The sequence below is a fragment of the Sphingomonas sp. Leaf38 genome (assembly GCF_001421825.1).
Classification (GTDB): domain Bacteria; phylum Pseudomonadota; class Alphaproteobacteria; order Sphingomonadales; family Sphingomonadaceae; genus Sphingomonas.
The window spans coordinates 120,549-175,475 of record NZ_LMLD01000008.1; the positions used below are offsets into that span (position 1 = coordinate 120,549).

At 64.3% G+C, this 54,927-nt stretch carries 61 protein-coding genes and 2 tRNA genes (1 of these 63 cut by a window edge); 39 read left to right on the plus strand and 24 right to left on the minus strand.

Annotated elements, in window-relative coordinates:
- Positions 1–93: 93 nt before the first annotated feature.
- Positions 94–612 (plus strand): hypothetical protein, encoded by a 519-nt coding sequence (locus ASE88_RS01635; RefSeq protein WP_056474576.1) that lies wholly within the window; start codon positions 94–96, stop codon positions 610–612.
- Positions 613–657: 45 nt separating this feature from the next.
- Here the strand turns inward: ASE88_RS01635 and ASE88_RS01640 are convergent, their stop codons facing one another.
- Genes ASE88_RS01640 through hemB form a run of 3 tightly spaced genes read right to left on the minus strand, consistent with a single transcriptional unit; the run spans position 658 to position 4,431 of the window.
- Positions 658–2,898, minus strand: a complete 2,241-nt coding sequence (locus tag ASE88_RS01640; protein ID WP_056474578.1) for a fused MFS/spermidine synthase — start codon at positions 2,896–2,898, stop codon at positions 658–660.
- Positions 2,888–3,430, minus strand: a complete 543-nt coding sequence (locus ASE88_RS01645; RefSeq protein ID WP_056474581.1) for a GNAT family N-acetyltransferase — start codon at positions 3,428–3,430, stop codon at positions 2,888–2,890. The genes ASE88_RS01640 and ASE88_RS01645 overlap by 11 nt, the downstream gene beginning before the upstream one ends.
- The gene (hemB, locus tag ASE88_RS01650) at positions 3,427–4,431 is read right to left on the minus strand and encodes a porphobilinogen synthase (RefSeq protein WP_056474584.1); all 1,005 of its coding nucleotides are present in this window, start codon (positions 4,429–4,431) and stop codon (positions 3,427–3,429) included. Before hemB ends, ASE88_RS01645 begins: the two co-directional genes overlap by 4 nt.
- Positions 4,432–4,524: 93 nt before the next feature.
- Here hemB and ASE88_RS01655 point away from each other — a divergent pair, with 93 nt between their 5' ends.
- Entirely contained in the window at positions 4,525–5,409 is an 885-nt protein-coding gene (locus tag ASE88_RS01655; RefSeq protein WP_056474586.1) for a diacylglycerol/lipid kinase family protein, read from the plus strand.
- A gap of 116 nt (positions 5,410–5,525) precedes the next feature.
- On the opposite strand, the gene ASE88_RS01660 is transcribed toward ASE88_RS01655, so the two are convergent.
- Complete coding sequence (locus ASE88_RS01660; RefSeq protein WP_082466046.1) at positions 5,526–6,719, minus strand: sensor histidine kinase; 1,194 nt, start codon at positions 6,717–6,719, stop codon at positions 5,526–5,528.
- Positions 6,720–6,724: 5 nt separating this feature from the next.
- The gene (ettA, locus tag ASE88_RS01665) at positions 6,725–8,404 is read right to left on the minus strand and encodes an energy-dependent translational throttle protein EttA (RefSeq protein ID WP_056474969.1); all 1,680 of its coding nucleotides are present in this window, start codon (positions 8,402–8,404) and stop codon (positions 6,725–6,727) included.
- Between the two features lie 103 nt (positions 8,405–8,507).
- Here ettA and ASE88_RS01670 point away from each other — a divergent pair, with 103 nt between their 5' ends.
- The 4 genes from ASE88_RS01670 (at position 8,508) to ASE88_RS01685 (ending at position 10,945) form a co-directional block, all read left to right on the plus strand.
- Positions 8,508–9,911, plus strand: coding sequence for a M20/M25/M40 family metallo-hydrolase (locus ASE88_RS01670; protein WP_056474589.1), 1,404 nt, complete (start codon positions 8,508–8,510; stop codon positions 9,909–9,911).
- Positions 9,912–10,065: 154 nt separating this feature from the next.
- Entirely contained in the window at positions 10,066–10,332 is a 267-nt protein-coding gene (locus ASE88_RS01675; RefSeq protein ID WP_031393308.1) for a hypothetical protein, read from the plus strand.
- 138 nt (positions 10,333–10,470) lie between these two features.
- Positions 10,471–10,546, plus strand: a tRNA-Ile gene (locus tag ASE88_RS01680).
- A gap of 147 nt (positions 10,547–10,693) precedes the next feature.
- The gene (locus ASE88_RS01685; protein WP_200910122.1) at positions 10,694–10,945 is read left to right on the plus strand and encodes a hypothetical protein; all 252 of its coding nucleotides are present in this window, start codon (positions 10,694–10,696) and stop codon (positions 10,943–10,945) included.
- Positions 10,946–11,014: 69 nt separating this feature from the next.
- Here ASE88_RS01685 and ASE88_RS01690 read toward each other — a convergent pair whose 3' ends face one another.
- From ASE88_RS01690 to ASE88_RS01700, 3 genes are all read right to left on the minus strand, one after another.
- A complete protein-coding gene (locus tag ASE88_RS01690) occupies positions 11,015–12,160 on the minus strand; it encodes a CaiB/BaiF CoA transferase family protein (RefSeq protein WP_056474595.1) in 1,146 nt (381 codons plus the stop codon).
- A gap of 110 nt (positions 12,161–12,270) precedes the next feature.
- Positions 12,271–14,049, minus strand: a complete 1,779-nt coding sequence (locus ASE88_RS01695) for a DUF885 domain-containing protein (RefSeq protein ID WP_056474974.1) — start codon at positions 14,047–14,049, stop codon at positions 12,271–12,273.
- A gap of 16 nt (positions 14,050–14,065) precedes the next feature.
- Complete coding sequence (locus ASE88_RS01700; RefSeq protein ID WP_056474598.1) at positions 14,066–16,174, minus strand: prolyl oligopeptidase family serine peptidase; 2,109 nt, start codon at positions 16,172–16,174, stop codon at positions 14,066–14,068.
- Positions 16,175–16,269: 95 nt separating this feature from the next.
- On the opposite strand from ASE88_RS01700, the gene ASE88_RS01705 reads away from it, so the two are divergent.
- Entirely contained in the window at positions 16,270–17,454 is a 1,185-nt protein-coding gene (locus ASE88_RS01705) for an alpha-hydroxy-acid oxidizing protein (protein WP_056474977.1), read from the plus strand.
- A 56-nt stretch (positions 17,455–17,510) separates the two neighbouring features.
- Here the strand turns inward: ASE88_RS01705 and ASE88_RS01710 are convergent, their stop codons facing one another.
- Entirely contained in the window at positions 17,511–17,921 is a 411-nt protein-coding gene (locus ASE88_RS01710) for a YybH family protein (protein ID WP_235527707.1), read from the minus strand.
- A gap of 8 nt (positions 17,922–17,929) precedes the next feature.
- Positions 17,930–19,603: an EAL domain-containing protein gene (locus ASE88_RS01715; RefSeq protein ID WP_321163390.1), complete on the minus strand. Its 1,674-nt coding sequence runs from the start codon at positions 19,601–19,603 to the stop codon at positions 17,930–17,932.
- Between the two features lie 124 nt (positions 19,604–19,727).
- Here ASE88_RS01715 and moaA point away from each other — a divergent pair, with 124 nt between their 5' ends.
- The 3 genes from moaA to ASE88_RS01730 all read left to right on the plus strand — a co-directional run bounded on the left by moaA (position 19,728) and on the right by ASE88_RS01730 (position 21,680).
- Positions 19,728–20,741 (plus strand): GTP 3',8-cyclase MoaA, encoded by a 1,014-nt coding sequence (gene moaA / locus ASE88_RS01720; RefSeq protein ID WP_055880135.1) that lies wholly within the window; start codon positions 19,728–19,730, stop codon positions 20,739–20,741.
- Positions 20,738–21,517, plus strand: a complete 780-nt coding sequence (locus tag ASE88_RS01725; protein WP_055880131.1) for an NAD kinase — start codon at positions 20,738–20,740, stop codon at positions 21,515–21,517. The genes moaA and ASE88_RS01725 overlap by 4 nt, the downstream gene beginning before the upstream one ends.
- 88 nt (positions 21,518–21,605) lie before the next feature.
- A tRNA-Asn gene (locus ASE88_RS01730) sits at positions 21,606–21,680 on the plus strand.
- Between the two features lie 162 nt (positions 21,681–21,842).
- Here the strand turns inward: ASE88_RS01730 and ASE88_RS01735 are convergent.
- Together ASE88_RS01735 and ASE88_RS01740 are read right to left on the minus strand one after the other, a co-directional pair.
- On the minus strand, positions 21,843–23,072 hold the full coding sequence (locus tag ASE88_RS01735) for a hypothetical protein (protein WP_056474603.1): 1,230 nt from the start codon (positions 23,070–23,072) through the stop codon (positions 21,843–21,845).
- On the minus strand, positions 23,065–23,298 hold the full coding sequence (locus tag ASE88_RS01740; RefSeq protein WP_056474984.1) for a hypothetical protein: 234 nt from the start codon (positions 23,296–23,298) through the stop codon (positions 23,065–23,067). The genes ASE88_RS01735 and ASE88_RS01740 overlap by 8 nt, the downstream gene beginning before the upstream one ends.
- A gap of 98 nt (positions 23,299–23,396) precedes the next feature.
- Here ASE88_RS01740 and ASE88_RS01745 point away from each other — a divergent pair, with 98 nt between their 5' ends.
- Entirely contained in the window at positions 23,397–23,594 is a 198-nt protein-coding gene (locus ASE88_RS01745; protein ID WP_056474609.1) for a hypothetical protein, read from the plus strand.
- A gap of 796 nt (positions 23,595–24,390) precedes the next feature.
- Here ASE88_RS01745 and ASE88_RS01750 read toward each other — a convergent pair.
- The 6 genes from ASE88_RS01750 to ASE88_RS01775 form a co-directional block, all read right to left on the minus strand.
- Positions 24,391–24,639, minus strand: a complete 249-nt coding sequence (locus ASE88_RS01750; RefSeq protein ID WP_056474612.1) for a hypothetical protein — start codon at positions 24,637–24,639, stop codon at positions 24,391–24,393.
- Entirely contained in the window at positions 24,636–25,175 is a 540-nt protein-coding gene (locus tag ASE88_RS01755) for a hypothetical protein (protein WP_056474614.1), read from the minus strand. Before ASE88_RS01755 ends, ASE88_RS01750 begins: the two co-directional genes overlap by 4 nt.
- Entirely contained in the window at positions 25,172–26,608 is a 1,437-nt protein-coding gene (locus tag ASE88_RS01760; RefSeq protein WP_056474617.1) for a hypothetical protein, read from the minus strand. The genes ASE88_RS01755 and ASE88_RS01760 overlap by 4 nt, the downstream gene beginning before the upstream one ends.
- A gap of 155 nt (positions 26,609–26,763) precedes the next feature.
- On the minus strand, positions 26,764–27,114 hold the full coding sequence (locus ASE88_RS01765) for a hypothetical protein (RefSeq protein ID WP_056474620.1): 351 nt from the start codon (positions 27,112–27,114) through the stop codon (positions 26,764–26,766).
- 1 nt (position 27,115) lies between these two features.
- Complete coding sequence (locus ASE88_RS01770; RefSeq protein ID WP_056474624.1) at positions 27,116–27,328, minus strand: hypothetical protein; 213 nt, start codon at positions 27,326–27,328, stop codon at positions 27,116–27,118.
- Positions 27,328–27,771: an Arc family DNA-binding protein gene (locus ASE88_RS01775; RefSeq protein WP_056474626.1), complete on the minus strand. Its 444-nt coding sequence runs from the start codon at positions 27,769–27,771 to the stop codon at positions 27,328–27,330. The genes ASE88_RS01770 and ASE88_RS01775 overlap by 1 nt, the downstream gene beginning before the upstream one ends.
- Before the next feature lie 127 nt (positions 27,772–27,898).
- Between ASE88_RS01775 and ASE88_RS18090 the strand changes: the two genes are divergently transcribed.
- The 3 genes from ASE88_RS18090 (at position 27,899) to ASE88_RS01785 (ending at position 29,217) form a co-directional block, all read left to right on the plus strand.
- Positions 27,899–28,069, plus strand: coding sequence for an Arc family DNA-binding protein (locus tag ASE88_RS18090; RefSeq protein WP_156356853.1), 171 nt, complete (start codon positions 27,899–27,901; stop codon positions 28,067–28,069).
- Between the two features lie 46 nt (positions 28,070–28,115).
- Positions 28,116–28,820, plus strand: a complete 705-nt coding sequence (locus ASE88_RS19085) for a Rha family transcriptional regulator (protein ID WP_082466054.1) — start codon at positions 28,116–28,118, stop codon at positions 28,818–28,820.
- A 67-nt stretch (positions 28,821–28,887) separates the two neighbouring features.
- Complete coding sequence (locus ASE88_RS01785) at positions 28,888–29,217, plus strand: hypothetical protein (protein ID WP_156356854.1); 330 nt, start codon at positions 28,888–28,890, stop codon at positions 29,215–29,217.
- A gap of 221 nt (positions 29,218–29,438) precedes the next feature.
- Here the strand turns inward: ASE88_RS01785 and ASE88_RS01790 are convergent, their stop codons facing one another.
- The gene (locus ASE88_RS01790; protein ID WP_156356855.1) at positions 29,439–30,245 is read right to left on the minus strand and encodes a hypothetical protein; all 807 of its coding nucleotides are present in this window, start codon (positions 30,243–30,245) and stop codon (positions 29,439–29,441) included.
- Between the two features lie 71 nt (positions 30,246–30,316).
- Positions 30,317–31,030, minus strand: coding sequence for a helix-turn-helix transcriptional regulator (locus ASE88_RS01795; RefSeq protein WP_162233381.1), 714 nt, complete (start codon positions 31,028–31,030; stop codon positions 30,317–30,319).
- A gap of 87 nt (positions 31,031–31,117) precedes the next feature.
- Between ASE88_RS01795 and ASE88_RS18095 the strand changes: the two genes are divergently transcribed.
- Entirely contained in the window at positions 31,118–31,378 is a 261-nt protein-coding gene (locus ASE88_RS18095; RefSeq protein WP_082466058.1) for a transcriptional regulator, read from the plus strand.
- A 194-nt stretch (positions 31,379–31,572) separates the two neighbouring features.
- On the opposite strand, the gene ASE88_RS01800 is transcribed toward ASE88_RS18095, so the two are convergent.
- Complete coding sequence (locus ASE88_RS01800) at positions 31,573–31,806, minus strand: hypothetical protein (protein WP_056474644.1); 234 nt, start codon at positions 31,804–31,806, stop codon at positions 31,573–31,575.
- Between the two features lie 17 nt (positions 31,807–31,823).
- Between ASE88_RS01800 and ASE88_RS01805 the strand changes: the two genes are divergently transcribed.
- Genes ASE88_RS01805 through ASE88_RS01820 form a run of 4 tightly spaced genes read left to right on the plus strand, consistent with a single transcriptional unit; the run spans position 31,824 to position 35,546 of the window.
- Positions 31,824–32,294 carry a hypothetical protein gene (locus tag ASE88_RS01805; RefSeq protein ID WP_056474647.1) on the plus strand — a complete coding sequence of 157 codons (471 nt, stop codon included), beginning with the start codon at positions 31,824–31,826 and terminating at the stop codon, positions 32,292–32,294.
- Positions 32,291–33,286, plus strand: a complete 996-nt coding sequence (locus ASE88_RS01810) for a CHC2 zinc finger domain-containing protein (protein WP_056474650.1) — start codon at positions 32,291–32,293, stop codon at positions 33,284–33,286. The genes ASE88_RS01805 and ASE88_RS01810 overlap by 4 nt, the downstream gene beginning before the upstream one ends.
- Positions 33,283–34,704 carry a replicative DNA helicase gene (locus tag ASE88_RS01815; RefSeq protein ID WP_056474654.1) on the plus strand — a complete coding sequence of 474 codons (1,422 nt, stop codon included), beginning with the start codon at positions 33,283–33,285 and terminating at the stop codon, positions 34,702–34,704. Before ASE88_RS01810 ends, ASE88_RS01815 begins: the two co-directional genes overlap by 4 nt.
- Positions 34,705–34,706: 2 nt before the next feature.
- Complete coding sequence (locus ASE88_RS01820; protein ID WP_056474657.1) at positions 34,707–35,546, plus strand: DUF1376 domain-containing protein; 840 nt, start codon at positions 34,707–34,709, stop codon at positions 35,544–35,546.
- A 23-nt stretch (positions 35,547–35,569) separates the two neighbouring features.
- Here the strand turns inward: ASE88_RS01820 and ASE88_RS01825 are convergent, their stop codons facing one another.
- Positions 35,570–35,911, minus strand: a complete 342-nt coding sequence (locus tag ASE88_RS01825) for a hypothetical protein (protein ID WP_056474660.1) — start codon at positions 35,909–35,911, stop codon at positions 35,570–35,572.
- A 60-nt stretch (positions 35,912–35,971) separates the two neighbouring features.
- Entirely contained in the window at positions 35,972–36,343 is a 372-nt protein-coding gene (locus ASE88_RS01830) for an STAS/SEC14 domain-containing protein (protein WP_056474665.1), read from the minus strand.
- A 100-nt stretch (positions 36,344–36,443) separates the two neighbouring features.
- On the opposite strand from ASE88_RS01830, the gene ASE88_RS01835 reads away from it, so the two are divergent.
- Complete coding sequence (locus ASE88_RS01835) at positions 36,444–37,016, plus strand: hypothetical protein (protein ID WP_156356856.1); 573 nt, start codon at positions 36,444–36,446, stop codon at positions 37,014–37,016.
- 51 nt (positions 37,017–37,067) lie between these two features.
- Here ASE88_RS01835 and ASE88_RS01840 read toward each other — a convergent pair whose 3' ends face one another.
- Entirely contained in the window at positions 37,068–37,667 is a 600-nt protein-coding gene (locus ASE88_RS01840) for a hypothetical protein (protein ID WP_056474670.1), read from the minus strand.
- Positions 37,668–37,873: 206 nt separating this feature from the next.
- On the opposite strand from ASE88_RS01840, the gene ASE88_RS18610 reads away from it, so the two are divergent.
- The 19 genes from ASE88_RS18610 to ASE88_RS01930 all read left to right on the plus strand — a co-directional run.
- Positions 37,874–38,050, plus strand: coding sequence for a hypothetical protein (locus ASE88_RS18610; protein ID WP_156356857.1), 177 nt, complete (start codon positions 37,874–37,876; stop codon positions 38,048–38,050).
- Between the two features lie 245 nt (positions 38,051–38,295).
- Positions 38,296–38,793 carry a hypothetical protein gene (locus tag ASE88_RS01845; RefSeq protein ID WP_056474672.1) on the plus strand — a complete coding sequence of 166 codons (498 nt, stop codon included), beginning with the start codon at positions 38,296–38,298 and terminating at the stop codon, positions 38,791–38,793.
- Between the two features lie 94 nt (positions 38,794–38,887).
- Positions 38,888–40,771, plus strand: a complete 1,884-nt coding sequence (locus ASE88_RS01850) for a phage terminase large subunit family protein (RefSeq protein ID WP_235527710.1) — start codon at positions 38,888–38,890, stop codon at positions 40,769–40,771.
- On the plus strand, positions 40,771–40,980 hold the full coding sequence (locus ASE88_RS01855) for a phage head-tail joining protein (protein WP_056474676.1): 210 nt from the start codon (positions 40,771–40,773) through the stop codon (positions 40,978–40,980). Before ASE88_RS01850 ends, ASE88_RS01855 begins: the two co-directional genes overlap by 1 nt.
- Positions 40,980–42,416, plus strand: a complete 1,437-nt coding sequence (locus ASE88_RS01860; protein ID WP_056474678.1) for a phage portal protein — start codon at positions 40,980–40,982, stop codon at positions 42,414–42,416. The genes ASE88_RS01855 and ASE88_RS01860 overlap by 1 nt, the downstream gene beginning before the upstream one ends.
- Positions 42,416–44,395 (plus strand): prohead protease/major capsid protein fusion protein, encoded by a 1,980-nt coding sequence (locus tag ASE88_RS01865; RefSeq protein ID WP_056474681.1) that lies wholly within the window; start codon positions 42,416–42,418, stop codon positions 44,393–44,395. Before ASE88_RS01860 ends, ASE88_RS01865 begins: the two co-directional genes overlap by 1 nt.
- Before the next feature lie 21 nt (positions 44,396–44,416).
- Positions 44,417–44,704: a hypothetical protein gene (locus tag ASE88_RS01870; protein WP_056474684.1), complete on the plus strand. Its 288-nt coding sequence runs from the start codon at positions 44,417–44,419 to the stop codon at positions 44,702–44,704.
- Between the two features lie 51 nt (positions 44,705–44,755).
- Entirely contained in the window at positions 44,756–45,088 is a 333-nt protein-coding gene (locus ASE88_RS01875) for a DUF2190 family protein (protein WP_056474687.1), read from the plus strand.
- Between the two features lie 87 nt (positions 45,089–45,175).
- On the plus strand, positions 45,176–45,487 hold the full coding sequence (locus ASE88_RS01880) for a hypothetical protein (RefSeq protein WP_056474689.1): 312 nt from the start codon (positions 45,176–45,178) through the stop codon (positions 45,485–45,487).
- Between the two features lies 1 nt (position 45,488).
- Positions 45,489–45,833, plus strand: a complete 345-nt coding sequence (locus ASE88_RS01885; protein WP_056474691.1) for a hypothetical protein — start codon at positions 45,489–45,491, stop codon at positions 45,831–45,833.
- Between the two features lies 1 nt (position 45,834).
- The gene (locus tag ASE88_RS01890) at positions 45,835–46,485 is read left to right on the plus strand and encodes a DUF6441 family protein (protein WP_056474696.1); all 651 of its coding nucleotides are present in this window, start codon (positions 45,835–45,837) and stop codon (positions 46,483–46,485) included.
- A complete protein-coding gene (locus tag ASE88_RS01895; RefSeq protein ID WP_056474699.1) occupies positions 46,485–46,928 on the plus strand; it encodes a hypothetical protein in 444 nt (147 codons plus the stop codon). The genes ASE88_RS01890 and ASE88_RS01895 overlap by 1 nt, the downstream gene beginning before the upstream one ends.
- Positions 46,929–46,941: 13 nt before the next feature.
- Complete coding sequence (locus ASE88_RS01900) at positions 46,942–47,883, plus strand: phage tail tube protein (protein ID WP_056474703.1); 942 nt, start codon at positions 46,942–46,944, stop codon at positions 47,881–47,883.
- Complete coding sequence (locus ASE88_RS19090) at positions 47,883–48,452, plus strand: hypothetical protein (protein ID WP_056474705.1); 570 nt, start codon at positions 47,883–47,885, stop codon at positions 48,450–48,452. The genes ASE88_RS01900 and ASE88_RS19090 overlap by 1 nt, the downstream gene beginning before the upstream one ends.
- Positions 48,453–48,632: 180 nt before the next feature.
- Complete coding sequence (locus tag ASE88_RS01910; protein WP_056474710.1) at positions 48,633–51,347, plus strand: phage tail length tape measure family protein; 2,715 nt, start codon at positions 48,633–48,635, stop codon at positions 51,345–51,347.
- A 44-nt stretch (positions 51,348–51,391) separates the two neighbouring features.
- Complete coding sequence (locus ASE88_RS01915; RefSeq protein WP_056474714.1) at positions 51,392–51,943, plus strand: hypothetical protein; 552 nt, start codon at positions 51,392–51,394, stop codon at positions 51,941–51,943.
- Positions 51,944–51,945: 2 nt separating this feature from the next.
- Positions 51,946–52,545, plus strand: coding sequence for a hypothetical protein (locus ASE88_RS01920; RefSeq protein ID WP_056474717.1), 600 nt, complete (start codon positions 51,946–51,948; stop codon positions 52,543–52,545).
- Positions 52,542–52,979 carry a DUF6950 family protein gene (locus ASE88_RS01925; protein WP_056474720.1) on the plus strand — a complete coding sequence of 146 codons (438 nt, stop codon included), beginning with the start codon at positions 52,542–52,544 and terminating at the stop codon, positions 52,977–52,979. Before ASE88_RS01920 ends, ASE88_RS01925 begins: the two co-directional genes overlap by 4 nt.
- Positions 52,976–54,927: the 5' portion of a hypothetical protein gene (locus tag ASE88_RS01930; protein ID WP_056474722.1), read on the plus strand. 313 nt of this gene lie beyond the right edge of the window; 1,952 of the gene's 2,265 nt are visible here — the first part of the coding sequence; it begins with the start codon at positions 52,976–52,978; the stop codon falls past the right edge of the window. Before ASE88_RS01925 ends, ASE88_RS01930 begins: the two co-directional genes overlap by 4 nt.

Below are 54,927 nucleotides of genomic sequence, written 5' to 3' on the forward strand. Positions count from 1 at the left end.
CTGGAGGGGCGCTGATAGCAGGCATTTTCGGAGGCGCAAGGGTCTCCCGCGAGAAAGTTGTGCGCAAAGCATTGGCGGCATAGAGCGACAGGCATGAAACACGCCCCCTCGCCTCGCCTCGCGGCGTTCGCCGCCATCCTCGTCGCCCTCGCCACGGCGGCTTGCAGCGCGGATACGAACAGCTATCCCTCGCTCGGCCTGCGACCGGTCGAGACGTTGGGATTCGCCGAACCCGAGGTAAAGACGGCGGTGGCGGCACCCGATCCAGCACTCGATACCGATATCGCCGCGATCGCCGGCAAGCTCGCCGCGATCACGACGGGCTTTACGCGCGATGCGGGCAAGGCGGAGACGCTGGCACGGTCGGCGCGTGGCGCGGCAGTCGGGAGCGACGCGTGGATCGAGGCGCAGAGCGCATTGGCGGGGCTCGACGACTGGCGCGCGCAGAGTTCGTCGTTAGTCACCGACATTGAGGCGCTGGCGACCGACCGGGCTGCCAAGTTGCAACCCGACTATCCGGCACTCGCAACGATTCGCGCGAAGGCGCAGGCAGAGACCGATCGGCAGGGCGCCACGATCGGGCGGATCCAGGCCAGCATGCCCGCGGCGTAGCAGCCACGCTCATATCCTCCCCCGCCAGGGGGAGGATAGTGCCGATCAGAACCCCTTCAGCAGCGGCAGGATTGTCGAGTAATCGTCGGTCCACCCGGTGAACCCCTTGCGCGGCTGTAGCGGCTTCCAGTCGAGATCGGTCGCACGTAGCGCCGCGATCGCGCGCGGATCGCGCGACAGTGCCACCCAGTCGGACGCCGAGGCGCGGTCGACTAGCAGGCTCGACGGGCGGTATTTCATCTCGACCGCAATCCAACCGCCCTGCTGCGCGGCCGCCGCAATCACGGGTTCGAGATCGATGAACCGGTTCGAGATGTGCACGAGCAGCAAGCCATCGCGCGCGAGCACCCGGCCATAGGTCGCGAACGCCTCGCGGGTCATAAGGTGCATCGGCACCGAGTCCGACGAGAACGCATCGAGCGCGAGCAGGTCGAGACTCTTCGACTGGTCATTCCCGAGCGCTACGCGCGCATCGCCGAGCCGGATCTCCGGGTTCGGCAAACACCGCGACAGATAGGTGAACTGGCCGGTATCGCGGGCGATGCGTACCACCGCCGGGTCGATCTCGTAGAACCGCCAGCGCTGGCCGGGCTTGGCGTAACACGACAGCGTTCCCGTCCCCAGCCCGACGACGCCGATCCGCGCGCTGGGGCCGTACAGCGCCGGGGCGGCCTGCATCGCCTGCCCGACGCCTGAGCCGGCTGCGTAATAGGTGGTCGGCGTCCGCTCGCGCGCGGCCGATCCGCGCAACTGGATGCCGTGGACGGTCGTGCCGTGATCGAGCTCGCGCGTGCCGCCATTGGGGCCCGGCTCGTCGCGCACTGTATACACGCCGAAATAGCTGCGGACGCGCGCGCCCGACTCGATCGAGAGTGCCAGGCTGCGATACCCGCCGAACAGCACGAGCGCGCCCGCCAGCACGATCAGGTACGGCAGGCGAGCGCCGATCGCGACCAAGCCCAGCGTCGCGATGACCAGGAACGCCAGCCCCTGCCGGCTTTCGCCGAACACGCCGCCGGGATCGGTGATCCGCAACCCGGCGACGACGGCAATGGCGATCGTGATCGCCGCCAGCGCGATCCACTTGGCCGGCCCCTTCGCCATCCAGACGGTGCGGAACCGGCCCAGCAGATACATTTGCGGCACCAGCGCACCCGCGGCGAGTATCAGCATTGGATATTCGTACGTCCAGTCGAACACCACCGGCGCGACCAGCGCGGCGAACACCCCGCCGAGCGCCCCGCCCGCCGACATCGCCAGATAGAACCCGGTCAGCCGATCGGGCGCAGGCCGCGTGCGGTACAGCGCGGTGTGCAGCGCGACCGAGATCATGAACAGCAGCACCAGCGCGATCCCCGCGCTGAAGAAGGGGCGCTCGTTCACGCCGCCCATGATGATCCCGCCGAACAGCAGGATCGTAATCGGCGCGATCCGCGTCAGAAGGTCGGCGAGCCAGCGGTCGTTCGCGAACGCCACGCTGAAGCTCAGCAGATACAGCCCGAGCGGGATCACCCACAGCAGCGGCATCGCGACGATATCGGTGGTGATATAGGTCGAGGTCGCCAGCATCATCCCCGACGGCACCAGCGCCAGTGCGATCCAGTGCGCGATCCGTCTGGCGCCCGGCGGCGCGCTGGTCGCGGCGACATGGTCGACCGCCGCGGTCTTGGGCAGGCGGGTCGCGCAGGCGAGCACCAGCACGATCAGCAAGACATAGCCGCCGCTCCACAACAGGCTCTGGCCACGAACCGCCATCAGCGGCTCGACCAGCAGCGGGTAGGCGATCAGCCCGGCAAAGCTGCCAAGGTTCGAGGCGGCATACAGCGCATAGGGATCGCCGCCGCCGCTCGCATCGCTGAACCAGCGCTGGATCAGTGGCGCCTGCGCGGAGACCGCGAAGAACAACGGCCCGATCGACAGCCCGAGCAGCCACGGCACCCAGAGCGCCGGCTGCGCCTCCGCCGATGGCGCCATCGCGACCAGCCCGATCGGCAGCCACAACGCCGCGACGATCAGCACGCCGAGGTGGATCGCCGCCTGCGCCCGCGGCCGGACGCGGCCGAGCCAATGCGCATAGGCATAGCCCGCGAGCAGCAGCGCCTGGTACACCAGCATCGCCGAATTCCACACCGCCGGCGCGCCGCCCAGCCGCGGCAACGCCATCCGCGCGACCATCGGCTGGACGAGAAACAGCAGGAACGAGCCGGTCAGGATCGTCGCGACGAACATCGTCCGGCACCAGCGTGCCATCAACGGACGATGCTCGCCCAAGGGGTTATCGGACATAGGCGGGACGGTCGATCCGGTAGAGGATATGGCGGCGGAGAGGATCGTCTTCGGCGAGCTTGGGATGATCGAAATCGCCATCGACCACGCGGGTCATGCCGAGCCGCTCCATGAGCGTCCGGCTCGACCGGTTGGCAGGCACGGTGATCGCCCAGATCGTCGGCAGCCCGAGCTGGCTCCAGCCCCAGCTCAGCGCGGCCTCGGCGGCTTCGCGTGCGTACCCCTGCCCCCACGCGTTGCGGACCAGGCTCCAGCCGATCTCGGGCTTGTCTTCGATCGGCGTGCCGACCGGCCCGGGCTTGATCCCGCACCAGCCGATAAACGCGCCGGTATCGCGCCGTTCAAGTGCCCAGAAGCACGCGCCATAATCGGCGAGGATCGCGGTTTGACGTGCCACCACCGCCGCCGAATCGGCCAGCGAGGGCGGCTGCCCTAGATACGCCATCACCGCCGGCTCGGCGCACATCGCGTGATGCGCGGCGGCATCGGCATTGCGCCAGCCGCGCAAGGTCAGCCGCTCGGTCTCGATCATCCGCCGAGCAGTTTCGCCGCATGCGCCGCATGATAGGTCAGCACGCCCGAGCAGCCCGCGCGCTTGAACGACATTAGCGTTTCGAGGACCATGACGTCGCGCTCGGCCGCCCCAGCGGCGACCGCAGCCTCGATCATCGCGTATTCGCCAGACACCTGGTAGGCGAACACCGGCACCTCGAACGCCTGGCGGACGCGGACGATGATGTCGAGATACGGCAGGCCCGGCTTGACCATCACCGTGTCGGCGCCTTCCGCCAGGTCCATCGCGACCTCGCGAAGCGCTTCCTCGGCGTTGGCGTTGTCCATCTGGTAGGTCTTCTTGTCGCCCTTCAGCAGCCCGCGGCTGCCGACCGCGTCGCGGAACGGGCCGTAGAACGCGCTCGCATATTTGGCGGCGTAGGACATGATCTGGACATTGTGGTGCGAGTCCGCCTCGAGCGCGCCGCGGATCATGCCGATGCGACCGTCCATCATGTCCGACGGCGCGATGATGTCCGCGCCCGCATTCGCCTGGTTGAGCGCCTGCGCGACGAGCATCTCGGCGGTCGTGTCGTTGACGACATAGCCCGCCGCGTCGACCAGCCCGTCATGGCCGTGGCTGGTATAGGGATCGAGCGCGACGTCGGTCAGCACGCCGACCTCCGGCACCGCGTCCTTCAATGCGCGGATCGCCTGGCACATCAGATTGTCGGGGTTGAGCGCCTCGCGCCCGTCATCGGTGCGGCGTTCGGGTTGGGTATAGGGAAACAGCGCGATGCACGGGATGCCGAGGCCGCGCGCCTCGCGACCGCGCGCGACGATCCCGTCAACCGACCAGCGCGAGACGCCCGGCAGGCTGGGGATCGGTTGCTCGACGATGCCGCCAGAACTGGGCCCTTCGCACACGAACAGCGGCCAGATCAGGTCGGCGGGAGTCAGCACGGTCTCGGCATGGAGGCGGCGGCTCCAAGCGGAGGCGCGGGTGCGACGAAGGCGAAGCGCGGGATAGCTTGCGGTCATGCGCAAGGCTTTGCGGGATGACCGCGGACGGATCAAGCGTTACCCCACACGCGTTACGCGTGCGGAACCGCCTGTCGTGCGTTTGGGAGCCCTATGTCGAACGATACGATCACCTCTGCCGCGCTCGTCGTCAATGCCAAGTCGCGCAAGGGACAAAAGCTGTTCAAGCGTGCCTGCGCGGCGATGTCGGGGCTTCCCTATGCGGTCGACGCGCACGCGGTCGAGGATCCGAAGGACCTGGAGGCGACCGTGCTGCGCGCGCTCGCCAAGAAGCCCGATCTGCTGATCCTGGGTGGCGGGGACGGCACGGTCAGCGGGCTGGTCGACCTGATGGTCGGGCATGACGTAATTCTGGGCGTGCTGCCGCTGGGTACGGCGAACAGCTTCGCGCGCACGCTGGGCATCCCGCTGACGATCGAGGGTGCGGTCGAGGTGATCCGCACCGGCAAGGCGCGCCGGATCGATCTGGGGATGATCGACGGCGACTATTTCGCGAACTGCGCCGCGATGGGCATCAGCCCTAAGATCGCCGAGACGGTGCCGCACGGGTTGAAGAAGGTGCTCGGCAAGGTCGGCTATCTCAGCTGGGCGGCGTATCAATATCTTCGCTTCCGCCCGTTCACGCTGATCGTCGGCGAAGGCCCGACTGCGGTGAAGATCCGCGTCGTCGAGGTGCGGATCTCGAACGGGCCGTATCATGGCGGCACCGAACTGGTCGACGCGGCCGCGGTCGATTCGGGCGAGATCGTCGTCCAGGCGGTGATGGGGCATGTAAAGCGCCGGCTGGTGCAGAACTGGGTTTCCAGCGTCTTCCGGCTGCAGTCGCGTCACGAGAAGGTCCGAGACTTCCGCGGCAAGAGCCTCAAGATCAACACCATCCCCCCGTTGCCGATCTCGATCGATGGCGAGGTGCTGGCACGTACACCGGTGACGGCGAAGGTGGCGGCGGGAATTATCCGGGTGATGGCGCCGGCCTGATCCGAAGCGCGGCACCCTCGTCCTTGTTCTCCCGCAAAGGCGGGAGCCCGGTCTGTGTCCCCGCCTTCGCGGGGACACAAGATTGGTCGCTCACGATAGTTCGGTCGCACGATAGGCTAGGCGGCCGAGGTTACCCGCGGATCGGGGATATCGAGCGTGGCGCACGTCCCGACCACGCCATTCTCGATCACGATCGTCCCGCGCAGCTGCCGCGCGAGGCTGCCGATCATCCGCATCCCCAGGCTCTGCCGCGACGCGGCCTTCAGATCGAAATCCGCCGGCAGCCCCGCGCCCGTATCGCAGACCGTCAGCACGATCCGTCCGTCAGCGCTGCGGATCGTCACCGCGATCGCGCCGCCGGCGTCGTCATAGGCATATTTGATCGCGTTGGTGACGAGCTCGGTCACGAGCAGCCCGACCGGGATCGCCGTGTCCGCGCTGATCAGGATCGCGTCGATATCGCACTCGATGCGGTGGTTAGGCGCCTGCTCGGCCAGCCCCGTGGCGATCCCGCAGACCAGATCGTCGAGCGCGACGATGCCGACCTGCTCGCCACGCCAGAGCTGGTCATGCGTCTGCGCGATCGCGGTAATCCGCGCCTGCGCATCGCCGAGCAACCGCGTGATCCGCGGATCGTCATCCTCCTGCATCTGCAGGTTGAGCATCGCCGAGACGAGCGCGAGGCTGTTCTTGACGCGGTGGCTGGCCTCGCGCGTGAGAAGTTCCTGATGCTCCATCGCATCGCTCAGCCGCTGCTCGGCCTGCTGTCGCTCGATCGCAACGCCGATCAGGTTGGCAAAGCCCTGCATGAAGGCGAGATCGGCGGGCTCGAACTTGCCCTCGTCGGGGCTGTCGACCTCGAGCACACCGAACCGCTTGCCCGAGGTCTCGACCAGCACGTTGATCGCGCGGCGGATCTTGTGCTCGGCCATGAATGCGGGCGTGCGGAAACGGTCCTCATTCTCGAGATGGTTCGAGATCACCGGCTCGCCGGTCTCGAGCGCAAACCCCGCGGGCGAGGCGAGATCGGTGCGCATCTCAGTCGACCCGACCACGCCCGGCGCCCAGCCGATCCCCGCGCGCACCAGCAAGCTGTTCTGTTCGGGGCGATATTCCAGGAACTTGCAGTATTTCGAACGCATCCCCTCGCCGCAGAGCTCGGTCGCCCGCTGCAGCATCGGATCGAGATCGCGCGCGCGCAGCGCCTCGATCCCAAAATCGGCGAGGATAGACTGCTGGCGCAAGCGATATTGAAGTTCGCCTGCGCCAGGCGGGGTATCGCCGCCGGGGGAGTGTTCGATGACCGGCATTGCCCTCAGCGCGTCAGCTTCTTGTACGCCAGACGTGTCGGGCGATCAGCGGCATCGCCCATGCGACGACGCTTGTCCTCTTCGTACGACGCGTAATTGCCCTCGAACCACTCGACATGGCTGTCGCCCTCGAAGGCGAGGATGTGCGTCGCGAGGCGATCGAGGAAGAAGCGATCATGGCTGATGACCACGGCGCAGCCTGCGAACGTCTCCAGCGCCTCCTCGAGCGCGCGCAGCGTCTCGACGTCGAGATCGTTGGTCGGCTCGTCGAGCAGGAGGACGTTGCCACCCTCCTTGAGCATCTTGGCCATGTGGACGCGGTTGCGTTCACCGCCCGACAGCTGGCCGACCTTCTTCTGCTGGTCCTGCCCGCGGAAGTTGAACGCGCCGACATAGGCGCGCGTCCCCATCTCCTGCTTGCCGAAGCGGAAGATCTCCAGCTCGTCGGAGATTTCCTGCCAGACGTTCTTGTTCGGATCGAGATCGTCGCGGCTCTGGTCGACATAACCCAGCTTGACGGTCGAGCCGACCTCGATCGTGCCCTCGTCGGGGGTTTCCTGCCCGGTGATGAGCTTGAACAGCGTCGACTTGCCCGCGCCGTTCGGGCCGATCACGCCGACGATGCCGCCCGGGGGCAATGTGAAGTCGAGACCGTCGAACAACAGCTTGTCGCCGTACGACTTGGTCAGGCCCTTCGCCTCGATCACCTTGCCGCCGAGGCGCGCGGGCAGCTGGATCAGGATCGCGGCCTTGCCGGCGACGCGATTCTCCTGCTTCTCCATCAGCTCGTCGAATGCGCGGATACGCGCCTTCGACTTGGTCTGGCGCGCCTTGGGGGTCTGGCGCATCCACGCCAGCTCGTCGGCGATCGCCTTCTGCTTGCCGGCCTCTTCGCGCTCTTCCTGGCTCAGGCGCTGCGCCTTCTTCTCCAGATAACCCGAATAGTTGGACTCGTACGTGTAATAGCGGCCGCGATCGAGCTCGAGCACCCAGTTGACGACATTATCGAGGAAGTAGCGGTCATGCGTCACGAGGATGACGTTGCCGGTATATTCCTTGAGGTAGTTCTCCAGCCACGACACGCTTTCGGCGTCGAGATGGTTGGTCGGCTCATCGAGCAGCAGGATCTGCGGCTTCTCGAGCAGCAGCTTGCAGAGCGCGACGCGGCGCTTCTCGCCGCCCGACAGGTTCACCACCGACGCATCGCCCGGCGGGCAGCGCAGTGCCTCCATCGCCTGTTCGAGCTGGCTGTCGAGCGCCCAGCCGTCGACTGCGTCGATCTTGGCCTGAAGCTCGCCCATCTCCTCCATCAGCGCGTCGAAATCGGTGTCGTCCTGCGGATCGCCCATCTCGGCCGAGATCGCGTTGAACCGGTCGACGAGATCCGCGACGGGGCGCACGCCGTCCTTGACGTTGCCCATCACGTCCTTGGTCGGATCGAGCTGCGGCTCCTGCGCGAGATAGCCGACGTTGACGCCTTCGGCCGCCCAGGCCTCGCCGGTGAAATCGGGATCCATGCCGGCCATGATCTTCATCAAGGTCGACTTGCCCGAGCCGTTCGGGCCGATGATCGCGATCTTCGCCGACGGAATGAACTGCAGGTGGATGTTGTTGAGAACGGGCTTGTTGGCACCGGGGAAGGTCTTCGACAGACCCTTCATGACGTAGGTATACTGGACGGCCATGTGGGTGCCGAGCTCCATGCTTGAATGAGGCGGGATTTGACGTGCGCAGATAGCGATGCGGCGAGCCGTTGGCAAACGGGGAGCAGCACCATAGGCTACCCCCATGATGAAACGCACCCTGCTCGCGGTATTGGCCGCGTCCGCCCTCACCTCTCCTCTAGCGGCGCAACGTGCCGCCGCGCCTGCGACCGCCGTCGACGCGAAGGTCGCCGCGCTGCGCGACAAGGCGCTGACCGACGACACCGCGTACAAGATCGTCGAGGGGATCACGACCGAGGTCGGTCCGCGGATGACCGGCACCGAGGCAGCGCCGCGGGCGCGCGCCTGGTCGGTCGCCAAGCTCAAGGCGCTGGGGTTCAAGAACGTGCGGGTCGAGCCATACCAGTTGCCCGTCTGGTCGCGCGGAACGGAAAGTGGCGACCTCGTCGCGCCCTATGCGCAGGCACTGCATCTGGTCGGCCTCGGCAATTCGGGCGCGACACCTGCGGGCGGGCTGACGCTGCCGATCGCGTATTTCGCAACTTATAACGACTTGGCACTCGCCGCCGACCGCAGTCTGAAGGGCAAAATCGCGTTCGTGTCGAACGCGATGCAGCCGACCCAGGACGGGTCGAGCTATGGATCCCAAGGCACCGCGCGCTTCGTCGGGCCGAACGTCGCTGCCAGGAAGGGTGCGGCGGCGATCGTGATCCGGTCGATCGGCACCGATCACGGCCGCGGGCCGCATGCGGGCAACACCAATTTCGATGCGGGCGTGACGCCGATCCCCGCAGCGGCGCTGTCGGTGGCGGACGCCGAGCATGTCGAGCGACTGGTAAAGCTGGGCAAGCCCGTGACGATGAAGCTGGTGCTGGAGGACAAGCAGGTCGGCATGCGCGACTCCGGCAACGTCGTCGCCGAGGTTCCGGGCACCGACCCCAAGGCCGGCATCGTCCTCGTCGGCGGACATCTCGACAGCTGGGACCTCGGCACCGGCGCGATCGACGACGCATCGGGCGTCGCGATCACCGCCGCCGCCGCCAAGATCGTGATGGACAGCGGCCAGCGTCCGCGCCGGACGATCCGCGTCGTCTGGTTCGGCGACGAGGAGAGCGGCGGGTTCGGCGGGATCGCCTATGCCAAGGCGCATGCCGGCGAGCGTCATGCCACCGCCGCCGAATCGGACTTCGGCGCCGATCGCGTCTGGCGGTTCGAGAGCAGCCTGCCCGACGCCGCCAAGCCGGTCGTCGATCGCCTCGCGGTCGCGCTCGCGCCGCTCGGGATCATCCGCGGTGCCGGCGTCCCGCACGGCGGCACCGATGTCGGACCGACGATCGCCACAGGCGTTGCCGGAATCGACCTCAACCAGTCGGGTCTGCGCTACTTCGACTATCATCATACGCCCGAGGATACGCTTGATCGGATCGACCCCGAACAGCTTCGCCAGAACGTCGCGGCGTGGACCGCGATGATCGCGACGGTGGCCAATGCACCCGAAGAAATCGGCCCGATCGTGCTTGAAAAGTGACCAGTTGCAGCAACCGAAACGTCATCGTTCTGCCGCAAACCTTGCGGAGAGATGAATTTAGCGGATTGACCGCCCGCCGGGGTCCGCTATTTGACGTGACTTCGCGACGGCAATCGGGTCGGCCGCGAGTGAAACTATGCTTGGGAGCATTCGAATGAAGAAGATCGTTCTGATCGCTGCTGCCGCCGGCCTGATGTCCGTCGCAGCCTGCAGCAAGTCGCCAGAAGCCGCCGCCGTTGAGAACAACGCGGACATGCTGGCTGACAACATGGAAATGCAGGCTGACAACATGGACGCGATGGCGGACAACACCTCGAACGCAGTCGCGACCGACGTGCTCGAGAACGCAGCTGACAACATGAACGCTGCCGCCGACAACGTCCGTGACGCTGCCGACGAAAAGACCGACAACATGAACTAAAATTCTTTCGGGCGTTCACGCTCGATAGGATTTTATTGTCGGAAAAGGGCGTTCCTTCGGGAGCGCCCTTTTTTATTTGTGTCGACGATGTTGCGCTCTTTTGCGAAGTGGCCGCGTGCGCTAACGCAGGCGCCGGTGGGGCCTGTAGCTCAACGGTTAGAGCTGGCCGCTCATAACGGCTAGGTTGCGGGTTCGATTCCTGCCGGGCCCACCAACCACCCCGCCGCCCCGCCGCCGGATCAGACACCGCTGCATACCCCGCGCGCATAACTGATCCACTTTCGCGGTTTATGGACGAACCGTCATGTGCCAATGCTTCGAAGGCCGCGACAATCTTTGTCGCGGTATCGGGAGACGCGTAATGTTTATCAAATCTCTGGCCATGGCTTCGGCCGGCCTCGCGCTGGTTGCCGCACCGGTCGCCGCCTCTGCGGCACCGGCCAACCCCGCCACCACCCTGTCGGTTGCCAAGTCGGTCCGCACGACCACGTCGACCGCGAAGAAGAGCAAGCTTGCCGGCGGCGGCTTCATCATCGTCGCGCTCGCAGCGGTCGCAGTGGGCGGCGGTCTGTATCTCGCGATCGACGACGGCGACGATTCGGACAGCAACTGACGATCGGGGCCGGTGCTAGCGCATCGGCCCCATCCCCCCGCGAACCGTAACGCCTGTCCGCCGATAGGCTCAAGCAACGGCTCCGGCAGCTTTCAGCGCGGCGATTTCGTCTGGAGCATAGCCAAGGCCATCTAACAGAGCCTCGGTATCGGACTGCTCATTCGCCATCCGCGGCGCGACCGTCGGTGTTACCGAATAGCGCGGCGCCGGCATTGGCTGGACCACACCGCCGAGCTCCACGAACGTGCCACGCGCGACGTTGTGCGGATGCGCGGGGGCCTCGGCCATCGACAGCACCGGCGCGAAACAGGCATCGGTGTGTTCGAGAATCGCACACCACTCATCGCGCGTCCGCGTCGCGAACACCGCGGACAGCTTCTCCTTGAGTTCCGGCCAGCCGCGCGGATCCATCTGGCGATCGAATGCGGGCTCTGCCGAAAGCCCCGATTTTTCGCGTAACACCGCATAGAATTGCGGCTCGATCGCGCCGATCGACACGTATGTCCCATCCGCGCAGACATATGTGTCGTAGAAGTGGGCACCGCTATCGAGCAGGTTGACGCCCCGCTCGTCGCGCCACAGGCCTTGCCCTTGAAAGCTCCAGATCATGCTCATCAGCAGCGCGGTACCATCGGTCATCGCGCAGTCGATCACCTGCCCCTGCCCCGTCGTCCGCGCATGGAGCAAGGCGCTGACCATGCCGAACGCCAGCATCATCGCGCCGCCGCCGAAATCGCCGACCATGTTGATCGGCGGCGTCGGCTTGTCGCCTGCACGCCCAAAGGCATGGAGCGCGCCCGCCAGCGCGATATAGTTGATGTCGTGCCCCGCCGCCTGCGCGTACGGCCCTTCCTGCCCCCAGCCGGTCATCCGGCCATAAACGAGCCGCGGGGTGACCTTCAGCAAAGTCTCCGGCCCGAGGCCCAGTCGCTCGGTCACGCCAGGCCGAAACCCCTCGACGAAGCCGTCCGCCGACGCGACCAGATTGTGGACGACGCCGATTCCCGCGGCGGACTTGAGATCGACCGCGATCGTCTTGCGGGACCGCTGCAGGATGTCCTTCGTCGGATCGCCGCCCGGCCCGCCCTTTTTCGCGCCCGGTCGTTCGATCCGGATCACCTCGGCGCCATGATCGGCCAGCATCATGCACGCGAACGGGGCAGGCCCGATCCCGGCAAGCTCGACGATCCGGATTCCGGCAAGCGGGCCGGTCAACGCCGCGACCGCATACCGCGCAGATCATATCCTGCCGCCACGACACCTCTCCGATGGTTTCTTATCGGCGCAGCGTCACAGCATTCGCAAACCCGGTCAAGCGACCAACGCTACCCGATCGGCAGGTCGAGCAGCAGTTCGCGGACATAGCGGATCGGCGGCGAACCATGCGCGAGCAGCGCGTCGTTATAGCGCTTCAGGTCGAACGCCGCGCCCTGCCGTTTCTTGGCCTCGTCACGCAGCGCCATATGCTCCGAATAGCCGGTGAAATAGCTCAGTAGCTGCGTCGAGCCGAGCGAGGCGCGGACCCATTTGCCCGCAGCCTCGCGCTCCTGCTGGAACGCGGTGTGCGTCATCAGATGCATCGCCTGCTCGCGGGTCATGCCCTCGGTGTGGATACCGATATCGAGCAGCGAGTTCGCGATCGACCGCAACCGCATCTTGAGCACGGTCAGCTTGAACAGCGGATCGCCGTCCAGATAGCCCTCGTCCGCCATCATCCCCTCGGCATAGACCGCCCAGCCCTCGATGAACGGCCCCGAGCCGAGCACTGCGCGCAGCGTGGACTGCGTCGCGTTGGCGTGCGCGAGCTGGAGATAATGCCCCGGCATCGCCTCGTGCACCGCAAGGTCGTGGATCATATAGTCGTTATATTCGCTGAGAAACGACGTCGCCTGCGCCTCGGTCCAGTCGTCGGGGATCGGCGAGACGGCAAAGAACGTGCCGAGGTTCTTCTCCAGCGGCCCCGGTGAATCGCAATATGCCACCGCGACCCCCTGCTGGAATTTCGGCATCGTGATGATCTTCACGGGGCCGTCGGGCATCCCGACCAGGCCCTTGTCGCGGACGAACGCGGTCGCCTGCGCCAACGCCTTGGTCGAGGCGTCGATCATGCCGTCACGCGCAGGCCGCCTCGCGTAGGTGCGTTCGAGTGCCAATTGGATCGCGGCCTGTTGCTGCGCGTCGGATGGTGTGTCGGGAAGCAGCAGCGCACCGGGCTTGGCGCCGAAGATCTGCCGGGCGATCGCGTACATCTGCGCGCGCGTGTCGACGATCGCCGCCTGCGCACGACGCTTGATCTCTGCCCGCGTCAGGTCCGACTGCAGCGCGAACCCGAGCTTCTTGTCGTACAGCGCCGTGCCGAGCCGAAAATCGCCCTTCGCGCCCGGCGCCAGAGTCTTGTCGAGCCAGACCTGATGCTCGGCCACCGCCGCCTTCAGTGTGGCGAGCGCCGCGTCGAACCGCTTGGCATCCGCGGGCGTCAGTTCGGTCCTGTGCGGCGCGAGCATGCTCTCGGCGATGTCGACGATGCCGCTGTTCTGCTTCGCCACCGTCGTCGCGTAGATCGAAGGCACGCGCGCGACCACGATGTTGGAGCGCGCCTGCGCCAGCAACGCAGGCAGCGCCGCCATCCGTGCGGTCGCCGCCTTCAGCCGCTGCGGCCACGGCGCGAAATCGCGTGCGGCCAGCGCGTAGAGCGAGCTTCCTGCGATGTCGTTGTAGACCTGCGGATCCCACGCCCAGCCGCCGAGCGTCTCGCTATCCCAGATGTCGTAGCGCAGCGCGTTGTCGAGCAACGCCGCATCGACCTGCTCCTCGCGCGGCAGGGCTTTCCGGTCGATGCGCCCGAGATCCGCTAGCATCGCCTTCGAAAACGCCGCGCGCTTGGCACGCCCTGCGGCGGACATGTCGGTCACCTGCGTATCGTACCGGTGATCGCCGAGCGCGGTCGCCGACGACGGATTGAGCCGGGCGAGGCCATCGACATAGCGCTTCGACAGCGACGCGAACGCACTGGTATCGCCCTGCGCGGCCAGCGCGGGCGCAGGGATCGAGGATAGGGGGAGCGCCAGGATCGCGGCGCCCAGCATCAGACGGAAATTACGCATCATGAGGTCCTGACGATCAGCGCTGCGGCGCGGTGCCGAGCTGCGTGTTGAGATAGACGGTGACGAGTGCGGCGCGCTTGGCGTCCTCGATTCGGTCGGCGCCGGCGGCGTGGCCGCCTTCGGGGTTCTCGTAATAGAAGAACGGATCGCCATACGCCTCCAGCCGCGCCGCGAACTTACGCGCATGGCCGGGATGGACGCGGTCGTCTTCGGTCGAGGTATAGATGAACGGCACCGGGTATTTCACGCCGCGCTTCAAATTCTGGTACGGCGAATAGCGCGAGATGAACGCCCAGTCGGCAGGTTCGTCGGGGTCGCCATATTCGCCCATCCACGATGCCCCCGCCGACAGATGCGAGTAGGTCTTCATGTCGAGCAACGGCGACCCCATCACGATCGCGCCGTAGAGATCGGGTCGCTGCTCCATCGCGACGCCGACCAGCAGGCCGCCGTTCGACCGCCCCGACACGGCGATCTTGCGCTTGGCGCTGACGCCCGTCCGCACCAGATCGTCGCCGACCGCGTGGAGATCGTCATACGCCTTTTGCCGGTTCTCGCGCAGCGTCGCCTGATGCCAGCGCGGGCCATATTCACCGCCGCCGCGGATGTTGGCGAGCACGAACGCATTGCCCTCCTCGACCCAGAACAGCCCGGCCGGGCCCGACCGATAGGGCTGGTCGACCAGATAGGTCGGCGTCTGCGCATTGCGGAAGCCGCCATAGGCGTGGACGAGCGCGGGGACCGGACCGGTCGTGCCTTTTTTCCGCACCAGGAAATACGGGATCTTCGTCCCGTCCTTCGACGTCGCGAACCGCTGCTCGACCTGCATCGTCGAGGCGTCGAACCGCGCCGGCAGCGTGTCGACCGCGGTCGGCGGCGCGTTCGGCCGGACCGCGTAGAGCGCGGGCGGGCTCAGGAACCCCTCGACCATCGCAAAGGCCGTATCGTCCTTGCCGGCGGTCGCCTCCAGATGGATCGTCGACGCGGTCGGCAACGCTGCAATTGAGGGCGTCCAGACACCATCCGCGCCCCGCGTCAGCGACACCAGCCGGCCCGACACGTCGTCGAGCATCTTCACCCACAGCACCGACTTGCTCGAATCGACCTGTTCCACCGCCTGCGTCGCGGTCGGCACCAGCACGCGCTCGATCGTCGGAGCACGCCCCGCGAGCACGTCGGCGATCGCATAGGCGACCACCGCGCCGGCGGGGATGCCGCGCCAGTCGGACGACAGCGTCGCGATCAGACGGCCGTCGAGCACGGCGTTGATCACCGCATCGTCGGGCAGCGGCGTCGCCACGAGCCGACCATCGGCGGCGACATGACTCCGCTTCGCATGAAAGAAATCGACGTCGCGCGACACCAGCGCATAGCGCCGGTCACCCTCGGTGAAGACCGCCGTATTGATCCCGACATCGCTCTTCGCCGCGCTGGCGATCTCGGTGGCGGCGGTCAGCGGTGTACCGCGCCGCCACAGCTTGGCGGTTCGCGGCAGGCCCGACGTGGTCAGGCTGTCCGGGCCGAAATCGGTCGCGACATACAGCGCGTCCGGTCCGGCCCAGTTCACCCCGCTCTTGAACATCGGCACGACGAAACCGTCGGTCACGAACTTGCCCGAGGGAATATCGAACTCGCGCTCGACCACCGCGTCGCCGCCGCCGTTCGACAGCGCCACCATGCAGCGATCATACGACGGCGAACGACACGTCGCGCCCTTCCACACCCAGCTTTTGCCCTCGGCCTTGCCGAGCGCATCGACGTCGATCAGCGTCCGCCACACTGGCTTGCCGCCGGTGAACGACGCCAGCGACGCGATCCGCCACAGGCCGCGTACGTTCGTCTTGTCCTGCCAGAGGTTGAGCACCTGATCACCGATGATCTGATCGGGCGTCGCAATCTGGCGATCCGCCTGCAACAGATCGAGTGCACGCTGGCGGTAGCGCGCAAAGCCGGGTTTCGCCTCCAGCGCGGCGAGCGATTGCGTGTTCCACCGCTTGACCGTTTCCAGCGCGCGCGCGCCGTGAATGTCTTCGAGATACGCATTCGGGTCCGCGGCGGGCGTCTGCGCGATGGCGCTCGTCGACAGCGCGAGAAAAGCGAGAAGCGGCAGGCGAAGGGACATCATCGGACTTTCTGTGATCGGTCGCGCATCCTTAGGCACAAGGAATGACTTCGTCACCGGTCACGCCGTATAAGGCCCGCAAAACATAGGAGAGGATGATGGCCGTGCCCCCTAAGAACGCGTCCCATTTCGGTGATTACCAGAACGCGATCTACTTCGCCGGGTTGAACGGCGTGGTGCCGAGCATGCCGGTTGATTTCGCCACGCTGGAGGCACGCGCGTCGGCAGCATTACCGCCCGCGACGCTCGCATATCTCCAGGGTGGGTGCGGCGACGAGCATACCCAGCGCCACAATGCCGATGCATTCGCGCATTGGGGCATGACGCCGCGGATGATGGTAGATTGCAGCCGCCGCGACGTGTCGGTCGACCTGTTCGGCATGACATTGCCGACGCCCTTGTTCATGGCCCCCGTCGGGATCAATGGCATCTGCACCCAGGACGGCCACGGCGATCTCGCAGCGGCGCAGGCGGCGGCGGTGACCGGTGTGCCGCTATGCCAGTCGACGCTGTCGAACGATCCGCTGGAGGACGTTGCCGCTCAGCTTGGCGACACACCGGGTTTCTTCCAGCTCTACACGCCGAAGAACGATGCGCTGACCGAAAGCCTGATTCGCCGTGCCGAGACCGCCGGGTACAAGGCAATCGTCGTCACGCTGGATACCTGGGTGACCGGCTGGCGCCCGCGCGACCTCAACATGGCGAACTTCCCTCAGTTGCGCGGCCATGTCCTCGCCAATTATTTCAGCGATCCGGTGTTCCGCGCGTCGCTCGAGCGCCCGCCCGAGGAGGATTTAGCGGCCGCGGTGCGACATTGGGGGGGTGTGTTCGGCAAAGTGCTGACCTGGGCGGACATGCCGTGGCTGCGCTCGCTCACCAACTTGCCGCTGGTGCTGAAGGGGATCTGCCATCCCGATGATGCACGCCGCGCGATCGATGCCGGCGCCGACGCGATCTACTGCTCGAACCATGGTGGGCGACAGGCGAATGGCGGGATTGCCGCGCTCGACCTGCTGCCCGGCGTCGTCGCCGCGTCGGGCTCCGTGCCGGTGCTGTTCGATTCCGGCGTGCGATCGGGCACAGACGTGGTGAAGGCACTCGCGCTCGGGGCCACGGCGGTCGGGGTGGGACGGCCCTATGCTTATGGGCTAGCGCTCGGCGGCGCGACGGGGGCGGCGCACGTCTTGAAATGCCTACTTGCGGAGGCCGACCTGCTGATGGCGGTCAACGGCTACCCGACGATCTCCGACGTCCGCGCCGCCGGCGCAACCCGCCAGCACTGAAAATTCTCCCCGCCCGGGGCGCACGAAGCGCCACGCCCCGCCCGGGCGGGGGCAAATCAACTGCTGTGATCGGCGATGATCTTCCAGGCTGCACCGCGCCGTTCGAAGACCAATGTCGTCATGCCCGACTCGGTCGTCGACGGTCCCGTCAGCGTCCAGCGTGCGAACAGCATCGCGTGACGCGGATCGATCCCGCGCATCTCCAGGAACGCGAACGACAGCGTACCGCGCGCATTGCCGACACCGCGGAAGCTAGGCCGGTATTTGTCGGCGATCGCCAGCTTGCCACGTAGCAAGCCCTTCGGCGTTACGAACACCGCATCGTCGGCATAGACCTCCATGAACCGCGCGAGATCGCCCGTATTCCACCCCGCCGCGCTCGCCGCCATCGCTTGACGGATCGCAATGTCGGCCGGCGCGGGCGCCGCCACCGCGGCGGCGGCCATCAGCGCAATGGGAACGATCATCGCCTGCATCATTCCCTCGCCATCAAATCGAGCAACCCCGCCTCGCCCACCGGTTCGGACAGCAGGAACCCCTGATACAGGCTGCACCCCCCTGCGGCGAGCAATTCGAGTTGCGACGGCGTCTCGACGCCCTCGGCAACCACGGCCAATCCGAGCGAGCGCGCCATCGTGATCGCGCCCGCCACCACCACGCGGTCGCGCGCGCTGCCGTCGATGTCCCGCACCAGCGACTTGTCGATCTTCACATAGTCGAGCGGCAGCGACTTGAGGTAGGCGAGGCTCGAATAGCCCGTCCCGAAATCGTCGATCGCAACGCGACATCCCGCCCCGCGCAGCTCCGCCAGAAGTGCCGAAGCCGCCGCGAGATCCTCGATCAGCCCGGTTTCAGTGATCTCGACAGTAAGGCGGCCGCGCGGAAACCCGCTCTCGTCGATCCGCGCAAGGAACAGCGCCGCGAATCCCGGCCGCGTGATATCCGCCGCGGTCAAATTGAGCGACACCCTCAGCGTGCCGAGCACCTCGGGCCACGCAACGGCGCGCGCGAGGACCAGTCGCTGAATATGATCCGAAAGCGCGATCCCCAGATCCGCGCGATCGGCCGCATCGAACAGAGTATCCGCGCCGAGTGGCCCCAGCGTCCGGTGGTTCCACCGCGCGAGCGCCTCGACGCCAGTGATTCTGCCGCTCGCAATCTCGACCTGCGGTTGCCAGCGCAGATCGATCTCGTCGCGCTCGATCGCGTGATGCAGGTCAATCGCGAGCGCATCGATCGGCGCGACGCCATCGGGGAGCGCGACGTGCAGCACCGACCCGTCGCTTGCTTTCGCCTCTGCCAGCGCTTCGCTGGCGCGGCGCAGCAACGCCGCCGCATCGTCGCCCGGCTGGCGCTGCGCCACGCCGAACCGGCAGCCGAGCACCGCACGCGTGTCCGCCACCCGGAACGGCCGCGCGAGCGCCGCATCGAGTGCCGTGATCGCCGCCGTCACCGCTGCACCTGATGCCTCGATCGCCAGCGCGAACTCCGACCCACCGAGCCGCGCGACGATCGAATCGACGCCGATCGCGGCATGCGCGACCGTCTCGGTCCGTCGTACCGCCGCCTCGATCAGCGCATCCACCGCGGGCCGGCCATGCGCCGCGTTGACGATATCAAGCCGCGACAACGACACCAGGACCACCGCGACCGGCAGGTCCGTCGCGATCCGCCCGACGATCCAGCGGCGGACGTCGCCGGTCTCGCGATCGTACAGCGACACACCGGGAATCCGTCGCCGATCGATCGCACTGCCCGCGGTGCGAACCGCGTGACGCCCGGCAAACCGAAGCGCCTGGACGAGTTCGCCGTCGCTCGCCGGGCTTGTGAGAAATTGCGTCGCGCCGGCATCGAAGAACTCGCCGACCGCGCCGACATCGCCGCGCGACACCAGCACCAGCAGCGCGGCACCATTGGTCGCAACCAGCCCGCCCAGCGCCAACGTCGCCGCCAGCCCCTCTTCGAGCGCCCCGCGCGCGTCGATCAGCGCCACCGCCGCACCGCTCGCCAGAAACCGGCTTTCGATCGCCTGGGCATCGCTCAGGACCTGCGCATGCCATTCCACACTCGCCCCCGCACACGCCAAAATCTCCGCGATTTCACCGTGTTGACGGAACGATACCGCGAACAGCGTCGTTGCCGTCTGCATGTCTTCCATATCCGTCGCACCCTGCCCCATCGGTGCGAGCCTAGCGAGCCAGTCGCCCCCCGCCAATCCATTACCAGCCGATCCGGCCTTGTTCCCGGGACAGTCAGGTCCTAGCTCTGAGGCGATGACGTTGGTGCCCGCCCTGAAACAGAAACCGTTGCAGGACACGCATGGTCGCACGATCAAGTATCTGCGTATTTCCGTGACGGATCGCTGCGACCTGCGCTGTCGGTACTGCATGGCCGAGCAGATGACGTTCCTGCCGCGGTCGAAGCTGCTGAGCCTCGAAGAGATCGCGATCATCGCCGAACGCTTCATCGCGCGCGGCGTCACTAAGATCCGTCTTTCCGGCGGCGAGCCTCTGGTCCGTCGCGATGTTGCAGAACTGGTGCAGCGCCTTGGACACAATATCGGGTCAGGCCTTGAAGAGCTAACGATGACCACCAACGGCACGCGCCTGGCGCAGCATGCCGAGGCGATGGTCGACGCCGGCATCCGCCGCGTCAACGTCAGCATGGACAGCCGCGACCCCGAGCGCTTCCGCTACATCACCCGCCACGGCGACGTCGCGCAGGTGATCGGCGGGATTTACGCCGCGCGCGACGCTGGCCTTGCGATCAAGATCAATATGGTCGCGCTCAAGGGCTTCAATGAGGACGAGATCGCGCCGATGCTGGCGTGGTGTCGTGACGAGGGCTTCGACCTCTCGCTGATCGAGACGATGCCGCTCGGCGCGATCGACGAGGACCGCACCGACCGCTTCCTGCCGCTGACCAAGGTGTTCGATGAACTCGGCCAGAAATTCATGCTGGCTCGCGATTCCCACAAGACCGGCGGCCCTGCGCGATACTGGAACGTCGATGGCACGCGCACCCGGCTCGGTCTGATCTCGCCGCTGACCGCCAATTTCTGCGACGGCTGCAATCGCGTCCGTCTGACGACTGAAGGCAAGCTGTACATGTGCCTTGGTCATGACGACCAGGTCGATCTCAAGGCGGCGCTGCGCGACGGCGGCACCGCCGGCCTCGACGCCGCGATCGACGCGGGCCTGTTCGCCAAGCCGAAGGCGCACGACTTCCGCATCGGCCAGGGCGAGGGGCCCGCGGTGGCACGTCACATGAGCGTCACCGGCGGATGAGCCGATACGAGCGGCGGGCGCTGGTCGCGTCCAACACCCCGCCCGCTCGTGCCGCCGAGGCGGAACTCGCCGACATGGGCGACTGGGTGCCCGTCGAGGACGCCGACGTTATTATTGCGCTCGGCGGGGACGGCTTCATGCTCCAGACGCTCCACGCCATGCTGGAGCGCCGCAAGCCGCCCGTGCCGGTCTTCGGGATGAACCTGGGTACGGTCGGCTTCCTGATGAACGAATGGCGCCACCACGGGCTCTCCGACCGGCTGGAGCGCGCCAAACCGTTCAAGGTCGTCCCGCTCAGTATGACCGCGCTCGGCGTCGACGGGCGTACGCATACGCTGCCCGCGATCAACGAGGTCTCGTTCCTCCGCGAGACGCGACAGACCGCCAACCTCGAAGTGACGGTGAACGACCGGATCGTGCTGCCCGAACTCGCCTGCGACGGCATCCTCGTCGCGACGCCGGCGGGCTCGACCGCGTACAACCTGTCCGCGCAGGGCCCGATCCTGCCGCTCGGCTCGGGCATGATCGCGCTGACCCCGATCAGCCCGTTCCGCCCCCGCCGCTGGCGTGGTGCGATCCTGCCCGACAAGGCGCGCATCCGCATCCGCGTGCTTGATCCCAGCAAGCGCCCGGTTTCCGCCGTCGCCGACCAACGCGAGATCCGCGACGTCGCGCAGGTCGACATCTGCATGGACCGCGCGCGCGAACTGACGCTGCTGTTCGATCCCGAGCACGCGCTCGACGACCGGATCACGATGGAACAATTCGTTTCCTGACCCGCGGTTCGTCGCCGACTTTCATTTTTTGCGACAAACCCGCTTGCATCGTCCGACTGGCCGTTTATAGAGCCGCCTCCGGCAACGTTCCCTGATAGCTCAGCGGTAGAGCTCTCGACTGTTAATCGAGTGGCCGTAGGTTCGAATCCTACTCAGGGAGCCATTTCTAAGCCGCATAAAGCCTCGCTTTTTGCTGAGATTGGCCGGTGGCAACGCCCCGCCGTTATTACACTTATTATGACACGCATTATGACATTCGCGGTTCGTTCTCGCGAGATTGCTGGGCCGATTTGCGACACTCGAATCGGGGTAATGTCGAGCGGCGTCACTCGACATCGGGCTCGCCTTCGACCGCGACCAGCGAACCGACCAAGGTCGTGATGTGCTCGCGCCGGCGGGCGGCAATTCGTAGCGCCTTTTCCTGGCTGGCCTTGTTGTAGATCCCGGTGACGTTGAGCGTTTTGTGACCGCTGACGGCGCGGACATCGACCTCGCCGCTATCGCCGAGCTCGGTGATGCCGCCATGCCGGAAGCTGGTGAACTTCAGGTCGTCCGGCAGCCCCGCCTTCTTGCGGATGCGCCGGTGCAGCTTGTTCATGTAATCCTTGGTGTAGGCGGCACCAGTGCGCTCGTCGCGGACGATCAGGTCGTCGTCGGCGCCGCGCGTCAGTCCCCCGATCACCGCCTCGAGCTCGGGATAGAGCACGACGACCTCGCCATCGAGGCGATCGACGATCGGGATGTCGACGACGTTGCCGGTCTTCGACTGGATCAGGCCGATGCTCTCGCCTGGCCGGTACCCGCCCCAGCGGACGCCGCGCACGTAGCCGTCCGGATCCTCGAACCCGAATGCATCGTACACGCGCTGGCACCCCTCGAAGAGGATCGCGGCGGCGGCGGCCATGCTATGCTTGCCCATCTCGGCGGCAGCGAGCTTGTACGCCTCGTATTCGGTGCGCGTGGAGGCCCGGTTACCCCGGCCTGCCCCGCTGCTGCTCTTGATGCCCATGCCCGAGAACGGGTTGTCCTTCACCCCGGTCGCCTTGTGGTGCCGCGAGGCCTGATTCCAGACCAGCCGGCACACCTGCATCATGTAGGAGCCCTGGCGCTCCCCGTGCTTCTCCTTGGCCTTCTTGTAGAGGGCGTCGGAGGCGGTAGCGTCGATCAGCTTGGCCTGGCGGGTGCCGAAGCGGCCGACCTTCATCTCGATCGCGACGACCATGTCCATTGCCAACTTGTACCCGGTGCGCGTGACGTGCCGGAGCTCGGTGTATTTCTCCGTGCCGCGGTACCAATCGAACAGCCACATTACCGATCCCGGCACGAGCTTCGACTGGCTGCCGTCGCGCCATTCCTTGAACGCCGCGTTGATCGCGTTCGCCTTCGTGATCGCCGTGGCGACGTCGGTGCCCAGCGGGGTCGACTGCACCGGGCACGGCTGCCCGTGGCGCATCGCCGGCGGCTTCGCCCACTGCGGTCGGACCCAGAAATACCCGGTAACCTTGCCCGCCAGCTTGTGCTTCTGGACGTAGGACGGGAGGCGGACCTCAGCCAAAGTCGAGATCCTCTTCGACGGTCGACGTGAACATCTCGGTCAGCGCGGCGTCCAGGTCGGACCGCAGCGCCAGCATCGCGCCCCGCGGCCCGCGCGCGCGGAAGTTTACCTTGCCGCCCCGCTCCCACGCGCGCAGCTGCGCCTCGGCGACACCGGTGTATGCCAGCGCGATATCCCGCGACATAGCTGCCGGCCAGTCGGGCAGCCTTTCGAGTGCAAGGCCCATCAGCTGCCGCTCCGGGAAATTGTAGGGGTACAGGATGACGGACGGGAGCCCACAGCGGTAAGTTGCGCGTTCCAGCCCTTCCAGCAAAGGAGCAGACCATGACCGACGGCAATTCGATCGACCCGAGTGCAGCTGACTTCGACGACACGGCTAAGAAAAGTGCCGAGGCCGGGATCGCGGACGAAAGCGCCGCGTACGAGCAGGCGATCGAGAGCGATGACGAGGACGACGATCAGGTCGCCGAGGGCAAATGGAAGTCGACCGACGACGGCAGCGGTACCAGCGAAACCGACTGATCCACCAACTGATGTGGCGATGCGCAGATCAACGATCTGCGCATCGCTGCACTCCCAAGTGTACAGCCGTCCCCATCCCGATGCACTCACGTTGAGTGCATATTGCGCCACATCAATTTCAATTTGCTCACGTCCCGCTAATAACGGCAGGAGAACGGAACAGGGGTGACGGGCGGTGGACATTCCATGGAACGAGCTTGCGACGCTCATTCGCATCAAGGACCGGACCAGCAACGCGGCAGCGGATCGCGAGATCCTCTTCGAAGGGCCGCTGTACAGGGTAATTGAGAAGGTCTCAGACACACCAATTGAAGCTAGGCGGGGATACTCGGTCTCCTTGCCGGATCGCCGAGTGCGACCGCATACGTTCGACGAGCATGCCCTTGTCGCAATGATCGCGGACCTCAACCTTCGGCGCATCCGGAACGAACGATCGGGCTGATACTGCCGCCTATTACCCGCAGGTTCGGGGCGCATTAGCTGCGGTATCATGCGGCGACCTTTCGGATTGGCGTGACAGTAGCGTCAGCGGCCCCGCCCTGCCCGATCCGTTCGCCGTCATCTGGCCCGCCACCGGCGCCGGTCCGCGCGAGCCACTCTCCACATCCGCGGCTCTCGTGGGTCACTGGGAACATCGAGACAGGGAACGGCGAGTTACCCTGGACCACGCTGGGCGCTCGCCGCTGGCACGTGCCTTCGTCGGCTGCGCATGAGGGATCGCGCTGGGCGTTCGCGAGCTTCGGCCCCGTGCGGTGCCAATGGCGGCACGTCGCGCACGAGTTGCCCGATCGGTTCGTCAGCATGTCGGAACCCTCCCATCCCACCGGCCGCACTCGCTTTCCTCATGCGTGACCGGGAAGGCGCTGGCGACGTAGATGTCGCGCTCAATGTCGTCGTACTCGGACAACGATACGCTCAGGCCGGGGAGCATCCGCGCAAGCAGAGTTTCGCTGATGAGCGGCGGGTTGAACCGACAGTCGCCGATCTCCTTCGAGATGTCGCTGTCGGCGTAGCGATCCCAGAACCTGCAGGATGCGCAAGTCATTGGTCCGCATCCTCAGCCCGCGCCGCAGCCCGCGCTTTACGTTCAGCCTCGTACTTGCGCTGGCGGCGGGTCTCACGCTCGATGACCATGGCAACGCTCACGAAGTCCTCCGGCTCGGCATCGTACCCGAACTGATGGATCGCGCCGTTGGGCATCTCCAGGTACTCGGGATACCAGTTACCCAAGCTTGCAGGATTGAACCCGCGACTAACACCCGCAGGCGTAACCGGCCGGACCTGTCCGTCGATGCACAGCGCCCATGCGATGATCGGCGCCTTGTCCACGATCGGCTTCTCGTCCTCGGCAAGCCCAACGAACACGGAAATAAGCCGTGTCCCAGGTTCTGCTGGCATGAGTTGGACAGGCCGCGCTTCCAAATCTGCGTAGTCGCTCGAGAACAGTTTCAGCGGTTCGCCACCGGAATGAAGCTCCAAAAGGTAGTGCTCCGCATGCCTCGGCGTCTGATAGCGATGCTGGACAGCCTTGATGTCCGACAGAGTGCAAACGTCGCCGCAGGACTCAACGAGACCGATCATGCCCCCTGCTCCGGCAAGCTGACGCCTGCGATGCGGGCAAGGTCCTCGATCGCGCCCCACGCCATGCGCTCGTACATGCCAGACATACGCAGACCTTCAACGAACTTAGGATCCGCAGTGTTCGAGGTGGCGAGGTCCGACCAGTCCGTGCCGACCTGATGCAGGAACGCGACGCGGAGCTTGGCGATAGTGCCCTCGATCGTTGAGGCACGCGTATCGAGCAGGACCATTTCGGCAGCATCAATGCGGCCAAAATAAGCATCTTCCTGTTCCGCCGCCCAAGGGCCTTTGTCGGCAGCCTCGAACTCGTGGCGCCTAGCGGCGAAGGCGGCAAGGATCGATTGGTCCGTCTGCAGGTGTGCACCATGACCGCCGAAGCGGCGCGCATCGATTGCGATCCGGCGGACCGCCTCAGGAGCATACGTCAGCACCCAACCTTCGGCCGCTTCGAAGACCTTGAGTTTGATGGCCAACTCCGACGCGCTTGGTGCCGGGATCCGGTAAAGTCGCTGGATCGCGTCGTGCTCTGCCATCAGCAGGGTGTCGTACTGTTCCTGAACCTGCTCTGCCACGTCATCCACAACCTCGATATTGGCGAACGTCGGCGTATGGACGTCCCGATCGTAAGCATGCAGTGCATCGCGGGCTTCCTCGTACTGGGCGAAGGCCTTTTGCCATGCGATGAACGGGCCGCGCATGTAGCGATCGTAGCCGGCAGGAAGATCGGTTTGGGTAAGGCTGGACCCGCGATCCGCGCCGTCTTCACCGCGTGCAAAAACGAACGCGCTCGTGATTGCGGCGCCAATCTCCTTCGAGATCGTCAGTTTGGTTTTCGATACATCCCAAGCCTTGGCGGTCAATTCGTTCACAAGGTCAGGGATCGGCGAAAAGTTGCGCAGGTCCCGGCTTAGCCCGGCAAGCAGTTCGGCGCCATTAACCTCGAATTCGCCATACTTGCGATCAAACGGCCCGAACGAAGGGGCATCTACCGTTTCGATGCAGGTGAGGTGCATCATGAAGAGTAGGTCGTGCGCATTTTCAGCCGGAATCCGGCTGACATCGGCGAGCGCCTGCGCCGTCGCGGCGCAGCGTGCGTCTCCATCATCATCGCTCGTATAGAATGAGCAGGCGTGCGACGCCGTCTCACCCCAACGAAGGAATGCGGTGTACATAGCCGGCGACAGCAGATCGCGTGCCGTTTCGATCAGCGAGCAGGTCATGCTCTGGATCATCGCGACGTCCGCCGAAGGTGCGACACCTTGGTCCCAAACCAGATCCTCCAGCGTGCCGTCGCGGGTGCCCGCCGGCAGCTTCGCCATCGCGTCGTGAACCGCAGTGGTCGCCTCGCCTGCGATGAAGGCGACCCGGATGTTCGGGCGCGGCGCTGGCGCCGGAGTGTATGCGAAATCGGTGTGCTTGAGCTGCGTTGCCATCTTGGCGTCTCCCGCAGTGCGACCCGAGCGTCGCTGTCTGCAAGAGCTATCTACAAAACATCTGTAGAACCGTCAACAGTAGTTTTGTAGGCATCGTTCAGATGGCGATATTATATCTGCGAGAGGCTTTCGTTGGAGTGCCCAGATGGAGCGGCTTAGTCCTTCGTATCTTCCCTCATGGCGGTCTCCATCCAAGCCGACGTGATATCCCTGTGCGAGATATTGATCTTACCCGCCTTGCCGAGGTGGATATTGCTGCCAACGACGTCACTGACTGCCGCGTTATAGGCAGCGACAGAGCCTCGGGCGGCGGCAAAAACAGCATCGGGCTTAGTTCCGAAGACCGCAGCCGTGAGAGGCGTTGCAACGGTAGCTACGGGATGCAACTTGCGACGTGCATTAGCCTTCCGCTGTTCCACCTTGAACCAAACCGCGGCGCCAACAGCTACCGTCATCCCCAGCAAGCCTGGAGCCATCCCTGACAGAATTTCCGGCAGCGCGACCATATCAAGCCTCCGATTCCAACAGTGAGAGCCAAAGCCATCCTACGTATATAAGCATACCAGCGCCTAATGACCAGATCGTCAACTCCAGGTCGATTGTTGGCTTGGCGTACAGCTTCACTGCGCAGGCGCCGACCAGAGCCGCACCAAGGTTGAACAGCGCATTGGAGATCGCCTTGGCGCGTTCGTTGGAGCGCAGAATCGCAGAGTCGGCCATTACCGCCGCGGCTTCAGGTTGTCGGGGATGTCGGGGATGTCGGGGATGTCGGAGGCATGGCTTTTGACCTGTTCGATGCGCGCTTGCTGGTCGACCTCGTCTTTGGCCCGCTCAGCCTCATACCCCCGGATCACTGCATCTGCAGATCGCTCGTCAGGCATTAACTCGACGATAGCGGCACGCATTTCGTCGCGGCGTCCGGTCAGATATTGACGTCGCTCTTCCGTATTGCTGATTTTGCGACCCAGCTGGTGATACTCTTCCAGAGCTCTCCTGATCAACGCGGCGGGACCAGCGTCGAGAGCTTGTTCGAGAATGGCCGCAGCCTCGGCGTTCATTGACCGCTGGTTGACCCTCGCTCGCGTCTCAAGAAGCTCGCGCAAGTTGGGCGAGATGCGAAGCACCAAGCGCTCCATATCGCGGACTCTCATTCCCTCGTTCATTCACGCTGCCTAGCAGGAAAAATCATAAAAGCGAGTAGCGTGGCAACAGATCTATTGACCGTTGCCACACATCGTGGCAACAAAGATATACCGTGGCAACCAACAGTTAACAGAGGAGATAGCGACAGTGAGCAAGCCGATCCGTGAATGGGATCGCGTGCTGGTGCGAATGCCCGACGGTATGAAGCATGAGCTTGAAGATCGGGCGGCAGAAAACTGCCGACCACTAAACGGGGAACTGCTGTTCCTCATCAAACGCGGCTTGGCCGCAGAGGCGGCGTCGGTTCCCACGGCCTAGACAACCTATCGGGAACCAACGCCTTCCATTATCGAAGGAAGCGACAATGAATGAAATTACACATAACGGCTTCGGCGGGAAATCGCCAGCCACCATGTCCAGCCGTGAGATCGCAGACCTCACAGGCAAAGACCACAAGAACGTCTTGGCAGACGTTCGGAAGATGCTCGATGCCCTAGGCTTAGCTGCGGCTGATTTTTCAGCCATCGTTTCAACCTCGGGGCCAAACGGCTCAACCCGGATGACACCAGCCTTCCTGCTGCCCAAGCGCGAAACCCTCATCCTTGTCTCCGGTTACAGCGTGGAACTCCGCGCCAAAATCATCGACCGTTGGCAGGAACTGGAGGCAGGCGCTGCGCCGATCCAGCTTCCCAAGGATTTCGCCACCGCCTTGCGGGCGCTTGCCGACGAGACTGAGAAAAATGCGGCGCTGGTCGCCAAGGTTGAGACCGACGCGCCCAAAATTGCTTTCGCCGATCAGGTCGAAGCTGCTCCGGATGCAATCAGCCTTAGCCAAGCAGCCAAGGTCTTCGGGACCGGTCGCAATCGTCTCTGCTCGAAGCTTCGCGAGATGGGTTGGCTGACGCGAACGAACGAGCCGTATCAGGACAAGATCAACACCAGCTACCTCGACGTGAAGATCGGTAGCTGGGACCATCCCGAGAAAGGCTTGCAGCGCAGCGTCACGGCGCTGGTGACGGGTAAGGGGATGGTGAAGCTGCATCCCATCATGGGCGGCACGGCCCACTGAAACGCAGAACGGCGCTGGAGGTGAGACCCAGCGCCGTTCCTAACCCCCAACGGGAGAGGACCCCGTCATGGCTTTGAATACCCGTACCACAAAAACCGTAATGTGCATCACTCCGTTTCCGCTGATCGAGATCAGCTCGCCAATCGAGGAAGTACGGGGCTCAATTCTTAATTTGGCCGTCCTGCTAAGCACAGTCGAGGATATAGTAATGCAGGCGAAGGACCGGGTGAATAACCCGCAGGTCCTGCTGAACGATGTGTGGGCGGAAAATCTGCTTGATCGTATCGAGAAACTTCTTTGGATTGCGTCACAGGAACGGGGGAGGGCAATGGCGCACATCGATCAGTGCGAGCAGGTCGCATATGATCACTCGGAAGACATGAGAATTGCGGCGTGAGGGGCATGACGCTCAGGAAAACGGCGCGCAGACGCCAGACAGCCGAGCTGGATGCCTCGGCAGGAGAACACTGCTATGGCGTGTTCGTCGAACTGGTTGTTGGGTTCGGGGCGTAGCTCAATCGGCTCACCGGGCTGGCATATCTCAAGCTCGAATCGTCGTCCCGGTCCCCGCTTGTTGGGGTAGTCTATGCCGACGATCGCGAGAGATTGCTGCCTCACTTATGCAGCCAATATCTCTATCGCGTTTGAGATGTGAAGCCGCTCAATGCGTCCATCTCGGAAGGTCTTTTTTGCATCTACGACCAACCGAGCGCGTACCGTTGCGGCCTCTGTGTATAGGTTAGGGGCCTGCTCGAATGCTGGATCAGTGACGTTGGCCGTCATGAAGCCTTCGCCGTCTAATCTAGATATTTTCAAGGTGCGGTTGTGATGTTGATACCCGTCAACTTGGACGATTAACCGCTCCTGATCACCGACTGTTGCTCCGCCACCCTCGCGGATGACATCCGCCATTGCGGCGTCGATCAGGTTCCCGTCGCCGGTTGCATCACCAATTTGCAGTTGATCTACCGAACGTCCGACCGGCGCCACGGCTTGCTTCGAAGCGTAACTCGAACGCTCTGCAACGGAATGCGCTAGGTGGCCTATCGTTTCACGTAACGTATCATGCCAGCGCTGGTCCGCGCGGTCCCTTGCCGCCTCTGTGATGCGCAGGATTTCTAACATGTTCTCTTTGTGTACCTCAGCCTCTGCCGGCCGTCCACCGCGGACTTTGAGAACGTATGCCGCGAACTCCATCGCACTTTTGGCCCGCCCAGATGCCACGAAGTCCCACAGGAGCGGGAGTTGTCCGATCATCGGCGCAAGGCCGCCCAATATTTCCACGGAACCCGCTTGAGGCGCCTGTATCTCCAGTGAGATAGGCGGTCGTTCGCGTCGGGTGGGCAACCGTTGCTCAGTAAGAACAGTAAGACCGTCCGCCATGATGCGATCTAATCCAATCAGCGAAGCGCCGAGATGTCGCATTTCGATGGCATTACGGGCCGCATCTCTACCTCGGTAAACGAAGCGAAACGCGCGGTCTGGATCTGGCTCGCTCAAACGTCCCTCGCAAACCGGATCACACGTCCGCCAATCCTGATCTCGTCCCCGCCGACCTCGTAGTTGTCGATCGTCGGGTTGTCGGAGATCACCAGCACGCGACCCTCTTTAAGGGAGCGCAACCGCTTGATCGCAGCGGCACCGTTGATCGAAACCGCCCAAACCCGATCCTGCTGGTTGAGGCTAGTCTGAGTGCTGTCGATCCATACTAGATCATTGCTATTGAGCGTCGGAAACATGCTGTCGCCTACGCCGCGCGCGATGCGCAACTGCTGGGGAGGCGTGCGCGTAAATCCGCGGACATAGCTGAGGTCGAACAAGACCGGCTCATCTTCAATGTAATCGTCGACCGTTGCGCCTGGTCCCATTGGCAGCGACAAATCTAGTTTGGTAATTTCGACCGTTTCCCCGCCATCGGCGGTGTGCATCTTGGGCTGATCGGCCCCTACTGTGCGAGGCAACTCACCGTCTTTCTCGAAGGCTTCCCGGACATAACGTATCCATTGCGGAATTCGCTTCGCGGTACCTTGTTCAAATCCGGATATCGTTTGCTGCGTCAACGCGATCATACTGCCGTCAGCACGAGCGAAAGCCCTAGCGCGCTCGGCCAAGACGGGCGTCGACCAGCCACGTACGTCACGCTCTGACTTAATCCACGCGGCGAACCCGGCCGCATCGGTCGGTAATTGGGTTGTTGGCAGTTTGCTCATCGGTGCACACCCTACAAACAACTTTGTCGGCGTGTTCCTACAAAACTCCTGTTGCATGATTACCAGACTTCTGTAGAAGATTGACTTATGAGCCAGCCGACCCCCGAAAATCTCGCCGCAGCCCTCAAGCGAGCAGTGGCAAAGGCTGGTAACAACCAGTCCCGCTTTGCAGCCGCTGTCGGCACGTCGCAACAGCTGGTCTCGTATTGGCTCAAGAACGGTCGACCTCTTCCTGGTGAATACGTTTTGAAAGCCGAGCAAGCCGGACTCGGAAGTCGCCATGAACTCCGCCCCGACTTATATCCCAATGAGCATGCGCCTTCTCCGGTCGCGAACATCGCGGCATGAGCGTCACTAATCGCTTAATCCGATCTATGTGTTCAGCGAAGCCGGTTGGCACGGATAAGCAGAATACGGTATTTGCATCACAACGTCCGCGTGGCTGCCTGATATCTCCCATTGCAGCCAATTTTCGCGCCCCGGCTGGTGCGACGGATGTAGGGGTGATCGCGCTCCCCAAGATGCCTGCGGTCACCCCAACCTCAGTCATTGACCGGCACCGTACTGCGCACGACCTCTATGATGTCGTCCAACACCCGCCGCGGCGTGCCGTAAATCGTCATCCAGTTCAGATGATCCAGCTCGTCGAGGAAGCCGTGAACGACGTCGTTCCCAATGTCCGCGTTGCGCATGGCGTCAGTCAGCGCCGCGATCAGATTGGCAATCGCGATGACCGTCAGGTCGATCTGTTGCCGCGCTTTCCTGTCTTTCACCATGCAGAGGCATTTGCCGCATGAACGCCCCGTACATCCACGGACGCCGTCGGACGTTCTCCGCGTCAGCCGCGGTCGATACACAGAACGCAGTCATCACGTCGATCAAGACCGACGATGGCGCGACCTGGGGCGACATGGGGCGTGTGCTGGGCAAGTCGGAGGACCGGGCGGCGGCATATGCCAACACCGCGTCGCCGATTGACCTGCCGACATTCCTCGCCGCTTGCCACGAATGGGGCGGCAGGTTCGCAGATCCGCTGCTGGCGCTCGTCGGCGGACGCTGGGCGGATGCCGGGGCAATCTGCACTGGCGATGAGGCCGCGGCGCTGACAATCGCTAACCTGTTACCGGCGATCATCGCGATCGAGGCGGACAACCTGACCGAGCCGCACGAGCTATTACCGCACGAGACTCTGATCCGCCGAGTGCATGCGCTGACTGCGATCTGGCTGGAGATGATCGCAACGGAGAAGGGCCGAGGACGATGAGCCGTTCCACGGGACGCGCCGAGCGCGACGCCGCCTTCCGCCAGGCAGTCGACGAGGCCAAGCAGCGATACAACATCAGCGACGTGGTCGCGCGCACCCGCAAGGTCGTCCGCGCTGGCAAGAACGAGAAGCGCGCCCTGTGTGCCTTCCACAACGAACGCACGCCTTCGATGCAGTTGAACGATGCAAAGGGCACGTACCACTGCTTCGGCTGCAACGCGTCCGGCGACATCGTGAAGTATGTGATGAAAACCGAGAACCTCGGCTTCCTCGACGCGATGAAGTGGCTGGGCGCCGCCAGCCTCCCCGGCGTGGATCCTGCGCAGCGCGCCAGGGCGGCGGCGGAGGACGAAGGCGACCGGCAACGCGCCATCGATCGCGCGCAGTCAGTCTGGGATAAGGCAGTCCCTGCCCCCGGCACGCCCGCGGAAGTCTATCTGCGCAGCCGCGGCATCATCATGCCCGCTCCGCATACGATACGGTTCGCGAAGACGCCCGCTTGGTACGATGATGATACGGGACAGTGTGGGCCTGACCTTCCGGCCCTCGTCGGCGCGGTGGTCGACGGCGACGATCAGCTTATCGGCCTGCAGCGCATCTTCCTCGCCGATGGCGGAAAACAGAAGGCGCGCATGGAGAAGCCCAAGCGCAGCCTCGGGCGGATCAAGGGCGGCGCGCTCCGGATCAACTCGGACGCCTACAGCGTCGGGGACGAACTGATCGTAACAGAGGGTCCCGAGGACGGCCTGAGCCTCGCACAGGAGCTCGGCGCCGAGGTCTGGGTCACACTCGGCACCGCAATGATGCCGTACATCGAATACCCGCGTCGGATCGTCTCGATCGTGATCGCAGGTCAGAACGATTCAGCCGGTCGCGCCGCCGTGGAGAAGGTCGAGGAGGAGCTGATCGAGCAAGGCTACTCGACGCGGATCATGTGGCCGGCTGAGGGCTTCAAGGACTGGAACGACCAGCTACGGGGAATCCGGGCATGAGCGGCGCGTTCGAAGAGCAGTTCGCGACGGCCGAGACTGCGAGCCCCCTCTATAACGTCGAGGCCGAGATCGGCTTTCTCGGCGATCTGCTGGCGAATAACCGGCTGATCGATGAGGTGGCTGATCGCTGCCGCCCCGCCGACTTCTCAGTTCCCCTGTACGGCCGCATCTACGGCAAGATGATCGAGCAATCGGCATCCGGCGCCGTCGACGTTGTAACGCTGGCCCCGCACTTTGCCGAAGATAGCGAATGGCCCCGCGCTTATTCAGCGCTTGCCGCGGCCGACCTCAACGCCGGACCGAAGGCGCGGACCAAGGCGTACTTTGACCAGATCACCATGCTTTCTAGCCGGCGGCGGATGGTCGCGGGTCTGAAAGATGTCGTCGCTTCGGCGCGCGACTTGTCCGTAACCCGCGAGGAGTTGGTCGCCAACGCAGACGAAGCGGTTGCTGAGTTGGCTGAGCAGGTCATCACGGCGCAGGGATCAGTTGGCCAGTATGCCGACGCGGTCATCAACAGCTTCGGCAAACCCATCATCGGCGTCCGCTGTGGGACCATCAACTCGCTCGACAGCGCGATCGGCGTGTTGCGCCCCTCGAATCTCGTCGTCGTCGGCGGCCGCCCCGGGATGGGCAAGACGTCGCTTGTCACGTCGTACTCGATCGGCGCGGCCGGCATGGGGCATGGCGTCCTGATCTTTTCGCTCGAGATGAGCGCTGACGAGCTCACCCGGCGCATGCTCGCCGACATGACATTCTCGCCACGCGGTGGCGTACCGTACGAACATGTTCGCGACGGCACGGTTCGACCACATGAGATGAGCGCCGTGATCGCTGCCAAGGAGCGATTCGACGAACTGCCGATCGAGATCAACGAGACGTCCGGTCTGACGCTGGCGAAGCTGATCCGCCAGGCGCGTAGCCACAAGCGCAAGCTCGCCGCCAAGGGCGAGAAGCTTGAGCTGATCGTCGTCGATTACCTCCAGCTGATGGCACACAGCCGCAAGGGCATGTCGCCGTACGAGCATGCGAGCGAGGTCAGCGTCGGGCTCAAGCAGTTCGCCAAGTCGGAAGGTCTCGTCGTGATGGCGGTGGCGCAGCTTAGCCGCGACGTTGAGAAGCGTCCGGACAAGCGACCGATGCCATCCGACCTCCGCGACAGCGGCCAGATCGAGCAGGACGCTGACGTGATCCTCTTCGTCTACCGCGAGGAGGAATACCTGAAGAAGGAGGAGCCGGACCCCTTCGACAAGAAATACGAAGAGTGGCGGACGGACATGGAAGCAGTGCGCAATAAGGTCGAGTTTCTCGTCCCCAAGCGGCGCAGCGGCCCCTCAGGCAAAGCTATCGGCTGGTTCTTCGGCGCCAATTCCGCCGTTCGCGGCAGCGATTTCTACAGTTCCAGGGAAGGTGCATAACAATGCCGAACGCTGATTTGCCCGCCCCTCTCACGCCGTCCGATTGCGACCTCCGGGACTTCGCATTCATGCCGGTCGACACAGTCCGCCTGCTCGACAGCGATATGTTCGCCTTGTCGACGGGCGATGAGTTCAAGGCCGCTATGACCCTGTGGTGCAAGGCTTGGCAGCAGGTACCAGCCGGTAGCCTGCCTGCCGATGATCGCGTGCTCGCGCACCTGTCTGGCGCAGGCACGAAATGGAAGAAGTTGAGGACAACTGCGCTCCGGGGCTTCGTCGCGTGCAGCGATGGTCGTCTCTATCATCCCGTTGTTTGCGAGAAAGCCACCGAGGCATGGGCGAAGAAGTTGTCCTATCGGGAGCGATCCAAGAAGGGGAACAGCAAACGGTGGGGATCCCAGAAGGACGAGGAACAGCATTCCCAAAGCGGTCCTTTAGGGACAACTTTAGGAGTCCTTGAGCCTCCCAAGGGACAGGGAGAGGGACAGAAGAAAGATTCCGTTACTATCGTAACGGGCGCCGTGCCGTCACCGGTCGATCCGAAAAAGGCTTTGTTCGATGCTGGCGTCGCGCTCTTGGGCGCTGCTGGGCTATCGGTCAAAAGCGCTCGCGGTCTCATTGCCAAGTGGTTCAAAAATCACGGCGAGGAAGCGACGAACGCAGCGTTGCTCAGCGCTGCCGGCCGAGCTGAGCCCGTTTCGTGGATCGAGGCCCGGTTGCGAACGAAGGTCGCGGCGCAGGACGAAGCTCGGGAGGCAAGCCGGTCAACTGCGGAACGTTACCGACGGATGGCCATCCCCGGTCCGCCGGTCGATGCTCGGAAGCTGGAGGAGCACGCGTGATCGCCGCGTGCCCCCTGCCCCGGTCATTCCTCGGGACCGCTCCGCGACGTGTCGAGGTCGATGTCTTCACCGGCGTTGCCACCGCCAGCACCCGATCCACTGCCGTGAACCTCACCGGTCTTGTTGTCGATGTAGGCTCGCTTGCCGGCTTCCGGGGGGATGTCGCGTCCGTCCGCAGGTTCGTCAGCACCGGCGTTGTGAGCCCCGTCACGGTTCTGCAGGTGGCGCTCAGCAGCGTGGTCTGCGCTGTCGTACTCATCGCCGGAGTAGCCTTCGCCTTTGCCAAAGCCGTCTGCGGTTCGATCGGCGTTGCCGGACTTGATGCCGACGTTGTCGACGGGCTCAGGTGTTTTACGCTCGGTCATCGAGATCTCCTTTGGTCCGGCACGTCCAACGCGCAAAGTGCCATACCGGACGCGGATCCGTCAGCCGTTCAACAGCCACGTCTGCGCTTCTTCTGGCTCGCCGCTGAAGTACTGAACGTCTCGGCGTTCTGCGGCGCGCTCGACCTGCATACGGGCGAGCGTTTTGCCCGTGACGATTGCGATGCGCTTGGACTTGGTAGCCGGGTTGTTCAGGACCCGCTGGAACCCAACGATCGCCTCCTGGGACTGGATCATCATTTCACGCATGTCGACGAGAGTGAGTTGCTGGTTCGGACCGCATCGGAGCTGGCGATGAGCAGCGTCGCGCGCTTGTTCGAACACGTCGATGTCTGGTTGGGCGAAGAAGCCTCCGATGGTGATGGTTACCAGGTTGAGTGCCGGATTGGCGACGATCTCGAAGCGTGGAGTCATCGCACCTTTATAGGTTTCGCGGCTTACGAAAGCGTTTCGATTGGTCCCGCCATGGCAAGTTTGTCTGCGCGTATTTCAGTGACTTGGGAGGGTTGAGACGATGGCAAGGGGGCTCAAAGCCAGTACAAAGATCAAGCGTCATTCGAAGACGCCGGCGGAGCGCATGGCCGAAGCGGTGACCGCGAAGGGAGAGGCGATCGGTGCTCCCGCGATCCAGGTAGCGCGAGGCATGCACGCAATCGTCGATGTGCCGCTGCGTGATGCCGGCCGCGTGGTGACCGAGCACACGCTGATCAATCGGGGCGGCACGCCGGTAGCACGCTGGAAGGCAGCGAAGCTGCTGTCCGATAGCCAAGTCGCAGCGATCGACCACTGCGAGGCGCTATGGTCCCGCCTTGGGGGCAAAGGCCTCGTCATGGATCTAGCGCGCATCCCCGGCGCCGGGCAGGGCAACGGGTGGGCAGAGCAGGAAGCCCTCGACGACCTGAAGCGGATCAAGGGTTATGTGCCGCCCAAGTACTGGAGCCTTTTTGAGAACGTGTGCCGCTTCGACATGGCGGCCGGTTTCGCTGGATCGGACCTGACGACCTGCCGGAATGATCAGGTGAGTGCCGCGCGGACGACCGTGCAGTTCGTCGCCGACATCATCGCGATGAAGGAGCGACTGTTCTAACGATTGACGGTTTGATCCTCCCGCCGGAATCCCGGCGAGAGGACGCCGCATCTAGTTCTTTACAGCCACGCCAGAGGTGACCGCGACCGGCGCAACAGGTGCAATGACCATTGGCGCGGAGGCTGGAACGACGGCGACCGAGATGTCCTCGTCGACGAATGCATGCACTGGAGCACCGAGCGGGATCTCGGCGCTGGTGCCGGTCATGAAGAAACCGGCGATCGGAAGGAGCGCCACAGCGCCGACAACACCCGCGGTTCCGGTCGTGCCCTTATCGTCCAGCGAACCGGTCATGCGGATTTGGCGACCGTTGGCGCGGACGTAGAGCACGCGAGCGTTGATGCGGCCCGACTTGCCCCACATCCCCTTATTGCGGACCTCGGTAATCTCGCCGACCGCAGGGCTTCCCGCAGGGATGACCACGTTGCCATCGACCGTGACGTTCTCGGCAGTCTCAAGCTGGAAGCGCTGGCCGACCTTTAGCTTTTTGCCTTTGGTCGTCAGGACCTCTGACATCTTCAGCGGCACGGATGTGCCAGCCCGTAGAGTACCGGTCGTGGTGGCTGCAACTGCCGCCGGCGCGGTCTGAGCCTGGACGACGGGTGCAGCGAACGTGAGCGCGCAAGCGAGTGCGCCGATAGCGATTTTCATTGGTATCCCCTCTGAGTCGGCCTCCCCAGGCCGAGCGCGAATAAGCTGTTGGGATAATTGATTGCGGTCAATTGCATAGAACATCCATAATGAATGCTTGTAAGAGGTTGACGCGATCACCCCCGCAAGCTACGCAAATGACCAGTTGTTAGAGCCGCGCCTGCGAGGGTTGCGGCTCTTGTCGTATGTGCCACGGAGGGCGTCATGTGACGACGCGGTCTCAGCCGACTACCGCAGACGTGGTGGAGGCGATCGGTATGCGCGTGCTGCGCATAGCCGAAGATATGGCATCAGGGTCACGCCACCAGGGGCGCAGCGAGCGCCTGATCGAGCAGGCCGAGCAGGCAGCGATCGACCTGCGCGCCGCGGTGCGAGGCCGCTGACCTCTGCAAGTATTCAAACCGTGAGGGCTAACCCTCTGACCTGCCTCGGTTTCCACGCACGATTGTTGCGCACCGACGCACGATCACAAAAGGGCCGGGGTGGCCCTTTGGGTCCTTCCGGGCATCGCGAGCAATACGGGGGGCAAAGGCGCAGAAGATCGCTAGGCACAGCATGGCCTATAGTTCTTCCTCCCTCGCGCCATTTTCGGCGGTTTTCTGCGGCTTTCGGAAGATGGAGCAGGGAAGTGGCGCAAATCGACCTTGATGAGCCCACCCGGCCCCAGCTTGCCGCACTCTTCGGCTGCTCCAGCCGCTGGATTGGCGAGCTTCGATCCAAGGGTGACCTGCCGGCCGATGGCGCGTCCCTACTCGAGAACATCGAGGCATGGGCGCAGACGAAATACGGCATCGACGATGTCGATCCGGACTCTCTCGACAAAGAGCAGCAGCAGGCGCGGCTTGCGAAGGAGCAAGCGGACGCCAAGGCCATGGACAATGCCGAGCGCCGCAAAGAGCTCGCTTCGTTGCCGGATATGGTGGCGGCTGGCGCCGGCGTGATCGTCATGATCGTCGCTCAGCTACAACAGGTCGGTGCCCGCGTCGCCAAGGGTGACACGAAGTTGCGGGCTCGCGTCGACGCCGAGATCAACAACGTCCTCACCGACTTGAGCATGGCCCGGATCGAAGAGGCGCGCGGCGGGGGCTTTGATGAGGGCGAGCCCGAGGAAAACGCCAGCGCCTGAGCCGTACCGTGCCCCTGGCGCACACGGTGTAACGCTTGCTGCCGGCTGGCTGGCCGCATGCAAGCCGCGGGAGCGCCCGCCACTTTCGAAGTTTATGGCCGAACACGCGCGATCGGATGACGGCGCGCGCATTCGCCCATTCCCGTTCCAGTCGGATATTGCCGACGCGTTCACCGACCCGGAAACGTCGCAGCTATCGGTCAGGAAGAGCAGCCGCATCGGCTACTCGACCATTCTCCAGTGCTTCGTCGCCTGGCGGATCAAGTTCGATCCCGCTCGGACGCTAATCTACCAGCCGACGATCGACGATGCCGAGAAGTTCAGCCGCGACGATCTCGACCCCGTGCTGCAATGGCCGGTCGTCCGATCGGTCGCGACGTTTAAGCCGCGGCATGCCGACAACCAAATCCGGGCCAAGCGCTACAAAGGTGGCTGGATTCAGATCAAGGGCGCGAACAGCCCGAAAGAGTTTCGCCGCGTCACCGCAGACGACGTCTTCCTCGAGGAATGCGACGGCTACCCTTGGGCAACCAAGGAAGAAGGTGACCCCGCCCGCCTCGCCTTCAAGCGCAATCTGACATCCCCGCGGCGCTTCAGCGCTGCCGGTTCGACCCCGAAGGTGAAAGGCTTCAGTCGGATCGATGCCCTGTTCGAACAGGGTAGCCAGGAATTCCGATACGTCCCCTGCCCGCATTGCGGTCACGTCCAGACGCTGGTGTTCGGCGACGGCACTGGGGCTGGGATCAGGTGGGAGCCGAAGGAGCACCCGACCCGCGCTTGGTATCGGTGCGAGCAGGGCTGCGATATCGACGAGGCCGAGAAGCCTTGGATGGACGAGAACGGCGAGTGGCGCGCCCACAACCCGGTCGCGTTCCCTCGGCATCGGTCGTTTCATATCTGGGCAGCATACAGCCAGCATCCGGGTGCCGCGTGGCTGGAGATCGCGCGCGAGTTCATGGAGGTCCGCAAGGATCCCAACCTCCTTCGCACTTGGGTCAACCAGGTCCTGGGCGAGGCATGGGCGGAGCGCGGCGAAGCGCCGGAATGGCAGCGTCTCTACGATCGCCGGGAGAAGTCGATGACCCTCGGCACGCCGTCTGCGAAAGCTGGCCTGCTGATCGGTGCCGCTGACGTTCAGCGCGGCGGCGGCGGCCGCATCGACATGGACATCTGGGCATTCGGGCCGGGGCGTCGCCGCGAGTTCGTGGAACGAATCGAAGTCTTCGGTTCTATCTCCGACAAGGCCACCTGGAAGAAGCTCGACGAGCAAGTGGCCCGCGACTGGATCACCGAAGACGGCCGCTCGCTTCGTCTTGCGCGCGTCGCAATTGATTCCGGCGACGGCGATAGCACGATGGAGGTTTATAGCTGGGCGCGGCGGCACCCGGGCTTCGCCATGGCGGTAAAGGGCCGGCACGCCATTACGGCGAACCAGCCGATCGGGTCGCCGAGCTGGCAAGACGTGACGGTCAACGGCCGCAAGATGAAACGCGGCGTTCGGCTGTGGAACATCGGCACGTCAATGCTCAAGCGCGAACTGTTCGGCCTGCTCGAGCTTGAAAAGCCAGTTGATGGCGAGGCCTATCCCGACGGTTACGTCTATCTGCCCGACGGCACGCCGGACGAGTGGATCAAGCAGCTGGTCGCCGAAGAGCTCCGGATCATCCGGCTTCGAAACGGCGGCTTCCGCAACGAATGGCACAAGACTCGGGACCGTAACGAAGCCCTCGACAACGCGGTCTACGCGCGCGCCGTCGCCTTTTCCCTCGGGGTCGACCGCTGGACCGATGCCCATTGGGCAAAGGTCCGCGGCGAGAACGAGAAGCCGCCCGATCCTGTTGCCCCGCCTAAGCCTACCATCCCCGCCTCACGGCTGCCGAAGCCCGCAGGCTCGAAACCGGCAGCCCGACCGGCCGCACCCACGGCGAAAGCCGCGCCGTCGCGCAAGCCGAACCCCTTTACGACCAGGAGGCGCTGATGGCGTTCCAGCAATCCGACCTCGACAAACTCGACTCCGCGATGCTCACCGGTGTTCGCAAGGTCATCTTCGCCGATGGCCGCAGCACCGAGTTTCATTCGCTGACCGAGGTTCGCGCCCTGCGGGCCGACGTGAAGACCGAGCTGGCTGCAGCGGCATCGCAGACCCAGCCCCACCGCCGCACGACCGTCGGCCGGATCCGCCGATAATGAACCTCATCGAGCGCACCATTGCGGCCGTGGCGCCGCGTTACGCCACCAAACGGGCGCTCGCGCGGGTGCAGTTCGATCAGGTCAGCCGTGCCGCCGAGACCATGCGGCGGCTGCGCGAAGATAATCCCAACTTCGGCGTGAACACGGGCGAGCCCAACGACGCCCGCCCGTCGCGACTGGTCGATCGCGCCACACTGCTGCGGCTGGCCTATCAGAATCCATATGGTCGCAAGGCGATCCGGGCTCTGCTTAACGGGACGATCGGCTGGGGCATCACCGGCGCGCCGAAGGGCCCGAAGGCCCTGCAGAACCTCTGGACCGAATGGACCAAGGTCAGCGATTATCGCGGCCGCCTCAACTTTTACGGCCAGCAGGCGCTCGCGACCCGCACGATGTTCCGCGAAGGCGACAGCTTCATCGTCCGGCGGTACGTGAAGGACGCCAAGGTCATGCCGCTCCGCATCGATGTCCTCGATGGCGGCCTGCTTGACACGTCCAAAGTGGGCGAGAACATCGAAGACGGCATCGAATACAGCGTCGACGGCATCGTCACCGGCTACTGGTTCTTTCCTGCCCGAGCCGATTACCGGCGCAGCCGCCCGTCGTTCTGGATTCCAGCCGAAGATGTGATCCACCTCTACGAACAGGAAGACGCAGGCCAGACGCGCGGCCGCTCGGTGTTCGAATCGGTGATCAAGAAACTCGGCGACATCGACGAAGCGCTCGAGGCTGACCTCGTCCGCCGCAAGATCGAGTCCTGCTTCGTCGGCTTCCGCCGGATCAATCCCGACTGGGTCGACGAGCCGTTCGGCCAGATCCAGTCGCGCGGCGACGACCTACCGCCTGCCGAGTATTTCGAGCCGGGCACCATGACCACGCTCGCGCCGGGCGAAGACGTGCAGTTCGCGGACCCAAAGCCTGCGGGCGGACTGAACGACGCGCTGAAGGCCAACCTGCTCGCCACCGCGGCGGGCGTCGGGGTCACCTACGAGCATCAGACCGGCGATCTTTCGAACGTCAACTTCTCGTCGTACCGCGCCGGTGCCCTTGAGTTTGACGCGACCAACGAAGAGCGCCAGTTCAACACGATCATCCCCGTCTTCCTTGATCGGGTGTGGGACTGGTTCTGCCAGGCTGCATACGAGTTCGGCAAAACGCGGGCCCCGTCCTACGAGATGCGCTGGACGCCGCCCCCGCGGAAGTCGATCGACCGTGAGGGCGATGCGAAGGCCGACATCCTGGAGATGCAGGCGGGGCTCGAAAACCGCCGCAGTCTGCTGAACTCGCGCGGCATCGATCACGACACCTTCATGGCCGAAACGAAGGCCGACCTCGCCAAGCAGCAGGATCAAGGCCTGTTCTACAAGGGCGACCCCTTCACGGCGAACCAAGCCGCCGGCGGCCAGACCGCCCCCGCACAAGGAAACAGCTGATGCCCGATCCCGCCCCCGCGCTGGAAACGCGCGCCGTCAACGCTCCAACCATGCTGCGCGCCGCGGACGTCCGCCCGGCATCGTACCTGAAGGAAGACAATTCGATCGAGGTCGTCTGGTCGATCGGTGCAGCTGGGCTGCGCTTCGACTGGCTGGACGGTGGCTATTACACCGAAGAACTCTCCATGGACGCCGGCGCGGTTCGGCTCGGTCGCCTGAATGCGGGCGCGTGCCTGCTCGACAGCCACAGCACCTACAGTCTCAGCAGCGTGCTCGGCTCAGTCGTTCCTGGCAGCGTCCGGATCGAGAACGGCGAGGGCCTATGCCGGGTCCGCCTCGCGCGCACGCCGGATGTCGCCGATACGGTGGCCAAGATCATCGACGGACACATCCGCTCGCTGAGCGTGTCCTACAACGTATTCGAGTTTCAACGCACCGAGCGTGAGGGTGAATATCCCCACATGCTGGCGACGGATTGGGAGCCAGTCGAGCTCTCGTTCGTCACGGTGCCCTTCGATGCCGCGGCGCAAGTGCGTCAGCGGAGTGCCGCGCAGGGCGGCGATCATCCCTGCACCATCCGCGGCGCGACCGCGTCCACCACCGAGGAAACCAACATGGCCGATGAGGCAACCCAGGCGGCGGACACCACGCCCGCCAACGACCCCACCACGACTGTCATCGAGCATGCCCCCCAGCAGCGCTCGGCACCCGCGATCACCGCCACCAACATCTTCGAGCGCTGCGGCCGCTCGACGGATCTCGGTGACACCTTCGCGCGCGAACTGATCGTCCGCAACGAGGCCACGCCGCTGACCGCGATCGATTTCGAACGCGCCATCTCCGATCGCCTGATCGAGGCCCGTGCGCTGCCGACGATCGACGCCCGCGCCGGTCGTAGCGGTACCGAGAACGACGGCTATCGCCGTGCGATCGAGGCGGCTGTGATTCTGCGCGCCGACCCAAACGCGACGGTACCCGAGGCAGACGCTACGGCCGCCCGCGAGTTCCGCGGCATGTCGATGATGGAAATGGCGCGTGACTATTGCCAGCGCACCGGCATCGGCGTGTTCAGCGGCAACAAGCTGGAGATCGCGGGCGCAGCGCTCGGTCTGCGCTACGGCGCGCACACGACCAGCGACTTCGCCAACGCATTGTCGAACGCTGCTGGCAAGCGCGTCCGCGCCGCATACGACATCGCGCCGCAGACCTTCGGCCCGATCGTCACGCGAGGCACGCTGCCGGACTTCAAGGACACGAACATCATCGGCTTGGGCGATGCCCCGTCGCTGCTGCTCGTCCGCGAGAACGCCGAGTTCACCTACGGCGCGATGTCCGACACCGGCATGAGCTATCGCCTGCAGACCTACGGTCGCATCATCGCGATCACCCGCCAGGCGCTGATCAACGACGACAAGCGATTGTTCTCGCGCGTCCCGACCCAGTTCGGGTTCAAGGCCCGCGATCTCGAGAGCGATCTCGTCTGGGGCATCATCATCAGCAACCCGACGATGGGCGACGGCTTCGCGCTCTTCTCGACCCAGCACGGCAACCTCGGCACCGGTGCGGCAATCACCGTCGCATCGGTCACCGCAGGCCGTACTGCGATGGCTCAGCAGAAGTCGGCGGAAGGCGGCTTCATCACCGTGCGTCCGGTCTTCCTGGTCGTCGGTCCGGCAAAACAGACCGAGGCAGAGCAGTTCCTGACCACCGTCACGGCTGCCCAGACGTCGAACGTCAACCCATTTGCCGGCAAGCTGCAGCTGATCGTCGAGCCGCGGATCACCGACAACAGCTGGTATCTAATCGCCGATCCCAGCGCGATCGACACGATCGAGCTTTCGCACCTCGAAGGTCAGGAAGGCGTCTTCATCGAGACGCAGGCCGGCTTCGACGTCGACGGCATCAAGACGAAGGCCCGCCTCGATGTCGGTGCTGCGACGATCGACTTCCGCGGTTTCTACCGCAACCCCGGCAACTGAGCCAAACCGAGAGGATAGACGATGAAAATCGTGAACCTGATCGGCCCGGCGGTCATCGCCGGAGCCGTGCGCTACCCCGTCGAGGGTGCGCTCACCGTCTCGGACGTCGAGGCGGAACAGCTGAAGGAATCGGGGCGCCTAGATGGCGACCCCGAGAACCTTCCGGACGACGAGGAAGAGGACGACGGGCTCGAAGCCCTGAAGGCCGACGACCTCAAGTCGCTAGCGCAGGACGAGGGTATCACCCTCGGCACGGCCAACACCAAGCCCGCGATGGTCGCGGCCATCCGCGCCGCTCGCGCGGCCTGAAACCCAACCGTCCCGGCTCGGCAGCGCTGAGCCCGGACAGGGAGACAAACCATGAAGAACTACGTGCAGAAGGGTGAGAACCTCACCCTCACCGCCCCTCGCGCGCTACTCAGCGGCGAAGGGTTCCTCGTCGGCGCAATCTTCGCCGTCGCATCAGCCGCAGCGGCGTCCGGCGCCCCCGTTGTCGGCGTCACGGAAGAGGTTTTCGACCTTCCGAAGGCCGCGGGCGCAGTTACCCCCGGCGCCAAAGCGTACTGGGATAACACCGCATTCATGGTGACGACCAGTGCCAGCGGCACCGTCCTGATCGGCGCGTTCACGCAGGCCGCGGCCTCGGCAGACGCGACCGGCCGCGTCAAGCTGACCGGTCAGATCGCCGCCTAACCCACCGGGGTTTTCTCCCCATTACCCGGTGAAAATTGACGGGCGGCGTGCGCGATACGTCGCCCGTCCATTGTCTGGAGCCATCCTATGAAGAAGATCATGATCTTCGGCCCGACGATCGTGGCCGGAGCGGTTCGGCACACCTTCGAAAACCCGCTGACCGTATCGAACAAGGAGGCCAGCCGCCTCGTCCTCGCTGGCGTTGTCACCGGTGATCCAGAAGAGGCTGAAGGTGATCACGAAGACGACGCTCTCCCGACCGGCGATGGTCTGGAGGCGATGCTCGTCGACGACCTCAAGGTGCTTGCCGCAGCCGAATCCGTCGACTTGACCGGCATCAGCCGCAAGGACGATATCATCACCGCCATTCGCGCGCACCGCGAAGCCGCCAGCGCCTGACATGGCTGACCCGTTCGACCTCGCCCTCGATGCGCTGTTCATGGCGCCAGGATCGGCGGCGGCGATATTTCAGCCGGCGGACGGGTTGCCTGTCAATATCCGCGTCATCCGCAGCGCACCGGATCGGGAAACCGCGTTCGGCCAGGGCCGCATCATCAACAATGCCGGGACGTTCTTCGAACTTCGCCGGTCCGAGGTTGCCGACCCGAAGGACGGCGATTTCATCGTGATCGACGGCGCGATCGTCGACGATCAGGTCGTCGGCGGCGAGACGTTCACTCTATTCGGCGATCCGGTGCTCGACCTTGAGCGGATTGGCTGGACATGCGGCGCGAACCCGGCCTGATATGCAGATCGATATTGGGCTGCCCGACTTCTCGGCGATGATGTCCGAAATGGAAGGCGGGATAGCCAAGGCGGCGACCGCAGCAATGCGCGAGACGTCGAAGCCGGCCGTCACAGAGTTGCGCGAGCAGGTCACCACGAACGGTATGGGCCAACGCCTTGCGAACACCTGGCGTGACCGGGTCTATCCCGAGAAGCGCGAGAGCATAAACCCGTCGGGCTACATCTGGTCGAACGCGCCAGAGATCATCGACAGCTTCGTGCGCGGCGCGACCATCCGCCCGGTGGGTGGCGGCAAATACCTCTGGATCCCGACCAGGAACGTGCCCCGTGCCCGCGGTAGCAGTCGAGCGTCATCGACCAAGCGCATGACACCCGACCAGGTGCAGGCCGAATTCAATCAAGAGTTCGTGATCCTCAATGGTCGCGCTGGACGCTTGCTGGCGTTCCTCGCCCGCGATCGCCGCACGACGAAGTCCGGCGGTCTCCGGAAGCCCACCAAGGGCCGCATGGCCCACGGCAAGCTGGAGCTCACGCTGATGTTCACACTCGTCCGCACCGTCAAATTGCCCAAGCTGCTCGACCTGAAGAAGCCAGCCGACCGCTGGGGCGACGCCTTCGTATCAGCCTTCGAACGTCGACTGGCCGATTGATGTCGAAGCGTCTCGACGTCTTGATCGCGGTCAAGGATCTGATCGAACTCGCCCTGCCCGGCGCTAAGGTACTGGGCCTGGACGGAAAGGAATCGCCGCCGGCGACGATCCCCGCAGCCGGCATGGTCATCGTCCGCACCGGCGATCCAGGTGAGCCGGAATACACCTTCAGCCCCCTCACCTATTTCTACGACCACCGGATACCGATCGAGGTCTCCACTACGGGCAGTCCCGGTATCAGCAGCGAACAGGCGCTTGACGAGATGCTGGTGGCGATCGGCGAAGGCATCGCCCTCGACCGGACGCTCGGTGGCCTGTGCGACTGGCTCGACACGTCATCGGCTGGGACGGAAGACATCTACACCGAGGGTGGCGGCCAGCCTCCCCGGGGCGCCGAACTCATGATCATCGCGTCGTATTCCACGACCAATCCCCTCGCCTGACAGGAGACCTATTATGGGTAGAGCACGCGGCCAGAACGCCATCATGGGCCTTGCATTCGAGACCACCTACGGCACCCCACCTGTGAGCGGCTATACGAAGCTGCCGTTCGTTTCCTCGCAGCTGGGCGCCGTCCAGCCGCTGATCGAAAGCGATCTGCTCGGGCAGGGGCGCGTTCCCTTTGACCCAATCTACGATATCGTGACGAACGATGGCGATGTTGCGGTCCCGCTGGATGCCCGGGCGATCGGCACGTGGATGAAGATGCTGTTCGGTTCACCCGTGACGACCGCGGTCAGCGGTGGATACAGCCACGTCTTTACCTCGGGTATGCCGACACTGCCTTCCGCATCGATCGAAATCGGCATGCCCGATCGGCCGGCATATTCAACGCACTATGGCGTGTGCGCGAACACGCTCCAGGTGAATATGCAGCGCTCCGGCCTGACTACCGCCACGATCGGCCTGATCGGCAAAGGTGAGACCGTCCCGTCTCTCACCTCGAACGCGGGTTCGCTAGCGTCGCCAGGGGCTATCGATAGATTCGCTGCGGCGCGCGGCGCCGTTGTAATCGACGAGCAACTGGCTGGCGAAGTTACGCAGGCAAACTTCAGCTTCTCGAATGGCCTCGACAAGGATGAGACGATCCGGCCTGACAGCGAAATCAACGGGATCGATGCAGGCATGCCGAGCGCGTCTCTCTCGCTGACGACGAAGTTTGCAGACCTGGTGCTTTACAACAAGGCGACATCCGGCGCTCCAGCCAGGATCACATTGCAATGGTCGCTCGGCAATCAGGGCATCAGCATCACGATGCCTCGACTGTTCCTGCCCCGCGTCAAGCGCCCTGTAACGGGTCCCGGGGGTATCATGGCCGAATTCAATGCGATCGCGAGCTCCGCTGGTGGCCCTCTGGTCGAGATCGTGCTTTCGAACGACGTCGCGAGCTACGCCTGATGCTCGTCGCACAAAAGGCGCAGGCAGAACCCCTCTGGACCCCGGTGATGGGCGCGAGCGTACTGTTCGCGCCTATCACCCGACCGATGTTGCGTCGCGCGCGCCGCGCCGCTCTGGAGGCGCTCGGAACCGACGGCGCGGAGGGTGGCGAGACCGCGTCGGTAACCGAGCAGATGGAGGAGCTCGGCGATGCGCTTAGCTTTGCTCTGATCGTTGCCGGCGTACTCGATTGGCGTGATGTCTGCGTCATGGCCGATGACGACGACACCGGTACCGGCGTCCCGCTCGAATGCACGGACGAGAACAAGGCAATGCTTCTCGCCGACCCGCTGACCTTCGAAGCGTTCGACGCTGCGTATGTCATCCCGTTCGTCCAGCGCGAGCGCGAGCGTGCCGCGCCGGGAAAAGAATCGTCGCCCTCGCAGGATGGCATTTCGACGCAGGCGACGGGGGAGCGGATTATTGCCGGCTCACCTGCTCCGCTGGCGACGGCGACCGATGCGCCGAATGCCCCTACGTCCTCCACGAAGCGCAGACCGAAGCCGAAGAAGACGTCTGGAACGTCCTGACCGGTTGCGACCGCCAGCTGCGCGTTGGCGGCGGCGGTCAGCCTTTCGCGCTCGATTTCGCCGCGGTCATGACGATGGGCCAAGCACTCGACGTCGATATGCAACTGCTCGCTGACGTGCTGCCGGCTGTCGAAGCCGTGATCGTCAACCGCCTCGCCGAGGCATCCGAAGGGGAATAGCATGGCAAACCCAGCTTCAATTCGCCTCGGCACCGTCGGTAAGGCGCAGGTCAAAGCCGATCTTGCGGAGATCGGTAGCGCTGGCACAGCTTCGTTCAAAGCTATTGGCGATGCGAGCGATGTTCAGGCGAAGCGATGGTCGAAGTCGTACGAGAATGCCGGCAGGGACGTCGAAGCGGCTCTGGAGCGGCAACGCCTGGCCGCGGCCAAGATCTCAGCGATCATGCCCCAGACGGCCCTGCAGATGCAGGTCAATGCCGCCGCTGGATCCAACACACGATTCGGTGGTGGATACGCGGCATCGGCAGGTGACCGACAGACGAGTTCGGAAGGGTCGGCGAGGCAGTCCGCCATGGCCTTCGCCGCGCTGGCAGCTGAAGAGGAAAACCTTGCCGCTCGGACGCGGGCGCTCGTCACGGCAATCGATCCAGCGTTCGCCGCGCAAGAACGGTTCAATCGCGAAATCGGTGAAGCTCGCACACTCGTAAGTGCCGGCACGCTGTCGCTTGACCAGTACGTGGCAAAGCTTCGTATAGAGCAGGCCGCGCTGGAGAAAGTCACCGTCAGCCAGGGCATGGCGCGCAACTCGGCGGGGCAGCAGCGCGCGGCTATGCAGGGCCTGAGTTACCAGTTGCAGGATACGTTCACCCAGATCAGCATGGGCACGAACGTCCTGCAGGTCTTCGCCATCCAGGGTGGGCAGGTGGCAGGCCAGTTCTCCAGCCTTGAGGGCAAGGCGGGCAACTTCGCGCGATTCATGATCGGGCCTTGGGGGCTTGCTATTACTGCCGGCCTGCTCGTGCTCGGACCGCTGCTGAGCAAGGTTCTGAACTTCAGCAGCGCAATCGACGATGCCGTTGGCAAGCTGAAAAAGGACGCCTCCGAGACCGAAATCAATCGGCAGGCGAAGGAGCGTTTCGGGCGCTCGGTCGAAGGCGTCGCCGCGTCGATCCGAGAGCAGGCCGAGGCGCTTGATACTGCGGCTAAAGGCGAGCGGTCGGCGGCCGAGCGAGCCAACATCCTCGCGAAGGAGAACCTGAAACGAGAGATGTCGATCCGCGGGATCACGGCCGCTATGCTGGATCAGGCGATCGCTCAAGAGAACGTCGACAAGCAGCGGTCGCAAGGTCCCGGCCAGCGAGGCGAGCTTGGCACGCTTGCTCTGACGGAATCGTCGGGTCGGGTTGCTGGCTTGCAGAACCAGCTGAAGGCGAACCAGACCGCGATCGATGAGGCCAAGCGCAATCTCATGGGTACGCGCATCGACCTTGCGACCGAGTCAGCGGCACGCGCGGCGGACCCGATGGCCCGGATCAAGAAGCAGTACGACGATCAGGCGATCGCAGCGCGCAACGCGGCGCGCACTCGGATCAAGGCCGGCCAGGACGTCGACGGCGCGCTCACTCGCGAACTCGCAACGATCGAACGCAACCGGGCAGCAGCCGTTAAAGCCGAACAGGACAAGCAGAAGGCTCTCGGCGAGACCTCCCGCCAGTACGGCCGTGAGGTCACCTCGCGCGAAGCATCTGCGATCGCCCGTGCCGCTGGCCTGCAGGTCAACAGTGCCGACCGGAGCGCCGCCCGGCAGCAGCAGCTTTATGATGCATGGATCGCCCAAGGTAAGCCGAAAGAGAACCCGGTCGCGAAGCCCGGCACCAGCGCGCACGAACGCGGCAACGCTCTCGATATCCAGTTCGAAGCGGGGGTCACCGCCAAGAAGATCAAGGATGCATTTGCGGCCGAGGGCGTCCGGCTGACGAAGGTCTTCGCCGAAACCGGGCACTGGCATATCGAGTGGTCGAAAACCGCGGCGCAGCGCGCGGCATCTGCGGATGCTGCGAAGGATACCCGCGATCTCGCCAAAGCCAATCGCGAACTCGACAGCGATCTTGAGGAGGTGGTGAAGCAATTCGACCCCGCGCGCGCCGCGGCCGACGAATATGCTGCATCGCTCAAGAAGATCGCCGCTCTCCGGGGGGCTGGGAAGATTACGGCGGATCAGGCGGGTGATTACTCATTCGCCCTGCTGAAAGAGCGGCAGGAGAAGGCGGCAACGCAGATGGCCGCATCGTTCAAGACGATCTTCGGCGAAATCGAGGATCCGTTTGCAGCCGGTAACGCATCATGGCGTGCCCAGCAGGACGAGCAGATCGGCGCTTGGGATGTCGAGAACGAGCGCCGGCAGCGCGTCCAGCAAGAAGGTGTCCGCACCGTCGCCGGGCTCTACCGCAACCTCATGAGCGGCGGGACGCGCTCGATCTTCGACTCCTTCAAGGAGATGGGAATCAACGCGATCGCACAGCTGGCGGCGAAATGGACGATGAGCCAGATCGGAAAGCTGAGCGGATCGGGCGGACTCATCGGGTCATTGGCATCCCTCATCAGCGGTAAACCCAAGGTCGGCAGCAACGCGACCGGTACGGAATATTGGGGCGGCGGCATTTCGCTCGTCGGTGAGAACGGGCCTGAACTTGTCTCGATGGCGCGCGGTTCGCGCGTCACGCCTGCGGCCGAAACTCGGCGGATGCTTTCGAGCAACGGTAATAGCCGGGGAGGCCATACCATTATTATCCATGCGAATGATGCCGTGCTCGCCGAAACCGTCCGCGGCTGGGTGGCCGAGGGTATCGATATCGGCGCAGCGCGCGGTGCGATGGGTGGCAGTGAGATGGCGGGTCGCAACCTCTCGCTAGCGCAGAACAGGGCCCTAGCCTGATGGCAACCGCCCTCCCCACGGCCCGCCCGCCTAAGACTGCCACGATGCGTCCGCTCGATTTCGGCGCATGGCAAACGCCAACCGGGCCGGGTGCTGCGCAACGGCTCGAGCGCCTCGGTAGCCGGTTCGCGCTCGATCTCGTCACCGGCCAACTGCGCTGGATTGAAGATCGTCGCGCCTGGATCTCCGCGCTGCTTCGCGGCGTCAGCGACACGGTGCTCTATCCCGTGCCTCAGCCGGGGCTTGTGATCGGCGACCCTGGCGCTCCGCGCATCAGCGGATCCGGGCAAGCCGGGCAATCGCTCGTCCTGACCGGATTTGCCGCGGGGTACGGCATCCGCGACGCGCAGATGTTCAGTATCGTCATCGGTGGTCAGCGCTTCCTCTATGCAGCGACCGGCCCGGTATCAGCGGACGGAAGCGGCGCGGCGACCGTGCCGATCTGGCCGCCCCTGCGGCGATCGCCGAACGCCGACGACGTGTGCGAATTTGCGGTGCCGATCATCGAGGGTGCTCTTTCCGGCAATGAGAAAGGCTGGACCGACGAGCGCGCGCATACCGTCGGGCTGAGCCTGACCATCTCGGAGATCGAATAGCCATGGGCGAATTCACCTCTGCGATGCAGGCCGCCATGGCCGCGCGCGTTGTCCGCATCTTCGGCGCCGTGCAGATCGACTTTCCGGGCTACTCCCTGCGTCTGATCGATGGGCCTGGTGCATTCGCTACAGCACCGTGGAATCTGTTCGTCGGACGGGATCCGCAGTTCGGCACGATCGAATCGATCGACAGCATCTCGGACGGCACCGGGGACGAAGCGCCGCAGATCAGCCTCACGCTCAATCCGTCGCGCGATGCCGCGGTCGCCCAGCTTGCCGCATCGGCGATGCAGGGCTCGCGCGTCCGGTGCTGGCTTGGCGTCGTGTCTGCTGGGACTGGCATCGTCGTTCCCGACCCCCTCCTGCTGTTCGACGGCAAGCTTGACGTCGCGACCATCAATTGGGGCAGCCGCAAGCGGACGGTCGATTACGACATTGTCAGTGAGTTTGACCGGTTCTTCGACCTTGAGGAAGGGATCCGGCTTTCGGACAGCCATCATCAGGATATCTGGCCGGGCGAACAGGGCCTCGCCTTTGTCACTGGTGTCGCTGAGACAATCCCATGGGGCACCAATAATCTCGGATCGGTGGCGTTGAAATGAGGTCGCAGCACGTCATGGTCGCGCGGCGCGACGCGGCGCAGGCAACCCTCGACCGTTTTCAGGACGTTCCGCACGCCTGGGGCCGGTTCGATTGCGCCAAGATGACCGCGTTTCATCTGCGACAGCTCGGGTACCGCGTCGGTATATCGAAGGCCGGCGAGTATAGCAGTCTGCTCGGCGCCAAACGCGCGCTTGCCCGTCTCGGCTGGCCGTCCGTCAGCCATGCGCTTGACGAGGTTCTGCATCTGCCGCGGATCGGGTTTGCATCGTTGCTCGTCGGTGACGTGTTGCAGATCCCCAGCGAGGATGGTCTCGATGCAATGGCGGTCGCGCTCGGCAATGGTCGCGCGCTTGGCTACCATCCCGATGCACCCGGTGCGGTCGTCGTGCAGCCGATCGAGATCACGGCCGCTTGGCGTGTGGTGCCGAAGTGAGCAAGTTCGCAGCTAAAGCCGCCCTGCTCGTTGGAGCGGTAGCGCTCGCGGCGACCGGCTTCGGCGCGGTTGCTAGCGCCGGCCTTCTGGGCGCGGGGTTCACCGTATCCGCAGCCACGGCAGCGACCGCGTCGTTATTGGCAACTGTGTCGACTATCGCGACGATCGCTTCGGTGGCAGCTGGTGCGCTATCCCTTGCTTCGGCACTGACGGCGAAGAAGCCCGATGGCACCGCGGGTGGCTCACAGACGGAGTTTACCGCCGATCCGAATGCCGGCGTCCCATACCTCATGGGGCGTACGGGCACGGCGGGGAACATCGTCTTTCGCCGCGCGAGCGATGGCTGGTCGGCGAACACGCCGAACGATCTGCAGGATCTGGTGACGATTTTCTCGGGTGCCGGCCCGATCGATGGCTATGAGCGCTTCACGTCGGACAAGGGCACGATCAGCTTCGATGGCGCCGGCAACGCGATCGGCGATTTTCGCGACAAGATGTTCCAGCGTACCCAGCGCGGGCTATGCCCGGAGAGCGCATCGCTGACCGTTCAGGCCGGATCCTCCGCGCGCCCGAATGGCTGGACGACCGCGCACAAGCTCTCCGGTCTGGCAGCCGCGATCTGGCGCCTGCGGTACGACAGCAAGCAGCGGTTCTTCCAGAATGGCGTGCCCGCGCCGCTTTGGATCATCCGCGGCGTGCTCACCTATGACCCTCGCCTGGACTCGACCTATCCAGGCGGCAGCGGGTCGCATCGGCACGACAACGAGGCGACCTGGACGTGGTCGGAGAACCCATACCTCCACGCGCTGACGTGGTGCATCGGACGCCATCAGAACGGCAAGCGGGTCATGGGCCTTGGCGCGGCGATCGACAGCATCATCGTCTCCGACTTCGTCGAGGGCGCGAACATCGCGGATGCGAACGGTTGGAAGCTTGGCGGCGTCGTCTATTCTCGCCCGGACACGAAGTGGAACGTGCTGAAGCAGATGCTACAGGCCGGTGCTGGCGAACCGTTGAAGACCGGGGCGCGGATCGGCTGCATGGTCAATGCGCCGCGCGTATCGCTTGCGACGATCACCGAAGCGGACATCATCGGCGATTCCAAGCTGGCCGCGATGCAGCCGATCCGCAGCCGCATCAACACGATCATCCCCCGCTATCGGTCGGAGACCCATCAGTGGGAGATGGTGCCCGCTGCGCCGATCCGCGTGCCGGAACATATCACCGAGGACGGCGACGAGCGGTCGAAGGAAATCACCTATTCGCTCGTCCAGGACGTCGAGCAGGCGGCGACCCTGGCGCGCTACGACATCGAGAACACACGCGAGCTCGGACCCGGCACGTTCCCGCTCCTTCCGAAATGGATCAACTACAAGGGAGGCGACTGCGTCACGATCCAGCGCGGTGACCTGGCGCCGCTAAAGGTGCTGATCCTTCGCCGCACGATCGAGCCGTCGACGCCAAAGGTCACCTTCGAAGTCCGATCGGAGACCGACGGCAAGCACGCCTTCGCGCTCGGTCAGACGACGTCGCCACCACCAACGGCATCTGTCGGCGCCTATGACCCTTCAGTCGCGGCCCCGGCCTCTACCGACTGGACGGTCTCCGGCGTCACTCTCAACGCCAATGGCGTATCGATCCCGGCGATCGTCGCCGAGGGATTGGTCGCTTTGGCGACGGCCGACGCCGTCATCTTCGATTATCGTCCGTATGTGGCAGGAACCGCAGCACAGGACGGCTGGATCGGTGCCGGGATCGACGCGCCGACGATCAACCGAAAGGAGTTTACCGGCGTCACCCCAGGAACCCAGTACGAGGTCAGCATTCGCTATCGCGTTCGCGGTGTCATCGGCGATCGCCGTATTCTTGGGCCGGCGACAGCCGGATCCTTCGGTGCCAGCCGCGCAGCGTACCAAATCATCGGGGCGACCCAGTCGATTATCTACCC

Excerpts from the sequence above, each read along its gene's own strand:
- ASE88_RS01750 (WP_056474612.1), bottom strand. The coding sequence starts at position 24,639 with ATGACTTGCGCATCCTGCAGGTTCTGGGATCGCTACGCCGACAGCGAC.
- ASE88_RS01825 (WP_056474660.1), bottom strand. The coding sequence starts at position 35,911 with ATGACCGAGCGTAAAACACCTGAGCCCGTCGACAACGTCGGCATCAAG.
- ASE88_RS01785 (WP_156356854.1), top strand. The coding sequence starts at position 28,888 with ATGGCTTTGAATACCCGTACCACAAAAACCGTAATGTGCATCACTCCG.
- moaA (WP_055880135.1), top strand. The coding sequence starts at position 19,728 with ATGACGTTGGTGCCCGCCCTGAAACAGAAACCGTTGCAGGACACGCAT.
- ASE88_RS01715 (WP_321163390.1), bottom strand. The coding sequence starts at position 19,603 with ATGCAGACGGCAACGACGCTGTTCGCGGTATCGTTCCGTCAACACGGT.
- ASE88_RS01770 (WP_056474624.1), bottom strand. The coding sequence starts at position 27,328 with ATGGCCGACTCTGCGATTCTGCGCTCCAACGAACGCGCCAAGGCGATC.
- ASE88_RS01850 (WP_235527710.1), top strand. The coding sequence starts at position 38,888 with ATGGCCGAACACGCGCGATCGGATGACGGCGCGCGCATTCGCCCATTC.
- ASE88_RS01685 (WP_200910122.1), top strand. The coding sequence starts at position 10,694 with ATGTTTATCAAATCTCTGGCCATGGCTTCGGCCGGCCTCGCGCTGGTT.
- ASE88_RS01660 (WP_082466046.1), bottom strand. The coding sequence starts at position 6,719 with ATGCCGGTCATCGAACACTCCCCCGGCGGCGATACCCCGCCTGGCGCA.
- ASE88_RS01835 (WP_156356856.1), top strand. The coding sequence starts at position 36,444 with ATGGCAAGGGGGCTCAAAGCCAGTACAAAGATCAAGCGTCATTCGAAG.
- ASE88_RS01635 (WP_056474576.1), top strand. The coding sequence starts at position 94 with ATGAAACACGCCCCCTCGCCTCGCCTCGCGGCGTTCGCCGCCATCCTC.
- ASE88_RS01695 (WP_056474974.1), bottom strand. The coding sequence starts at position 14,049 with ATGCGTAATTTCCGTCTGATGCTGGGCGCCGCGATCCTGGCGCTCCCC.
- ASE88_RS01775 (WP_056474626.1), bottom strand. The coding sequence starts at position 27,771 with ATGAACGAGGGAATGAGAGTCCGCGATATGGAGCGCTTGGTGCTTCGC.
- ASE88_RS01760 (WP_056474617.1), bottom strand. The coding sequence starts at position 26,608 with ATGGCAACGCAGCTCAAGCACACCGATTTCGCATACACTCCGGCGCCA.
- ASE88_RS01880 (WP_056474689.1), top strand. The coding sequence starts at position 45,176 with ATGAAGAAGATCATGATCTTCGGCCCGACGATCGTGGCCGGAGCGGTT.
- ASE88_RS01705 (WP_056474977.1), top strand. The coding sequence starts at position 16,270 with ATGGCCGTGCCCCCTAAGAACGCGTCCCATTTCGGTGATTACCAGAAC.
- ASE88_RS01925 (WP_056474720.1), top strand. The coding sequence starts at position 52,542 with ATGAGGTCGCAGCACGTCATGGTCGCGCGGCGCGACGCGGCGCAGGCA.
- ASE88_RS01860 (WP_056474678.1), top strand. The coding sequence starts at position 40,980 with ATGAACCTCATCGAGCGCACCATTGCGGCCGTGGCGCCGCGTTACGCC.
- ASE88_RS18095 (WP_082466058.1), top strand. The coding sequence starts at position 31,118 with ATGAGCCAGCCGACCCCCGAAAATCTCGCCGCAGCCCTCAAGCGAGCA.
- ASE88_RS01710 (WP_235527707.1), bottom strand. The coding sequence starts at position 17,921 with ATGATCGTTCCCATTGCGCTGATGGCCGCCGCCGCGGTGGCGGCGCCC.
- ASE88_RS01670 (WP_056474589.1), top strand. The coding sequence starts at position 8,508 with ATGATGAAACGCACCCTGCTCGCGGTATTGGCCGCGTCCGCCCTCACC.
- ASE88_RS01755 (WP_056474614.1), bottom strand. The coding sequence starts at position 25,175 with ATGATCGGTCTCGTTGAGTCCTGCGGCGACGTTTGCACTCTGTCGGAC.
- ASE88_RS01900 (WP_056474703.1), top strand. The coding sequence starts at position 46,942 with ATGGGTAGAGCACGCGGCCAGAACGCCATCATGGGCCTTGCATTCGAG.
- ASE88_RS01790 (WP_156356855.1), bottom strand. The coding sequence starts at position 30,245 with ATGCGACATCTCGGCGCTTCGCTGATTGGATTAGATCGCATCATGGCG.
- ASE88_RS01740 (WP_056474984.1), bottom strand. The coding sequence starts at position 23,298 with ATGGGCCTTGCACTCGAAAGGCTGCCCGACTGGCCGGCAGCTATGTCG.
- ASE88_RS01795 (WP_162233381.1), bottom strand. The coding sequence starts at position 31,030 with ATGAGCAAACTGCCAACAACCCAATTACCGACCGATGCGGCCGGGTTC.
- ASE88_RS01815 (WP_056474654.1), top strand. The coding sequence starts at position 33,283 with ATGAGCGGCGCGTTCGAAGAGCAGTTCGCGACGGCCGAGACTGCGAGC.
- ASE88_RS01700 (WP_056474598.1), bottom strand. The coding sequence starts at position 16,174 with ATGATGTCCCTTCGCCTGCCGCTTCTCGCTTTTCTCGCGCTGTCGACG.
- ASE88_RS01805 (WP_056474647.1), top strand. The coding sequence starts at position 31,824 with ATGAACGCCCCGTACATCCACGGACGCCGTCGGACGTTCTCCGCGTCA.
- ASE88_RS01865 (WP_056474681.1), top strand. The coding sequence starts at position 42,416 with ATGCCCGATCCCGCCCCCGCGCTGGAAACGCGCGCCGTCAACGCTCCA.
- ASE88_RS01910 (WP_056474710.1), top strand. The coding sequence starts at position 48,633 with ATGGCAAACCCAGCTTCAATTCGCCTCGGCACCGTCGGTAAGGCGCAG.
- ASE88_RS01830 (WP_056474665.1), bottom strand. The coding sequence starts at position 36,343 with ATGACTCCACGCTTCGAGATCGTCGCCAATCCGGCACTCAACCTGGTA.
- ASE88_RS19090 (WP_056474705.1), top strand. The coding sequence starts at position 47,883 with ATGCTCGTCGCACAAAAGGCGCAGGCAGAACCCCTCTGGACCCCGGTG.
- ASE88_RS01890 (WP_056474696.1), top strand. The coding sequence starts at position 45,835 with ATGCAGATCGATATTGGGCTGCCCGACTTCTCGGCGATGATGTCCGAA.
- ASE88_RS01810 (WP_056474650.1), top strand. The coding sequence starts at position 32,291 with ATGAGCCGTTCCACGGGACGCGCCGAGCGCGACGCCGCCTTCCGCCAG.
- ASE88_RS01895 (WP_056474699.1), top strand. The coding sequence starts at position 46,485 with ATGTCGAAGCGTCTCGACGTCTTGATCGCGGTCAAGGATCTGATCGAA.
- ASE88_RS01875 (WP_056474687.1), top strand. The coding sequence starts at position 44,756 with ATGAAGAACTACGTGCAGAAGGGTGAGAACCTCACCCTCACCGCCCCT.
- ASE88_RS01800 (WP_056474644.1), bottom strand. The coding sequence starts at position 31,806 with ATGGTGAAAGACAGGAAAGCGCGGCAACAGATCGACCTGACGGTCATC.
- ASE88_RS01675 (WP_031393308.1), top strand. The coding sequence starts at position 10,066 with ATGAAGAAGATCGTTCTGATCGCTGCTGCCGCCGGCCTGATGTCCGTC.
- ASE88_RS01820 (WP_056474657.1), top strand. The coding sequence starts at position 34,707 with ATGCCGAACGCTGATTTGCCCGCCCCTCTCACGCCGTCCGATTGCGAC.
- ASE88_RS01920 (WP_056474717.1), top strand. The coding sequence starts at position 51,946 with ATGGGCGAATTCACCTCTGCGATGCAGGCCGCCATGGCCGCGCGCGTT.
- ASE88_RS01640 (WP_056474578.1), bottom strand. The coding sequence starts at position 2,898 with ATGTCCGATAACCCCTTGGGCGAGCATCGTCCGTTGATGGCACGCTGG.
- ASE88_RS01725 (WP_055880131.1), top strand. The coding sequence starts at position 20,738 with ATGAGCCGATACGAGCGGCGGGCGCTGGTCGCGTCCAACACCCCGCCC.
- ASE88_RS01745 (WP_056474609.1), top strand. The coding sequence starts at position 23,397 with ATGACCGACGGCAATTCGATCGACCCGAGTGCAGCTGACTTCGACGAC.
- ASE88_RS01765 (WP_056474620.1), bottom strand. The coding sequence starts at position 27,114 with ATGGTCGCGCTGCCGGAAATTCTGTCAGGGATGGCTCCAGGCTTGCTG.
- ASE88_RS01870 (WP_056474684.1), top strand. The coding sequence starts at position 44,417 with ATGAAAATCGTGAACCTGATCGGCCCGGCGGTCATCGCCGGAGCCGTG.
- ettA (WP_056474969.1), bottom strand. The coding sequence starts at position 8,404 with ATGGCCGTCCAGTATACCTACGTCATGAAGGGTCTGTCGAAGACCTTC.
- ASE88_RS01840 (WP_056474670.1), bottom strand. The coding sequence starts at position 37,667 with ATGAAAATCGCTATCGGCGCACTCGCTTGCGCGCTCACGTTCGCTGCA.
- ASE88_RS01645 (WP_056474581.1), bottom strand. The coding sequence starts at position 3,430 with ATGATCGAGACCGAGCGGCTGACCTTGCGCGGCTGGCGCAATGCCGAT.
- hemB (WP_056474584.1), bottom strand. The coding sequence starts at position 4,431 with ATGACCGCAAGCTATCCCGCGCTTCGCCTTCGTCGCACCCGCGCCTCC.
- ASE88_RS01885 (WP_056474691.1), top strand. The coding sequence starts at position 45,489 with ATGGCTGACCCGTTCGACCTCGCCCTCGATGCGCTGTTCATGGCGCCA.
- ASE88_RS19085 (WP_082466054.1), top strand. The coding sequence starts at position 28,116 with ATGAATGAAATTACACATAACGGCTTCGGCGGGAAATCGCCAGCCACC.
- ASE88_RS01915 (WP_056474714.1), top strand. The coding sequence starts at position 51,392 with ATGCGTCCGCTCGATTTCGGCGCATGGCAAACGCCAACCGGGCCGGGT.
- ASE88_RS01655 (WP_056474586.1), top strand. The coding sequence starts at position 4,525 with ATGTCGAACGATACGATCACCTCTGCCGCGCTCGTCGTCAATGCCAAG.
- ASE88_RS01855 (WP_056474676.1), top strand. The coding sequence starts at position 40,771 with ATGGCGTTCCAGCAATCCGACCTCGACAAACTCGACTCCGCGATGCTC.